Here is a 57671-nt window from a genome sequence, read left to right on the forward strand (position 1 = left end):
TCTTGACTTTTTCTTGTACTGTCTCCTCTGGTATTTCTAACGCCTGTTTTACTATTTCTCTGTTGATTTTGTTAACTAGGTTTATATCTATTCTTTCTCTAAAGTGAACTAACATCGAAGGGTCAAATGGTGGTTTATTACTATAGGTTGACATCCCTATAAAGTATTGTAGATAAGGATTTTCCCTGATCTGTTCTACTGTTTCTCTATCACTTATTCCTAACTTTTCTTTGATTATTAATGCCCCCAGTGCCATCCTAAATGTTTTGGCTGGTGCGCCTATTTTTTCTGAAAATATTGCTGCGTATTCGCCATCAAATTCCGACCAAGGGATCATTTTTGCCATAATTACCCATCGGTTGTCTAATGCCAATTTCTCCTCGAAGGGTAGTTGAAACTTTTCCGGTGCTGTTTCCTGTTCTTGCGCTTTTCTATACATCTTAATGCGCCTTAATGCAAGGGATTTTACTCATTTTAACTCTTTTTCTTGCACCTTTTTCACTTTCTATCCCCATCAAGTCATCTATTTGTCCCGGTTTTATGTTTATTCAGCAAGCCCTAATTAATGTTTAGTTGATCTTTGGAGTAGTATAATTCAAATGCGCTTTAATATATAATTTAGTGTAAAAATAGTATAGATTAAGTGATTTATGCGATCCGGTATTTCTGAATTTTCTTATGGTTATGCTGTTACAGAAGCTCTGATTTATGACAACAAAACACATCTTAAAGCAGCTCCCTTATTTCCTTCTTTAATTGACGAAGGAAAGAAAGGTTATGATTTACATCTAGATCGTCCTGGCCAACCCTTATTTCTCCAATTTAAACTTTCTGACTATATGAGCGGACGAAGTAATACTAATGAAATTCAGAGAAAATTATTTAAGGGAGCATTCTATAGAATGCATATTCGACCTAAAAAAAGCACAGGAGGAAGACACGGCTCGGATCAGCATCAACTGCTTATTGATTGGGAATCTCAAGGTAATGAAGTTTATTATGTTGCTCCTGTTTTTCATGAATTGGATGAGTTCAATCAGGCATATCTGAATCGCCAAATATTGCAAAAATCAATTTATATTCTTCCTAGCAATATTGGATCATTACCTGATGATAAAGAACACCACATTGCCTTTCAAGTTCCTGGTAAAGCTTTCCGTCTTTCAGAACCTCAAGAAATAGCTTCACCTTTAAGTTTTGAGATTTTTTCTGATCAATTGTTAACTAGGCTTTCTGGCTCAAATGATCTTACTGTAATTAGTTCTGTCCAAAGATTAGTACCTCAATTAGTTGAGATGTACACTTCTTATAGAAGAAACTTGTTCATGAATATACCAAGTATTGAGCAATTAGAAGAGCGTTTTCCTAATCCCTTGCTACAAGTTGCTTTTTTCTCTAAGATATTGTTTGATTGCAACTTTTATATTGTTCAAGAGTCTGATCGCTATTTTTAATGTAGAGTTATGAGCGATCGCATTTATGGATGTAGAGTTATGAGCGATCGCATTTTTGATGTAGCGTAGAGAGCGATAGCGTAAGCGCTGACTTGTCAGTTCGCTATTTAAGAATGTAAACTCAAATCGTGCTGTTCTACAGAAAGCCCTGTGATAATATCTTCTGGTGCAATTCCCGCTGTAATTAATGCATCTGTAAGACCCTCCTCAAAATTATCATCTTCAATCACAACTTTGCCATTTAGCAACCGAGCATGAAACAAAATTGTATTCATCCAAATATTTTTTTCCCAACCCGTTGCAATAATTAAAAATTGGCCTGATTCAGTATCACAGACAGCATGAATTGAAATCGGCTGTAACCGTGGTTGTGCGGCTGCGGCTCTCCGTAATACTTGCGTCAAAATTTCAGAATATCTTAGTGAGTTATCCATTGGACAATGACCTCATCTGTTGGTTCATAAACCAGTAAATTGATTTTATTCCGTTTTATAACTAACTGAAAAATAGGTTTTTGGAAATGTTTTAAATAAATAGGCTCACTCACGGCTAAAAAAAGTTGTCGTTCTGGTTCTTGTTCTTCTAAAGCCCATTGATAAAGCTGAATTTGACCCATTGTTTTTTCTAATTCACTAATTACAGAAGGAGCATCAAAATCTTTAACTTCAACTGCAATTTTATGGTTTTCTTTCTCGGCAATAAAAAACTTCTCTGCGCCGATATCAGCTTTTAGTAATGTTTTTTCTAACACTAAAACTAATGGATCATCGGTAATTCTCCAACCATCTTTTTCTAAAGCATCCATAATAATTTTGTATATTTCTAAAGATTATGTTTCTGCTAAAATTTCCAATGCTTTAGCAATATTTACCCTTACTGATGCTGCCGAAGTCTGCAAAGCTAACCTTTCTTGATCACTAATAGATACTTGTACAATATTCTCAATTCCATTCCATCCTAATCGGCAAGGAACACCAATTACTACATTATTTAAATCATATTCCCCTTCTAAATATGTTGAGGCTGGTAACAATCGGGACTGATTTAATATGATTGATTCTACCATAATGGAAGTTGCGGAAGCTGGAGCAAAAAATGCGCCGCCGGTGTGCATTAATTCCACAATTTCTGCCCCACCATTACGGGTTCTTTCTACTAATTGGTTGATTGTTTCCGCAGCCAATAATTCTGTAATTGGCACACCATTAACTGTTGCATAACGGGCTAAAGGAACCATTAAATCACCATGACTACCTAATACCATCGCTTTTACGTCAGCGGGTAAAACCCCTAATTCTAAAGCAATGAAGGTTTCAAATCTAGCTGAGTCTAATACCCCAGCCATTCCCATGACACGATTTCTTGGTAAACCTGTAGTTTGCCAAGCTAAATATGTCATCACATCCAAAGGATTTGTAACTACAATAAAAATAGCATGAGGAGAATGAGCGATCGCATTTTTTGCTGCATCTACGACTATCTTGGCATTGACTTTGAGTAAATCATCCCGACTCATTCCCGGTTGACGAGGAAAACCAGCCGTAATCACGACAATATTTGAATTAGCTGTATCTGCATAATCATTAGTGCCGCTAATTTGCCGATTATGGGACTCAATTCCCCTGGCTTCTAGCAAATCTAAGGCTAAACCCTGGGGCATTCCTGAGACAATATCCAATAACACTACATCAGCCAGATTTTTCTCAGCAATGCGTTGGGCTAAGGTGCTACCAACTCTCCCTGCACCTATAATAGTTACACGGGGAGAATTACAAACAATTGGGGAATAAGACATACAGCAGGGAACACGGAATAGGGTTAAATGTCTCTTGATATATGGCTTGGTTGGAAAAATATAATTTCCGAAAAACCTGATTTTAAGTGCTAATTTTGAGAAAAATTTAGCACAGGTTATTTAATTAGTTTTGTTCTTCTAATTGTTCTAATTTTAACCAAATATTTGGTGTTGGCACTTTTCCAAACTTCACTAAGGCATACTCACCTTTGATATCTACAACTTCTCCCTGACTTTCAAATAAATAAGCAGGAAAGCGGGAATCACTAGCTTTAGCTTCTAGACTATTTTCCAATTTTTCGCGGATAGCACGAACCATGTTTCCCTTTTTTACCGCCATAAGTTCCCCTTAGAAATTAATAAACGCTTTTATTGATAATTTTATAAGAAAATATGCTAAAAACCCCAGACTTTGTTTTCTTTTTTTATGATTATAGTTGATAGTTCTTCCTTATCAAGTTCATTATAGCAAATTTCCAAACAGAAGTCAACTACTTATTGTCTATTTTTAGCGGTATCTTGAATTAAGAAGTGTGTATATTTTAAAGCTGCTAAAATTATTACCGCTGTAACAATTTACCATGATAGCGATCGCCAATTATTTAGTTTGAGTATTTTGTGGTTCACACTCTAGTCGTGTTACTTATTCATTGTTGAAGAGAAGCGATAATTTCAGGACTTAATTCTGCTTCTGGTTGTACTACTTCACGTTTAGCTAAAACTGATTTAATTTGACTTTCGGAGGCTTTTCCTAAAAGTTGTAACAGTGTTTTAAAGTTTTGATTAGTAGCTGTGTTAGTTGTCATAATTTGATATTTGATTATTTGAAAACTTGATTGCTAATCTATTTATTAGATTGAGTATCTCTAATTCATTTTTTATTTTTTCCTTATCTTCATTGTCATCTATATTAATTTCAGTATATTTTGTATTCGCAAATAAAGTTATATAATCGGTATCATTTGGTAATAAATAGTTAATATAAATCCCTTCTCTATCATTCCCAACTAGAAAATTGCTAGAATAATATTCATCATGTATACGTTTGGGTAATGCTCTTTTCGTTAACATTTCTTCAATAAACAAAGCAGTTGATTCAGTAATTTCGTGATGATTATATTTATCTGTTATCTTATTTGGCTTTGAAACATAAGGATATAACTCGGCTTTATTATCATATTGAACTGGTAAAATAATAAAACCTTTTGAAGCTACTTCTACTAGTTTTTTAGAGGGAACTTGTGAATTATATGGAGTCAATAAAATCCCTTGATATTTAACCTTTAGTTTACTAGGTAAATGATTGGAAATTTCAGTTTGTAAAATTTGTTTCAATTTTAAAATTTGTTCAATTCCATTTTCTAAAGAGTTGTGATTCTTACCTTTCATTTCAATAATAGTACAAATGCAAGAATTAGAATCAATATAAAGAGACATATAATCTGGACGTTTTAATGCTTGATTTCTGATAAGAGGATCATTTCTTCTATCTATTTCAAACAAAATACATATAGCTTGATTTTGAGAATCTAACGTTATCCGAAAATGTACACCACTTTCTTTAGGAACACTTCTTCCTGGTACGGTACAGAACACTAGCATATTTTCTAGAAAGTTAAAATTTTGCCAGTCGAGTTTATCTTTTTTATCCTTAAGAATTTGAGCAGGACTATTCTTCTGTTTCATCTGCTTTTTCTTGTCCTGCTTCATAAATTTGAAAAAACTTTTGTTGAATATCTACAGAAACATCACTTAAAGTATCCCATCTGATACCATAATCTGGATCATTTAATGAAACCAATTTATTATCTTTCATTTCATATGCACTAACTTTATCTATAGGTAAAAATGCTCTTTCATCTTGAAGATATAGAGATGAAGATTGACGTTTTAGTATTTCAGGATTTTCATGATTACCATTAACTAAATTATTCAAATGTGCCATAATATATGGACTATGGGTTGTGAGTAAAATTCTCACACCAAGATTAACAAGAATAGATAATGCTTCCAGTAGCTTCGCTTGTGATTCTGGGTGTAAGTTCATCTCTGGTTCATCTATTACCAGAAAATCACCTTTACTTGCACGATATCTTAAATATAACAGTAATGGTGCAAGTTGTTTTATAGAAGATGAAGCATTATATATATCAATTTCTAAACCTCTTTTAACTAAAACTTTTATTTCTTTTCCACCCAGCTTAGTAGGTTTTAAATTAGTTTTATTTTTGTTTTGTAGCTGTTTTTCAATCTCATCTGCTAATTTTTGAAATTCGTTTTTATTACTTGAATTAATTTTCGGTATTTCTTGAAGTTCTATTTCCGATAGAAAATCTAAAAAATCTTCTACTGGTTGTGGATAACGAATATCACCTTGTTCTTTTAGTAGATCAAGTTGTCTTTCTGAACTACTGCTACTAAATAACTGTCTTTGAGTTTGTTTAAGAAGTTTATAGCGTCTATTTCCCAGCATTTTATAGGTATTTATAAAAGCATTTCGCTCGGCTGGAAATATGAACGAATTAGCAAAAAGTATAGGTTTAATAATAGCATAAAACAAAAACTCTGGCTTCCATATGAAAGAAGGTATTGCTCTAAATTTATTCAATGCTTTTACAGCAATTTCTTCTTCATGAGTAAAGTGCAATTCAAAATTCAAAATATTATCTTGACGATTTATTCTGAAATAGTATTCCATGTCTTCAAAATAAATAGTGTTTATTTGAATTAATTGATTAATAATATCTTCCACTTCTTTAGGAGAAATAGTCAGATCGAATGAAGTTTTAGAAAACAATTTTCGACTGGAATCCTGAAAAAATGATTCTAAACTAATTCCTTGGAACTGTTTGATCGTCTCTTCAGCATCTTTAACAAATAGTTCAAGCAGCTTATCATTTATTGATATTGACCAGTTGCCTACTTTTTCTTGCCTAAATCCTAGATTTTCAATTTCATTTATACTTCTATTTGCGGCAGCAGACTGCCACAAACCATAGGTAGAATAGGCAATATAGGTTTTATTTGAGTTATTAGGTCCAATAATTACTGTCAGAGGACGCAAATCTAACTCTGTTTCTTGAATACTGCCTAAGTTTGAGAATTTGATTTTCATTTTTCGCCTATAATCCAATACAGAAAATACTATTAAGGATGCTGTTTACTGGTAAAGTATATGAGAATATGCTAATTTATTTTATCTTTAATTTCGAGATCACTTGTTTGATTTTATAACTTTAATAAGTTTTATTTGATGATTTCGAGCAAAACTCTATAAAATACAAAATTTATACCTGTATTATTCCATAAATATGCTTTTCTCTAAACGGTTATTAGCTACATTATAACATCCCCTATGAGACATTTTTTGCTTCATGTCCTCAGTTTGTCCCTAGTGGTAATAGAATAAGAACGATGCCTACGGCGAGTGAAGCGATCGCCTTATAAAGCCTACCAAAAACAGAAGGTAGAGATTAAGTAGCAGATTTGACAGAAGTAGAACACCAAAACTCTGTATCCAGAAGAGATTACTGAAAAGCGAAGTAAAAATTTTTATGGTTTCCCAAATTCGGTTTTTAATGTGCGCTCCTGACCATTATGATGTGGATTATGTGATTAATCCTTGGATGGAAGGGAATATTCACAAATCCTCACGCGATCGCGCGGTGGAACAATGGAATAAATTATACAATGTTATCAAAAATCATGCCATTGTTGATTTAGTTGCCCCAGAAAAAGGCTGGCCTGATATGGTATTCAGTGCCAATGCAGGTTTAGTCCTCGGTGAAAACGTCGTTCTCAGCCGCTTTTTACATAAAGAACGTCAAGGTGAAGAACCGTATTTTCAACAATGGTTTGAAAATAATGGTTTTAATGTTTACACTCTTCCCAAAGACCTACCCTTTGAAGGTGCTGGTGACGCACTCCTAGACCGGGAAGGACGGTGGTTATGGGCTGGATACGGTTTCCGGTCAGAATTAGATTCTCACCCCTACCTGGCTAAATGGCTGGACATTGAGGTGATTTCTCTGCGGTTGATGGATGAGCGTTTTTATCACCTTGATACCTGCTTCTGTCCTTTAGCAAATGGTTATTTGCTGTATTATCCTGGTGCTTTTGATTCCTACTCCAATCGCGTCATCGAAATGCGCGTTGCACCAGAAAAGCGAATCGCTATTGAAGAAGCTGACGCTGTTAACTTTGCTTGTAATGCGGTGAATGTTGATAGCATCGTGATTATGAACAAAGCCAGTGAGAATTTAAAATCACGGTTATCAGAAGTTGGTTTTCAAGTGATTGAAACACCTTTAACCGAATTTCTTAAAGCTGGTGGTGCGGCTAAATGCTTGACTTTGCGGGTGACAGAACCTATTGGTGATGAAATTCACGCTAATGCTTCTGTAGAAAGTCGTGTTATCCGCATGGAAGGACACTTGCTGGATGCAGGTTTGATTAACCGCGCTTTAGATTTGATTGTGGAAATGGGGGGAAGTTTCCAAGTTCTCAAATTCAACTTGGGAGAACAACGTCAAAGTACATCTGCGGCTGAGGTGAGGGTATCTGCACCATCTCATGAAGTGATGGAAGAGATTATATCTCAGTTGATTGATTTGGGTGCGGTTGATTTACCCCAAGATGAACGGGATTCTAAGTTAGAACCTGTGATCCAAGCGGGTGTAGCTCCCGATGATTTCTATGTCAGCACGATTTATCCCACCGAAATACGGGTAAATGGGGAATGGCTGAAGGTGCAGAATCAACGCATGGATGGGGCGATCGCTATTTCCACAACTGCTAATGGTATAGTAGCAAAATGTAAACTCCTCCGTGATTTAGAAATCGGCGATAAAGTAGTTGTGGATGTCTTTGGTATCCGCACCGTCCGCAAAGCCGAATCACGAGAACAACGCAATTCTCAGGAATTCAGCTTTATGTCTTCTGGTGTTTCCAGTGAAAGACGGGTGGAATTAGTCGTTGAACAAGTGGCTTGGGAATTACGTAAAATTAAGGATAGCGGCGGTAAAGTAGTTGTCACTGCTGGTCCTGTGGTAATTCACACTGGCGGTGGTGAACATCTCTGTCGCTTAGTCCGAGAAGGCTATGTACAGGGTCTTTTAGGCGGAAATGCGATCGCTGTCCATGATATGGAACAAAACCTGCTAGGAACATCCCTGGGTGTGGATATGAAGCGGGGTGTGGCTGTACGTGGTGGACACCGACATCATTTAAAGGTAATTAATACTATCCGCCGTTTTGGTAGCATTGCTAAAGCTGTAGAAGCGGGAGTTGTGAAAAGTGGGGTGATGTATGAATGTGTGAAAAATAACATTCCCTTTTCTCTCGCTGGTTCAATTCGGGATGATGGACCTTTACCAGATACGCAAATGAACCTGATTTTAGCACAACAGGAATATTCTAAAATCATTGAAGGTGCGGATATGATTTTGATGCTGTCTTCTATGCTGCATTCTATCGGTGTGGGAAATATGACTCCTGCGGGTGTGAAGATGGTCTGTGTGGATATTAACCCTGCGGTAGTGACTAAATTGAGCGATCGCGGTTCAATAGAATCTGTAGGTGTGGTGACAGATGTGGGTTTGTTCCTCAGTCTGTTAACTCAGCAATTGGATAAGTTGACTAGTCCTTATGTTGCTAATGTAGGTTAAGGAAATAGATTTTCCTTATTGCGGACATCATTTGCTTTATGGGTAATTATGTATGTCCGCAAACTACAATGAGTTTTAAGTTTAGCTCCAAACTGTTCCTATATTTTATGACCAGACGAAACCACAATAAGCTTATCTGATTTAGTTCTTGAAATGAGTATATATAAATTATATGGTACAAGAAGATTCATTAAAGTTTAGTATTCAAGAAATTGGTGCAACTTCTCAGCATTTAAAAACTGTCATTAACTTAGGTAATGCTAATTCAGAAACCCTTGGCTTTTTACCCTATGGAGCTTTTGAAAGACTAGCAGAAGAAGGACGTATTATTGGTTTTATTGTTCCAGAAGTAGGTTGTGTTGGATATCTGCTTTATGGTATTAGTCGTCGTGATTACAGAGTAAAACTTACCCACCTTTGTGTAGATAAAAATTGGCAAAAAAGAGGAATAGCCAAAAAATTACTCCAGTATTTAAAAAATAAAACTCAACATTTATACGGTATTCTTTTATCATGCCGTCGTGATTATAACTTGGATGGAATGTGGGCATCGCTTGGTTTTGTGGCTCCTCATGAAAGACCAGGAAAAAGCAAAGAAGGTAGTATTTTAACTGAGTGGTGGTTAGATTATGGTCATCATAGTTTACTCACTAATCTTGCCTATCAACAAACCGTATCTAAATTATGTGTTGCTATAGATGCTAATATTTTTTTTGATTTAGTAGATAATGAAAAGTTTGATGAAGAAGGAAAAGAATCTAAGGTTTTAATTTCTGATTGGCTAGAAGCAGAAATTAAACTATGCTTAACTGATGAAATTCTGAATGAAATTAACAGAAATTCAGACAGCATACAAAGAGGAAAATTACGTGCAGCTACAAGTCATTTTACATTACTTCCTTCTGCTCAAGAAGAATTTGATAAAGTATGCCAAAATATACGTAAATTTTTTCCTAACAAAATGACTTCTAGTGATGCGTCTGATTTACGGCAAATTGCTAGAGTTATCACTTCTCAAATTAATGCTCCTTATTTTATCACTAGAGATAAACGTCTACTAGGTATTGAAGAAGAGATTTATCAAGAATTTAATCTGACCATTATTCATCCTATTGATCTTGTTCTTAAATTAGATCAATTACGCAGAGAAAATGAATATCAACCAGAGCTATTAGGTGGAACTAATATAATAGAAAAGCGTATTCAGAGTGGAGAAATAGATTCAATAATTGATCTATTTTTAGCTTATTCACAAGGTGAAAGAAAACCAGATTTTGGAAAAAATATTCGTCATTTAGTCTCAAATACTGAACAATTTAAATGTTTTACAATTAGTCAAAATGAAATATTAATGGCTTTAATAGTCTATGATAGATCAGAAGATGCCGAATTAAAAATTCCTATTTTTAGATTCAGAGATACTAAAATTACTTCTACTATTTTACGGCGTTGTATTTTTCAGTGCTTCTCAACTGCTGCTAATGAAAATAGACAATTCACCAGAATTACTGAAATATACTTGGATGATACAACAATTAAAGCACTGTCTGAAGATGGTTTTTTAAAGACTGAATCTGGATGGTTAAGAGCTAACTTAGCTATTTCAGACCGCGCAGTAGATATTTCTTCGTATATTACTAACTTATGTAAAACATCATCTAAAGGTTATGATAAATATCTTCCATTTGCAGATATTTTATTAAATCAAGATTTACTTCAAAAACCAGAAATCATGGCAGATATTGAGAGGATGCTTTATCCTGCTAAAATTACTGATGCTGAAATTCCTACTTATATTATTCCTATTAAATCACGTTGGGCTAAAGAATTATTTGATAAAGAATTAGCAGAGGAAGGAATATGGAGAGCCAAAGAAGAATTAGCTTTGAGACGTGAGGTTGTCTACTACTCTTCAAAGCGAAAAATGAAATATCCAGGAAGAATTTTATGGTATGTTACTTCATCTCCTGACGATAAAAATAGTTCTGCTATTCTAGGAGCTATTAGAGCTTGTTCTAGACTAGATGAAGTAACAATTGGTAAACCTAAAGACTTATATAAAAAGTTTAGAAGATTAGGAATCTACAGTTTTCAAGATGTTTTGAAAACGGCTAGTAACAATTTAAACCAGGAAATCAAAGCTGTTAAATTTAGTGACACAGAATTATTTATACATCCTATAAAATTTACAGAAATCAAAACAATGCTAAATCGATCTATTCAACTTCAAAGTTCTATAGAAATTTACCCAGAAGAATTTAAAATGTTATATAATAGAGGAACTTCAATTTTTATATAACTTTAAAAATGAGTCTCATGTCTCCAAATGTACTTCTAATATCTATTCACTATGAATACGCCAATATGATATTTGAGGGTAATAAACAAGTTGAGTTTAGGCGTGTTAGACCTCGACATCTAAGTGAAGGTGATCTAATTCTTGTTTATGCAACATCTCCTGAAAAAGCATTGTTGGGAGTGCTTGAAGTAGAAAAAGTTGTGGAAATGTCTCCTAATAAGCTTTGGAATATTGTTAAAGATAAAGCTGGTATTAACCAAGAAACTTTTCAAAAATACTACAAAAATTCACAAATTGCTTTTGCTATTTTCTTTAAAAACCCGTTCAGTTTTGATTCACCAATTACAATTGAAAAACTAAGAGAAGAGTGGAAAGATTTTCGACCACCACAGTGTTATCATTACTTAAAAGATAGAGAAATAAATCTTATCAAATCCATGACAAAATATGATATTTTAGCGTTATCTCATAAGTTTAAAGTTCACCAAACTGAACTATTAGCTCAAGTTTAAAAAATAAATATATTCATATATTACTTATTATTTGAGTTTAACCATATTATACTAGATTAACAACTGCAATCCTTAAAATAGTATGAGTGAAACCCTGGCTGATATTGCTATACCACCGCAGTTTCCAGATCATACTCAACTACCAGAGTCTGATGGTACATTTGTAAAGAATTTTCAAGAACATCCCCAAAGCATAATTATCACAGATTCAATTATTCAGACTTTACAAAAGTTACATCCAGATGGACAATTTTGTATAGGTCAAGATTGTGGTATTTATTGGCGCGAAACAGAACCCCCAGAAAAAGGTACAGTTGCACCAGATTGGTTTTATGTCCCTGATGTAGCACCAAGATTAGAAGGTAAAATTCGCCGTTCTTATGTATTATGGCGGGAATATATACCCCCATTAATTGCCATAGAATTAGCCAGTGGTAATGGTGAAGAAGAACGAGATACCACACCTCTAACGGGTTTACAGGCTAGTCAAAAACCTGGTAACTTTTGGGTATATGAACGCATTATTCGTATTCCCTATTATGCTATTTATGAAGTTAATAATGATAAATTAGAAGTTTATCATTTGGTAGATTTTTCTTACGAAAAAATGCAGCCTAACGATCGCAGACATTATCCCATTCCCCCTTTAGGTGTAGAATTAGGACTATGGCAAGGAAGTTACTTAAATAATCCTGAACAACTTTGGCTGCGTTGGTGGGATTTAGATGGCAATTTATTATTGGTGGGTAAGGAAGAAGCCCAGTTAGAAAGATTCAGGGCTGAACAAGCAGAAAATAAAGCTGCAAAATTAGCTGCAACATTGCGAGAAATGGGTATAAATCCAGATGATGATTTATAATCATTTTGAGCATTGAAGAAAACGAACCGCAGAGGCGCAGAGGACACAGAGAAAAATGCAAGGGGTTATTTTATCAGAGATTTAAAAAATTAATTGGGTGATTTTTTTTGCTGAGACGAATTTTTTAACACCCACCTACCCGCGCAAATTTTACTTCTCCGTGAACAAGAAAAACTAACAATTGCTATGTTTCAACAATTGTTAGAATAATTAAAAAGCACATTTAATCAAACAGAACTAGCATTAAAGTTACAAGCATTAACAGTTCCTATGTCAATTAACTCCGCTGCCAAATTTTAATTGTTTTATCCAAACTACCACTGACTAACATTTCCCCAGAAGCAGTAAAAGATAAAGCTGTAACTGTGTTAGTATGACCTGTAAATGTACCTAATAATTGTCCGGATTGTAAATGCCACAATTTGATGGTTTTATCCGCACTACCACTAGCAATAATTTGTTCATTAGGACTTAAAGCAACTGCATTAACACTATTTTGATGTCCTTTGAGAGTGTGGAGTAATTCTCCAGTCACTAAATTCCAAACCCTAATTGTTTGATCTTGACTACCACTAACTAGAAATTTAGCATTAGCACTAATAGCCAAAGAACTAACAATATGAGAATGACCCATGAGGGTGTGTATTGGTTCTGGATCTGGTGAATTTTTCTTCTTGAGTGTAGATGATGTTTGCCAAACTTTGATTTTTCGGTAGCTACCTGTAATCAAAATTTTCCCATCTTGACTTAACACCATTGAATGTGCTGCTGTATCATCTAAAGATAGAGTATTTTCGACTTGGCGATCGCGCAAATTCCAAAACAAGATTTTTCGATCATCACCACCAGTTGCTACCATTTTACCATCTGGTGTAAACGCTACACAACGCACATCACCATGATGTTTATGCAGGATATCAATTAGATCCAATGCCCCAGTGTGCCAAATTTTCACTGTGGAATCTGCACCGACACTTACTAATGTTTGTCCGTCGGTACTAAAAGCCAAGGAATTAACCTCATTTACTAAACCAGAATGCACCCAAGGATATTCTGATAATGTTTCAATTAATTCACCTTTAGATAAATCCCATAATTTTGTTTCTCCCCGACTACCACTAGCTAAAATGGGGATAGTTTTGACATTTTTGCATTTCCCATTTTTGACTACTAAAGTCTTGATAGAATAGGCTAAACAGTTAATACCTCTAGTATGTCCTTTCAATGTTTGCCAGTATTCCCAATCACCAATAATCTGTTTTTGTGGATGATCTGATGGTAATGTTTCAATTGTTTCCACCATCATTTTTTCATCAGTTACACACAGATCATCTTGCTGACCACCAAGGGATTGTAAATACCAATTTAATCCCCCTGCATACAACAAACTACTAGGAGTTAAATAGACACTTGATTCGGGAAAATCTAGTTGATTTGTGGGTATAAATCCAGTAATTACAGTTTGTTTGTGGTATCCCAATTTGGTGTTTCCTGGATAAAACAAACACAGAAAAATTAATACTTGATGGTTACTAATATCTGCTTGACTGACAGACCAACGGATTTTATCTTTCTTAATTCCGTTAAAACTTTCTCCATCTGCCACATGAACTTGTATACTCACCTTGGGGTTATTAGTTAGTAAATAAGTAAACTTACTTTCACTACGTAAATTTCCCTCATCATCCAAAACCATATTTTCCAAAGTGTCTTGTGATACTTTTCTCACCAATTTTCCTAAACGTTCCGTAATCATCCGGTCTACAATTTGTTCACGGACAAAATAATCTTCTGCTTGACGTTGAAAATAGGTAGGAAAAGGAATTACCCAATCAGATGATTCGGGATATTCGGGTGGTATGGGAGGCGGATTTTTGGCGACGATTTCCGCTTGCTGACGAGAACATTCGAGAATTTTAGCTAATGAATCTCCTGCAAATGCCATCACCTCACTGTGATAACCTTTAACTCGACTTTCTAAAAGAGAAATATCCCCAGTTTTGGGTTTTCTCACCCGGTGTAAGAAGTCAGTTTGTTGTGATTTTAGTAAATTAATCCAATCCATCTGCATGATAGTGGCACAAAGTGTGCATACCCAAGATAACTTATAAGGAACAGAGAACAAGGAACAGGAAGAAGGAAGTTTTTGGCGATTTTACTTTTCTTTACACATTTTGCTGATCTCACGTCCACTTACTTAGTTAAGTAAAATTTCAGTAATCATTACTGTCTAATAGAATACAAAAAATGGGCGATTTTCAGGGTAAATATCAACTCATGTCATAATCAAGCATTAGTTAATGCGATGTAGTGGGTTAAGTAAATTTCGATGACTTCCATAAAGTTTAACTAATCTAACTAATAATTTACTGTTTCTGGGGAAACACTTCTACCTCTCAAAGAGGTTTACCATTTTTGAGTCAACCAAAATCAATAATAATTTACAAAAAGAAAGGGAACAGATAAAAACAAAAGCACTGATAATATCAGTGCTTTTATTGTGTAATGAATGCAAAATGTCGGTAATTTAAAAACTGGCTTTTTTTAACTTTTGTTTCTTCCGGCGTTTTTCTGTAGTGGCTACACCTTGTTCTACTGGATAACCAACTACGGGAATTACCTGATATTGTCTTTCTGCTTCTAAATTTTTCAGTTCGGTGTAATCCACCCAATGTATACAATCAACAGGACAGGTATCTATGGCTTCTTGAACTACCTCTTCTATGTCTCCATCTTGACGGATGACACGCGATCGCCCATAATCTTCTTCAATAAAAAAAGTATTACGGGCAACATGGGCGCAATGTTTACAGCCTATACAGGTAATTTCATCTACATAAACGCCCTTTTGTCGCACCACGCCGCCTAATTCCGGTTCTAAACCAGAACGTTCGGGAACATCTCGCAAAAAACTCCCTAATTCTGGTTCTAACCCGGAACGATGATTTTCTTGTTCTTCTAAAGACGGCAGGAAATCAGACATTACGCACTCCAGCGTTGTACTACTAGACGAATAGAACCATCTGCATTTTTTTGTTGTTCGGCTACTTGGAAGCCAACTTTAGTAGTTTCTTTGACTACTGTTTGATAAGCATAACGCTGGGTCACTTGTCGAACAAACCCATCTACAGATAGATTTTGTTGCCAATATTGTAAATCTGCAACTAATTCGTATTCTTGACCATTCCATCTAAAACCAATATCATACCCATTTTGCTGTTCAATTGTCACTTCGGCAGCATGAGTTTGACCACGATAACCACGCACCTCACAAGGTCCGGGTTTCCAGTCTATTCCCAAGTCAGAAAGGGCATCTTGCAATGATTCCAGATTACGGATTTGTGTCTTGATTTGGCTAAAGTGTGACATAGTGGTTTGTAATCAATGAAATTAACTAGTTGGAAAATTTACCATTCGCTGTGAGCGGTTTGCGTATTTACTACACTGGATTGTTGCGTATTAGTGGCGAAAAATTCGGAAGTTGGCTCATTACTCAACACTCGTCCTAGTTGGGCTTCTATGGCTGCTGTCACCTCTGCACAAGACGCACCGATAATACCGGTGACTTTTTCTTGGACTCGACCATCTGGATAAATGATGAATTCTAATGTTTCCATGTTCTGAAAGCCAACCTCGATAGTACACATGAACTTGCTGCTTTACCAGACTTGCTCAAAATTTAGCTATTGGAACTTAGATACAAATTTGCCATTTGTTTCATAATGTTCCATATTTCAACATATATATTTCAGAATCTTTACAAAAGTTATTATTTTTATTAGCAGTTACATTCATCAATTATTAGTTTCTCGTAACCTGATCAATTAGTCAAGGTGAGGATTGATAGAAACCACAAGTGATCAAAAGTCTTAATGAATAAAGCTTGTGGACAAAATTAAGCTCAAGATTAAATCTAAAAAAATCCTAAAGCTTATTGAAAAATCTTATCATTATCATCAAAATAAAAAAGGCGGGTTTGACCCGCCCATGCTTAAGGATGAAATCCTGGACTTTTTAGTCCGTAGAGAAATAGGACTTATGCAAAACAGAACGGAAGTAGGGGTAATTCATGAATTACCCCTACGCAAGAATCAGGTTTTGACTTCAATCTTGCGTAAGTCCTAAGAAAAACCGATACTTACTTCTGAGCTTCAGCAATAGGAACCCATTCAGTGTGGAAAGCGCCTTCTTTGTCAGTCCGTTTGTAGGTGTGTGCGCCAAAGTAGTCGCGTTGTGCTTGAGTTAAGTTTTGTGGCAAGCGATCGCGGCGGTAGCTATCGAAGTAATCTAGAGAAGCACTAAAAGCGGGAACAGGAATACCCAACTTAGCAGCAGTGACAATTACTTCACGCCAAGCAGCTTGTCTATCAAGAATAGTTTGCTTAAATTCAGGTGCTAACAACAAGTTAGGTAAAGCTGGATTTTCGTCAAATGCCTTCTTAATCTTATTCAAGAAGCCAGCCCGAATAATACAACCACCTTTCCAAATCCGAGCCATTTCGCCCAAATTTAATTCCCAATTGTAAGTTTTGGAAGCTGTAGATAACAGCGCCATACCTTGAGCATAAGAACAGATTTTGGAACAATAAAGAGCATCACGCACCATGTTCACAAAAGCCTTAATGTCTCCACCATAGGTAGCATTAGGTCCGGTGATGATCTTAGAAGCAGCAATCCGTTCATCTCTAATAGAAGAGAGAATCCGGGCATTTACAGCCGCTGTAATTGTCGGAATAGCAACACCCAATTCTAAAGCAGTTTGTACAGTCCAACGACCAGTTCCCTTTTGACCGGCTGCGTCAACAATCAAATCAACGAGGGGAATCTTGGTGTCTGGATCAACGTAGGGGAAAATATTGGCTGTAATCTCAATCAAAAATGAATTGAGTTCGTCAGTTGTATTCCATTCGCTAAAAACTTCATGTAACTGTGCTGCATTTAAGCCAGCTACATTTTTCAGCAAATCGTAGGCTTCTGCAATTAACTGCATATCACCGTACTCAATACCGTTGTGAACCATTTTTACATAGTGTCCAGAACCACCGGGACCAATGTAGGTTACACAAGGACCATCATCAACTTGAGCCGCGATTTTGTTGAAAATGGGGGATAGGTACTCGTAAGAGCTTTTTGTTCCACCAGGCATAAGTGAAGGACCATTTAACGCCCCTTCTTCACCACCACTTACACCCATACCCACATAGCGTAAACCGATGGGTTCTAGTTCTTGAGTGCGTCTTTCGGTATCTTCAAACCAAGAATTACCACCGTCAATAATGATATCGCCCTCTTGTAGTAAAGGTTTAAGCTGTTGAATTACTGCATCAACAGGCTTACCAGCTTGCACCATTACCAGAATTCTCCGGGGACGTTCTAATGAAGCGACAAAATGTTCCAAGCTAAAAGCAGCTTTAACGTTCCGTCCTGGGGCGCGTTGCGCCATGAAGGCATCGGTTTTTTCACGAGAGCGGTTGTAAACTGCAATTGGAAAGCCATTACGCTCAACATTGAGAGCGATATTTTCGCCCATAACCGCTAATCCAATCACACCAAAGCTTTGTAGTGTCATAGTTCAAATCTTTTTTTTGGGTTTGGCTAACTCTTGCAGATCCTTTCTCTTTAAGGGTAATCCGAGATTTTGGCTTCACTCCTAAAGAAGATATTAAGAGTTTTTCGAGAATTAAAAAAATTAGAACTAACATCAATAATTAGTTTTAATTTGTATCTAAGTCAACAATTTGGTGACAAAATTTGCAAAATTAAAATACTGGCACAATTTCAATAGTAAGGAGTATTAAAAAATGCTGGCTTATCTTTTAAGTTTAGTAGTTGGTTTTGGTAGTCTAGCCATTTACTTATCAGCCTTCTTTTTTCCAGAAATCCATCGCAAGAATGATTTCATCTGGAGTGGGGTAGGGTTATTCTACGCTTTGGTATTATGGATTTTTGCACCTCGAATTACTGGGGGATTGTTGCTAGGTCATGTAGCTAGTGTGGCACTGTTGGTATGGTTTGGCTGGCAAACTCTCTCACTACGGCGACAGTTAGCTCCAGAAGTACAGCAAACCCCTATACCCAGTCCTGAGCTAATTAAGGTGAGTCTCCAAGAACAAATAGCCAAGTTTTCTGTCAAGGAGAAGTGGGGACAACTAGCGGGATTAATTGGTGGTGTGTTTAGTGGTGCTAAAGCGAAGGTAGAGCAAACTGTGACCAAAAAGCCAGTGACTACAACTGAAGTAGCACCACCATCAACGTTAGCTGATGGATTGGTAACTGTAATTTCAGTTAATGAAACTGAAGGTTTGTCAGAAGAGACTCTTTCTCCATCACCTGATTTAGAAATGGTAGAAGTAGCACCAACATCACCCCCTGTGATTGAGGAAGAAGAGAAACAGGTAATTCCGCCAACAGAAACACCTGTAGCCGGGGAAACTGAAAATGTGGTAGAGGTAACTCAAACGGAAATATGTGTTTCCGAAACACCTGTAGCCGGGGAAACCGAAATGGTGGTAGAGGTAACTCAAACTCAGGTTGTTGTTGTAGAAGAAACTAATGAAAGTGCGGCAGAAGTAATTTCCCCAAATCCAGTGACATCGGAGTTATTAGCCACAGAAGCAGCAGAAAAATCTGATCTGACTGTTGAGGAAGTTAAACCAGATGGGGAAGCATCACCAGAACAAATCCCATTAGATAAACCAGGTGGGGAGTAATTAAGCGGATTTACGCTGCTGATTTCCAAACAATCTCGAAAATAAATCTGATGTATTTAGGATATTGCTGCCGCTGGATTAAATCCCAGTTGGGATAATAAACGTTCAATATCAAAATGCTCAGACATGAGAGAGCGAATGCACTCTATTTTAATTGGTTCATGGACACGAACTTGGCCAAAGGTGCGATCGATGATTTCTACTGTGGTAAGGGTATCGAGATCCACTGATAAAATCGGGATTTCTAACTCTTCAGCACGGTTGAGAATAAACGCAGGAGGTGGCAGTTGTCCAGTCAGGATGAGACATTGGGTAGATGTTTCTAAGGCTGCTTGTTGAATTTCGACGCGATCGCCTCCTGTTACTACTGCCATATTCCGTCGTTTGCGGAAGTATTTGACGGCGGAGTTGACGTTCATTGCCCCAATGGCTAGGCTTTCGACTAATAAATCTAGGCGATCGCTACAACAGAGAACTTCAGCTTTTAACTGTTTTACCAATTCCCCTACACTGACGCTGCGGAGAATATCGCTTTTGGGCAATGTTGCTAGTACGGGAATACCCCGTTTTTCCAAGAATGGGCGTAATAGTGTTTGAGCTAACTCTAATTTTTCGTGAGGAACTTCGTTGATCACGACTCCCATTAACCGCTTACCCAATCGCTTTTGAGCAGATAACAATCCCTCAACGGAGGTTAGTGATTGATAACGGCTAATTAGCAGTACAGGAGCATCTAATTTTTCTGCTAGTTCCAGTAAGGAGAGTCCAAATAAATTTCCTTCTGATAAGTTAGCAGGCCCCTCTAACAGTACCAAATTACCTCTGGGAATTTGTGAATACTGTTGTACTAATAACTGCTGATAGTTAGTTACATCCTCTCCCTGTAAGCGTTTTTGGACAGTTATTTCATCCAAGGATAATAAGGTAGGGGCAATGCGGTTGTCTGGCAGGTTAAGGTTATGGGTAATGAACTGGACATCTTCTTCAACTACTGTTCCCGCAGATGTCTTGACAAAATTACCCAAAGGTTTGCCATAAGCAATATCCAAACCTTTTTGTTTTAGCTGATGTGACAAACCTAAAACTGTTGCAGATTTGCCACTGTAAGCTTCAACTGATCCAACCAGCAAATATTTAGCAAGTGTTGGCACGTATGCACTCCTAATTTCAAAGGTTTGTACAACTCAGCTAGGTGTCTACTAATTTTAGTGCAATAGGCGGAAGGTAAATAACTATAGCAATTTTATGCAATTAAAAATTAAAAATTAAATGTGAATAAATCTAGCTGTGGTAAGTATTCTAGCGATTTTAATCAAGATAGAAATATTTGTTTAGGCAAAGATATTGTGTGTATTACTATATAGAAGCGATTATATTGAAGCTTTAATTTCCTTCCATGTTAACTAAACTTCAATAGGAATATTTTCTAGTTTAGGCGATGCCTACGGCGATCGCAGCTATCGCTCCATTTGCCCTTGTCAACTCGCAAAAAACTTCAGTATTTGATATCGGATCATGGGCGATCCTCTTCGCTCTACGTAACACGAACTACCAAACCCATTTTTTGTGCTATACAGGAAATATTAAACAGAGTTCTCTAAATACATAGTTATTCAGCGAGTATTTCATTAGAATAATCTTGAAGGAGTAGTTATGTCCGCAAAATACTTTAATCCTTATACAGATTTCGGTTTTAAGAAACTGTTCGGAGAAGAAGGCAGTAAAGATTTACTCATTGATTTTCTCAACCAACTTCTACCAATACATCATCAAATTCAAGAATTAACCTTTAAAAATCCGGAAAATCTAGCTGATACCATAGCAGAACGTAAAGCCATATTTGATATTTACTGCGAAAGTAAAACTGGTGATAAGTTTATTGTGGAAATGCAAAAAGCAAAAATTAAGCATTTCAAAGATAGAGCCTTATTCTATTCCACATTCCCCATTCGTGAACAATCAGAAAAAGGCGATTGGAATTTCTTTTTACTACCTGTCTATTTTATCGCCATTTTAGATTTTGAGTATGACGAAAATACAACATCTAAATTTAGGCGCGATGTATGTCTAAAAGATCAAGATGGTGATATTTTCTTTGATAAGTTAAACTTTAAATTTTTACAAATGCCATTATTTAATAAACAAGAAAATGAATTAATAACGCATTTTGATAAATGGCTGTATTTTTTGAAGAACTTAGAAAGTTTTAATCATATACCCCTGATATTAAATGAACCAATATTTCAGAAAGGGTTTGAAATAGCGGAAATATCTCACTTAAATGTGGAGCAGTATGAACAATATAAGAAGAGTTTAGTGCAGTATTTAGAAGTGAAAAATGTATTTGATACAGCCTTTGAAGAAGGTGAGAAGGCCGGTATTGAGAAGGTTGCCAAAGCATTGAAAGAGCAAAATATAGCTATAGAAATTATTGCAGAATCAACTGGCTTGTCACAGGAAGCTATTCAAAGAATTTGAGCGAATAATACCAATTCATAGAACGTAATGACACGCATAACAAGAACTAGCAAACTCATTTTTTGTGCTACATAAGAAATATTAGACAAAGTTTTCTAAAGTTATTCAGCGAGTATTTCATTAAAATAATCTTGAAGGAGTAGTTATGTCCACAAAATACTTTAATCCTTATACAGATTTCGGTTTTAAGAAACTGTTCGGTGAGGAAGGCAGTAAAGATTTACTCATTGATTTTCTCAACCAACTTCTACCAATACATCATCAAATTCAACAATTAACCTTTAAAAATCCGGAAAATCTAGCTGATACCATAGCAGAACGTAAAGCCATATTTGATATTTACTGCGAAAGTAAAACTGGTGATAAGTTTATTGTGGAAATGCAAAAAGCAAAAATCAAGCATTTCAAAGATAGAGCCTTATTCTATTCCACATTCCCCATTCGTGAACAATCAGAAAAAGGCGATTGGAATTTCTTTTTATTACCTGTCTATTTTATCGCCATTTTAGATTTTGAGTATGACGAAAATACAACATCTAAATTTAGGCGCGATGTATGTCTAAAAGATCAAGATGGTGATATTTTCTTTGATAAGTTAAACTTTAAATTTTTACAAATGCCATTATTTAATAAACAAGAAAATGAATTAATAACACATTTTGATAAATGGTTGTATTTTTTGAAGAATCTAGAAAGTTTTAACCATATACCCGCAATACTAAATGAACCAATATTTCAGTAAAGGGTTTTGAAATAGCGGAAATATCTCACTTAAATGTGGAGCAGTATGAACAATACAAGAAGAGTTTAGTGCAGTATTTAGAAGTGAAAAATGTATTTGATACAGCCTTTGAAGAAGGTGAGAAGTCCGGTATTGAGAAAGGTATTGAGAAAGGAATTGAGAAAGTTGCTAAAGCTTTGAAAGAGCAAAATATAGCCATAGAAATTATTGCAGAATCAACTGGCTTATCATACGAAGCTATTCAAAGAATTTGAGCAAATAATGCCAATTGATAGACTTTGCGATCGCATTACCGACTTTAACCCCACGGAAGGCGATCGCTCTCAGCTTTAAGTTAATTTGAGGGTGCGATCGCACTATACTCCGTTTCACAGATATCTAGCTTATCTAACTCTGACCTTCGTAGCTTTGCACGATAGTAGTAAGATGATCACCATGCTTATAAATATCTGTTATGGCATCAATTGGAATACGAGTTTCGTTTTTATTAGAATCGAAAACACTAATATACTTCTGTTTTGTATTAAACCATAATCGGCAAATAGGCTTCCTATTATTATCATCAAGTAGGATACCCATGTAAGATTTTGTGTCTCGATGTAACACCCGTTCTGGTTCAACAACTTTACTCACTATAGCTCTTACAATTCGATAACCTTCCAATTCCTCTTCTGTTGTAATAATGCCCTCTTTCCCTTCTTCTTTTGCTTCTTCAACTATCTTATTTGGCTCAGGCTTAATGACTCTATTATCATCTTCAACTCCAAGAGCAATGCGAAGTCTATCACTAACTTTTTCGCTGATAAATTGGTGAAATGCTTTGGTAACTATTGAAGTAAATTGGTCTTTTATCGTTGCAGTAAACCTACTACCAGAAGGATTAGAACGTATGAAGAAGAAACGCACAAACTCATCATCTGGAATTTCAAATTGTGTAGTCAAAATTTTTCTAATAACTGAAGTATATTTAAGATCATTAGCTATACTCAATATTTCCTCAAGATTAAAGTCTTCCTTAGCCAACTTTTTTACTTCTTCTAATGCTTCTTGACGTGGATCTAAAAGATTAAGCTCCAAGAAAGGTCTTGTGTCCATTTTGTTAGCTTCTTCAAGATCAGAAAAAAAATTATATTGGATGCCATTGGTAAGTATAGCAATACGAGCTTTAGTAACTGTGAAGTATCTAAAAAGCTGAGACATTTCTGTCTGATTCAGATCAATGCCTACTTTTTTACACTCAATAAGGATGATTATTTCTCCATCACGCATGATCGCGTAATCAACTTTTTCTCCTTTTTTAGTACCGATATCAGCTATATATTCGGGAACTACTTCTTGAGGGTTAAAGATGTCATATCCCAGAGCAGATATAAACGGCATGATCAAAGCATTTTTTGTTGCCTCTTCTGTTTTTAGATGATCGATTAACTTTGGAATACGTTGAATAAGTACAGCAATTTTTTCATCAAAACTCATGTCTTAAAACTCACTATAGAGAAAAATCTATTAGTCAATATACGTAATATACGCGTACATAAACTAATAATCAGCATTGTATCAGCAAGGTAGAAATTTTTGTTCAAAATATACAGTATTTTTTTGAAGCTCATTCTTTTCTAAATAGCGGGTATCAATGTACTATTAATTAAATATTTATATATAAATTTTTTATAAAGCGTATAAAAGTGCTGCTTTGAGATCATCAGCCTCAAGATCCGGCATTTCCTCTAGAATTTCTTCAGCACTTAAACCAGATGCAAACAAATCTAATATATCTGATACCCTAATTCTCATCCCGCGAATACAAGGACGACCACCACATTGTTTAGGATTAATTGTAATTCTTTCCAGTAAATTTGACATATAAGCTAATTTCATAAACTCTTATTTTCAGCATAAATCAAGTTTGTAAAACCTGCAACTCGATTAATAACAGTAATCACTAAATTCAGCTAAAATCAAATAAATACAAAAATCCTCGTTAGTATATGGTTACATCAACACAACCCACAACTCAAACCTTATACGATCAAGATTATTACCTGTGGATAAGAACAACCATTAACCAACTTCGCACAGGACAGTTTTCTGCTGTTGATTTAGAGAATTTATTAGAAGAATTAGAAACTATAAGTAGAAGTCAAAAACGAACAATTACAAATTTATTAATTAAGCTGTTTGTCCATCTACTAAAATTCAAATATTGGGATAGTGAAAGAGAACGTAATCAAGGACATTGGCTAGGGGGAATTAGGACATTTCGCAGAGAGATAAAAGATGAACTTAAAGATAGCCCTAGTCTAAAACCTTACATTTTAGAAATATTTGATGAATGTTATCAAGATGCTAGATTAGAAGCAAGCGATCGCTCTCAACTTCCTCTTGATATATTTCCCGTTATACCCATTGGTTCATTAGAACAAATTTTAGATGATTGGTTGCCGATACAAAAAAATGAAGGATGAAATTTTTTATATTTCACCCTTCCAACTCTGTTCATAATACAGGTTTATTTGTAATTGAGTCAATGTAAGTAATTGGACAAAAATATTTACAGTCATTGCGAGCGAAGCGAAGCAATCCCAACCCTTGCGATTGCTTCATTCCACTTCGTTTCATATGGCTAACGCCACGCTCCGCGAACGCAATGACATTGTGTAATTAATTCTGTCTCACTACTTACATGAAATGGGCGCAGACCCTGCGCCCCTACGGTTGATTGTTTCCTTATTTCTCAACGCCTGTATGGACAGTTTTTACCCATTTGAGGCGTTTTGGTCGGAAAGACATTCGAGCCGTCGTGCTACCCATAACTACTAACCAATGCAACATATATAAACTGCCGCGGAGGGTTTGTAAAAGTAACATTAAATAGGTAGATGGTTTAAATTGTTGATCTGAACGAACGTGCTTTAAACCAGCAAACATTCCTACTACTGACATCCCAATGGATAAGCTAGTTACAGGAGTTAAGACAGGGGGACGATGACGAGCGATCGCCATTAAAATATCTGGAATTGCTGCTGTCGGTAAGATATACATCGTTACCATAAATATCAACAAATCCCAGGTTTTTTTTGTCCCCATCCGGTTTTCTAGAATGAGATCCCAATAGTCTAAATAACGTTGATAACCACCTTCTGCCCAACGATTGCGTTGATGCCAAAGAGCGATCGCATTTGTGACACCTTCCTCTTCCACGGGAGGGAAAAACACGCATTCAATATCCCATTTATCCAAATGTAACCGAATAGTTAAATCTAGATCATCGGTGATAGTTTCCTCATTCCAACCACCACAACTTGCTAATGCTTGACGACGGACAAATTGACCATTACCCCTAAGTTCACCAATGCCACTAATGGCTGTGCGCTGTTGTTGAAACCAGATATCCAACAACATTTCCGCCATTTGTCCCTTAGTCCAAAAATTTTCTTTAGCATTGGCGATCGCTTTACGCATTTGTACCGCCCCTACTCGTTCTTTTTGAAATAAAGGAACTATTTGTAATAGCAAATCTGGTGTAACTTGGGCATCAGCATCAAATACAGCAATAATGTTTCCCTTTGTTAGAGGTAGCACTTGATTTAATGCTCCTGATTTGCCACCACTAGCTTCAGGAGAACGTCTAAATACATTTAATTGTTGATATTCTTGCTTGAGTTGGGCTAGTAATTGGGGTGTATTGTCTGTACTGTTATCATCAATAATCCAGACTTCATATTGTCCATTACCGTATTCCAAATTACACAGATTCTTGACTAATCTGCTAATTACGGCTTCTTCATTTTTAGCAGCCACTAATATAGAAACAAAAGGTAAATCTCCCTCTATTTCTTGAGAATGGTGACGAGGTTTTGCAAAAATAATCCTCAAAGCATGAATGCCTAACATTGTTGTTAATCCCAGGATAAATATTGAACCCCAGGAAACTAAATGTAGGGCAATAGTGCCACTCCAGACTATAGTTAAAACTAGCGCCGCTTTACCTCTCCGTCCCTTAAATCGGGATGGTGGTAGAAACACGGAATCTGTGTTTACTTCTGATTCCTCATCTACTGATAGGTCAGATAAGATGGAGTCAAGGGGATCAGAGATTCCGTCATAAGCATCATTTTCAGGCCAGGAATTCGCTGGCATAGGTTATATAATTCAAAAAACAGCTATGCTATGTAGCTTTTAATTACAGACTGATCCTGTAACAGATTACTAGCTACTTAATTAATATAGTTCTAAAGAGTGCCAAAGGGAATAGATGATGGGAAGATAAAAAGAGCGATGCTCTAAAATCACCCAAGTATTTTATCATAAGATATAGGAAACAACTTTTAATGAGTTCAAAAATATGACACAATCTTCATCAGAAAGAATTGTCAGACGTGGAAGAGTATTTCCAGAAATTCAATGGACCCCAGCCCAAAAAGCTGAAGAAAAAGCTAGAAGACAGGCATTTTATGAGCGTTGTTGGCTGATTTTTGAGCGTTTAAAACCAGAAATCCTGGATAAATACTATGGTTGGTATATTGCCATTGAACCTGATAGCGGAGATTATTTTATTGATCAGGATAAAGAAGTAGCAAGTAAAATGGCTAGAGAAAAATATCCTACGGTGATTCATCATATTTTTGGCATTAATGAAACGGGAGTTAGTGGCAGAATATGATTGAGGGAAGATTTGGAGAAAATGGACAAATTTATCTGGAACAGGACTTACGCACAAGTCATGAAAGAACGAACCACGAAGGAACGAAGGACACAAAGAAAAGAGGTTTTCAGAGATATTTTGCGTAAGTCCTAAAGTTAAAAGAGCGAATTTTTGATTTGTTAATGTTAGCTAACTATAAGGTATATGTGAAATCTTTTACCAACATACCAGGAACTAAACTTCCTCCTAATTGCCGATTTTCATAAGTTCCGACTTCGGGAATAAATTCTTGAAAGTTGGTTAAATCAACGAGATTTTCTCCTCCCCAAAAGCGATAGAGACTTTCATCAAAGCGCAGATTAGCAATGGGGGCAACTATTTCGCCATTTTCTACCCAAAAGCAAGCATAACGAGTCATACCTGTAATTCTCCCAGATGGGCGATCGCTCCAATTCAAATAATGTAAATTAGAAACATATAACCCTGTATCTAAACTTGGTAAAATCTCTGCAAATGCTAAATTACCAGGATTGATTTCTGGAGAACGTAATGTTTCTGAACTATTTGCACCATTAGCTAATTTATTATATTCCTTGGCTGTGCGAGAATTAACTAAGCTATTAACTAAAATTCCTTTTTCAATTAAATTTAATTCCGGTGCAGCTATTTCTCCCAAATTATTAAATCTCGGAACTAAACCACTTTGAAAATTTTCTTTTAAAGTGAATTTTGGAGAAAGTTGTTTTTCTTGACGTGATAAAGCAGCTAAAGCACTATTACCTTGTTGAATATCGGCTTCACTGATAGCACCCCAGGAAAGCATAGCTAATAAATCAGCTACAGCAGCAGGAGCAAAATAAGTTTTATATTGTCCTTTTGGTAATTCTTTAACTGAACGAGATAGCATTTCTAGTTGCTGTTTCCCATCATTTATTTTAGCTAAATAAGCAGCTTCATTCCATTCACTTCCAGCAAAAGTTCCTTTTACAGCTTGTCCTGATGCCATAAATAAGGAATAATCTAAATTAAAGGAATCAGTCGCAAACCAATGTTTTTGTCCGTTAGAATCACCATAACCTCTGATGACAATTCCCCCAGCATACATACCAGTAAAATCTAAATTGGCAACAGTTTCCAGAATACTAGGAATTAATATATCTGGAGTTAGTAATTTACCAATATTAATTTCTCGACTGGTATTATTTCCTGATGGTATTACTAAATAAGGATCAATTGGTAATAATGGTAATTCATCACGTAATTCTTGTAAAGCTGTGGATGCTAATTCCCAATCTATTTCCCAATTTCCAGTAAAGGGAAACTGACGGGAACTAGTGCGTTGATTAGCCATTAACGTCAATTGAATCGAACCATCATTAACATATCCTGTTTGTCTAACTTTGGCAGAATTAAAGCGGGTAAATTGACTGCTTTCGCTGCTAACTCTGACGGTAAAATGTTCATTGGCTGCTTTTTTAATCAGCAGAATTTCGACAAGTTGATTAAAGGTTTTTTCTAAGGTTGATAATTCTTCGATTTTCATTGTTTAAATAGTTTCTGGATCAATATTTAGTTCTCGCAATTTTGCTGCTAAACGTTCTGCTTTTCTCGCTTCCCGTTCTGCTCGTTCGGATTCCTGTTCGGCTCTTTTAGTTTCCTCTTCTGCGGTTTCTTCTGGTGTAGGTACTAACTCTCCTGCTGGGGTAAAATACCTTAATAATCCTTGATGAATTCCTAAATATAAACTTAATTGTTCACTCCATAAATGTCCCTTTTCATTTGGTTCTAAAGGTTGATATTTATTATCTACTAAATGAAAACCCGCAAATTCTAATGTATAAGGGTCAAACCAAAAATAGTCCGGTGTGCGGAAAGTATTTTGATAAAGTTCTTTTTTATATTCTCTATCGGTGTTAGCTGTACTTGGTGAAAGAATTTCTAAAATTACATTCGGATATTTACCGTCTTCTTCCCAAACTACCCAACTTTTACGAGTCTTGCGTTCAGTTCCTAAGACGACAAAAAAATCTGGACCTCGGAAAAATTGTGATTTTTTTTGGTTAGGACTATAGTAAATAGTCAAATTTCCCGCAGCATAGAAATCATATCTATCTTTCCACAACCATTTGAGACATTTGATTAAGAGCATAATTTGCTCTAGATGTAGTTCTGTTTCCACGGTCGGTTCATCACTATATAAATCACTAGGAGGAAAGATTACATCTGCGGAGATGTTTTGTTGCAATTCTAATTCTTGAGCAATGATCATATTGATATGGCATCAAGTAGTTATTTGTTTATTGTAGCATTAATACTAAGTTTAGAATTGCTGGAGAATAAGATTTCAAGAATATTTAACCGCAGATGAACGCAGATAAACGCAGATAAAGACGGATGAATTCATTGATTTCTTGATTTTGTACAGCTTTACATAAAATTCATTAACCACCACCAAAAACTTCGACGTTTGTAAATGCACAAACTGGTGAACCATGTCCTACAGAAATGGCTTGATTTGGTTCTCCTTTACCGCAGAAAGGTGTACCATAAATTTGCCAATTAGTATCATTACCAACTTGAATTAAGTTATGCCAAAATTCTGGTGTGGTAGCGCGATAGTTAGGATTACGCAGGGTTTTGGTCAGTTTACCGTTTTCAATTAATTTGGCATATTCGCAACCAAATTGAAATTTATAACGTTGATCATCTATTGACCAAGAACGGTTAGATTCCATGTAAATACCATGTTCTATTCCGGCGATAATTTCCTCAAAGGTGGCGTTTCCTGGTTCTAAATTTAAGTTAGCCATTCTGTCAATTGGTGGACGATTCCAAGAACAAGCTCGCGCACAAGCAACACCTGGTAAATCTGCTCTGGCTTGACTTTCTAAACTACCTAAACCACGTTGCAAAATGCCTTTTTTAATTACATATTCTTTGGTTGCTACTGCACCAGTATCATCAAAACCATAACTGGCAAATTCACCTGGTACTGTAGGATCAAAGGTGATATTCATCAGGGGTGAACCATATTCTAATTTACCAAAATCATCTTTGGTAATAAAGCTACCTCCCGCATAGTTGCGTTCATCTCCTAAAATGCGGTCAATTTCTAAAGGATGTCCGATACTTTCATGAATTTGTAGCATCATTTGATCTGGTGCTAAAACTAAATTGGTGCGGGTATTTGGACATTCTGCTGCTGTTAATAATTCTAATGCTTGTTCTCCAACTTTCTGGACTTGATGCCATAAATTATCTTGTTTGAAAAGTTCCCAACCTCCTTGATAAGAGTTTGCATGAGCGCCGTTATTACTGCGTTGTTGGACGATTGCACCGTCTTGAGCGATCGCCCCAAAATGATGACTAAGAGATAGAATATTCTGATATACTTCTGAACCATTACTACTCACAAACCAAGTTTCTTTTTGATCTGTGCCGACTGTGGCTGTCGTTTGAATGATTTTATCATTGATTTTGAGTTGCTGACAAATCCGAATTAGTAGATTGTTGATTTCTCCAGGACTAAAAGCATTAAATGGTTCTAAAAATGGTGAGTTATATTCACCAATTACTTGAGGACGGGTATTTTCACTAATTGGATATATCCACCATTTACTGGCTGCTAATGCTTGTTTATAGGCGATTTCCGCAGCTTTTTGTAAACTAGAAATATGTAAAGAATTGGTGGCTGCATAGCCTAAACAACCATCAACTATGACTTCGATCATTGCTCCCATTTCCAATGATTTACCGTTGCTTTGGGGTAAACCATCACGCACGGAATGATGGGTAGAAGTGGTTTTTACGGCTCTAATTCCTACCCAGTCTGCGGGGATGTTTAAATGAGAAATGGCTGTTGTTAGTTGTTTCCACATGGTATTAATTAAGAATTGAGAATTATCTTTTTTTGCACGCAGAGACGCAGAGGCACAGAGAGGAATTTTAGAATTTATTATCTATGCCAGCGTGTTCCTTCTTTGCTGTCTATTAATGTGATGCCTTTTGTTAATAGTTCATCACGGATTCTATCAGATTCTGCAAAGTTTTTGGCTTTTCTTGCTGTTTGTCTTTGTTGAATTAATTCTTCAATATAAATATCACTTAAGCCATCTGTTATAGGTGTTTCTGTGTCTGGTTGGGCGGTTAATCCTAAAACTTCTGCTAATGTAATTAGGGTTTGCCATTTTTGGAGTAGTTCGTTAGCTGGGGTTTCTGTTTTTCCTTGATGAACAATGATGTTTCCTTCCCGATTTAGTTCTTTGGCTAATTCAAAGATTATTGCTAATCCACCAGGGAAGTTAAAATCATCGTCAACGGCTTCTTTAAATCTCTCAATGTAAATGTTAGAAATTTGGTTATTTCCAGTCCCCAATTTTTGACTATGTTGATAACCGAAAAGTAATCCTTCTTTGATAGTATGCCAGCCATTTGTTGCGGCTAAAATTGCATCATCGGTAAAATCTATGGGTTTGCGATATTGTGCCATCATCACAAATAAACGCACCGCCATTGGGTCTACACCCCGATCTAATAATTGACGAATGGTGATAAAATTACCCAAGGATTTGGACATTTTTTCACCATCTACTTTTACCATGCCGTTGTGTAACCAATAATTTGCTAAAGGTTTCCCGGTAACGGCTTCCGATTGGGCAATTTCGTTTTCATGGTGGGGGAAAATTAAGTCAGCACCACCAGCATGAATATCTATGGTATCACCCAAGCGATCGCGCACCATAGCAGAGCATTCTATATGCCATCCTGGGCGGCCTTTTCCCCAAGGAGATTCCCACGCGGGTTCATCTGGTTTTGCAGCCTTCCACAGGGCAAAATCAAAGGGGTATCGTTTCTTTTGATATTCTGCATCTTCGACATTTACCCGTTCGCTTGCGCCGGCTTGCATATCTGCTAATTTGCGTCCCGAAAGTTTGCCATATTCCGCAAAGCTTTGTACCGCATAATAGACATCACCATCAGATGGATAAGCAAAACCTTTATGTTCTAAATCGTGAATTAATCGCTGAATCCCATTCATTGTATGTGTAGCGCGGGGATATTCATCAGCTTCTTTAATTCCCAACCGCGACATATCCTCAAAATATGCCTGAATATAGCGTTCTGCTACAGCTTCCATAGAAGAATTTTCTTCTCTGGCGCGTTTGAGAATTTTATCATCAATATCGGTAAAATTCTGGATATAACGCACATTATAACCAATAAACTGGAGATAGCGGCGCACTACGTCCCAGACAATGCACGCTCTTGCATGACCCAAATGGCAGTAATCATAAACCGTCACTCCGCAGTAATACATTTTAACCTTTCCAGGTTCGACGGTAGTAAATTGTTCTTGACGACGGGTGAGAGTATTGTAAATAGATAGGGTCATAACACAGTAATGCGGCAATCTGACGATAAACAATGATAACGCAAGTTGATGACAATGGCGTAAGTGAATATTTTAGTAGCTAATAATTGGCTATAATTATTGTTAGTAATACTTCGTAATCTTATTAACATCTGGTGTAAATTTAGGGAGTGGAAACTGCGCTTCTACGGGGGTTTTTCGGGTCTTTATCCCAGCGGACAGGATTTGTGATAATATACTGACGGGCGAGGTTTAAGGCTTTTTCATTGCGGATTATCCGATCATAATAATTGCGTTGCCATATACGCAGTCCAGGGCTATGGTCAATGTTATTAATTATTTTTGTTGTTTGATATTTATAATACGCAATAATTTGCCCTAATGTCGGTTTTTTCCGTAGGGGCGGGGTTTCCCCGCCCTTCATAACATAGGTTTCCCCGCCCTTCATAACATAGGTTTCCCCGCCCTTTATAACTGTAAACTCATCATTAATCACAATAATCCCGTGAACATGATTAGGCATAATCACAAAATAATCTAATTCAACATTGGGAAAATGATTGGAGATTTGCAACCAAAATTGATCAGCAATAAAACCCCTAACTGTAAATGTCATTTCCCTATTGATTACTTCGCCTAAATTGCATTCTTGGTGTTGGGTACAAATGGTGACAAAATAGGCGTTAGGTTGCGAATAATCGTAGTCCCTTAATCGAATTGATTGGCGATGATGAATATCGGGGTTGTATTTCACGGTGTATTTGAGATAGATTATTGATAAATTGTCGGTAAATGGGCGGGGAAACCCCGCCCCTACAGTTTTTGTTGAAAGGTATGGAAATAATTTTACTGAGAAGATGACAAGGTATATTTTTATTTAGTTATTAATAAACTTAAAGTACCTATTATCGTAAAGCAGTAATGCCGAGTAGCCAAAATCAAGATAAAATTTAAAATACACCAAAATCCTACTTCATGATTATGCAAACGACAGTTAGTTCTGAATCCCCCGTCATGGAAGTTCCCAAGCAAGGTTTACCAGTGACGATTATTACAGGTTTCCTTGGTAGTGGGAAAACGACTTTACTTAACCATATCCTCACAAATCAGCAAGGTGTAAAAACTGCTGTGTTAGTGAATGAATTTGGCGAAATTGGTATTGATAATGAATTAGTTGTTTCCACTGATGAAAACATGGTGGAATTGAGTAATGGTTGTATTTGTTGCACCATTAATAATGATTTAGTTGATGCTGTTTACAAAGTTTTAGAAAGAGAAGAAAAGCTAGATTATCTAGTTGTCGAAACAACTGGTTTAGCAGATCCTCTACCAGTAGCAATGACATTTCTGGGTTCAGAATTGCGAGATTTAACCCGGTTAGATTCTATTATTACTGTAGTTGATGCGGCAAATTATAGCTTAGATTTATTCAATTCTGAAGCTGCTTTGAGTCAAATTACTTATGGTGATGTCATTATTCTCAATAAAACAGATTTGGTTGATGAAACCACTTTGCAAGAATTGGAGAAAAAAATCAACAACATCAAGGAAGGTTCACGAATTATTCGGACGACAAAATCCCAAGTTCCCCTTCCTTTAATTCTCAGTGTGGGGTTATTTGAGTCTGATAAATATTTTGATTCCCACACAGAAGAACATCATGATCATGATGATCATTCTAATTGTGAACATGATGATCATTCAAACTGTGGACATGACCACCATGATCATGAACATCATCACCATGATCATTCTAATCACTTAGAAAATGATGGTTTTATCTCTATTTCTTTCCAAAGTGATCAACCTCTTTCTATTAGAAAGTTTCAACATTTTCTAGATAATCAATTACCGACAAATGTCTTCCGTGCTAAGGGGATTATGTGGTTTGATGAAAGTCCTCAACGTCATATTTTCCATCTTTGCGGTAAACGCTTCACTATTGATGATGATCAATGGAAAGGTGAAAAGAAAAATCAATTAGTGCTAATTGGTCAAAATCTAGATAGTGAAACCTTACTTCAGCAGTTAGAAAACTGTATTTGTCTTCCTTCTACCAGCAGAGGGAAAGGGTTTGGAAAGTAGTAATTAGGAAATAGTTGCTAGGTTGGGTTAAGCGACAGCGCCACCCAACAAATTTACTAAAATTATCAGTTGATCAATTGATAATTTTCCCCTGCTACAAATAGACTTTCAACCTCGGTTGCTTCTATATATTTGCTTTGAGAATCTCATCATCTACAGAAAAATCAACTTCTGTTTTATCTGCACCAGTTGCTAAATAATCATTTTCCAAAGAATCTTGCAAACCAGAAATTAAATCATATTCAGGTTGCCAATTTAATTCTATTTGCGCTTTATTTACAGATGCGAAAAAGTGCTGTACCCGCATCGGAAAAGCTTTCCGTTTACCGAAATCAAACTGTTTCGGATCATAATGGATAATTTTAACATCAGCAGGAGATTTACCAGCAGCCACAGCGCAAGCGCGAGCTAAACCATCGAAAGTCACAAAGCGATCGCCAGAAATATTATAAATCTCCCCAATAGCCTTGTCATTCCCAATTACCTGCGTCATCGCTTGAGCTAAATCCTTGACATGGCCTAGCTGGGTGATGTGCATTCCATTACCCGGAATACAAATCGGGCGATCGCGCACAATTCTATCAAAAAACCAACTTTCCAAAGGATTATAATTTTGTGGTCCGTAGATATAAGTAGGACGAATAGAAGTAAAAGGAATTCCTAATTGTTTCAGGTAAGCTTCCGTTTCATGTTTACCCTTGTGACGACTCTTAGGATCGACAGTATCCCCCTCAATATGGGGCATTTGGTCAGATTTGAGGTACACACCCGCTGAACTCATATAAACAAAGTGTTTTACCCGTCCTTGGAAAATTTCTGCCAAAGGTTGAGTATCCGTGAGTTCCCTACCATTGTTGTCAAAAATGACATCAAAGGTTTCTTGTGCTAACTTTTCTTTAAGTTGGGTTGAGTTAGTGCGATCGCCGATAATTTGTCCTACTCCTGAAGGTGCGGGATGATTACCACGATTGAACAAAACCACCTCATGTCCAGCTTTTACCAGTAGTTGAGTCAAATACACACCAATAAACCGAGTCCCACCAATAACCAAAATCCGCATAACTTCCTCATTCCTAAATAACTTGAGTGGCAAAATCACCCTTATCTTTGAGGTTATCAGGTTGCAGTATCATCTTGGAACATCTTTTGGTAGGATTATATCTTCTATTCAAGCTGGGGATTTTCCCATTGCCAGATGAGAATGAGGAATCTTTAATATCACCTCATTAAATTAGCCTAATTACTTCCCATCCATTCAAGTTAACTGTGTCTTTAAAATATGCTTTGGTTCATGAGTGGTTAACCCCTCAAGCTACAGGTGGTTCAGAACTCGTAGTTCAGGAAATATTAAATCACATAGATGCTGATTTGTACGCCCTGATTGATTTTGAATCCAGCAATCCAGAAAGTTATTTGTACAAACGTCAAATTGGCAAAACGTTTTTACAAAAATTTCCGCAAGCGCGTCAAGGAGTCCAAAAATATTTACCCTTATTACCCTTGGCGATCGAGCAATTGGATTTGCGAGAATATGAGGTTATCCTATCTTCATCTCATGCTGTAGCTAAAGGAGTATTAACCACACCTAATCAATTGCATATCTGCTATTGCCATAGCCCTATGCGTTACGCTTGGGATTTAACATTTGATTACCTGAATCAAAGCAAACTAGGTAAAGGAGCAATTGGCTGGGTAACACGCTATATTCTCCATAATTTGCGGCAATGGGATGTAATCAGTGCTAACCGTGTTGATTATTTCATTGCCAACTCACAACATACAGCTAAAAGGATTTGGCGTTGTTATCGTCGGCAAGCAACCGTCATTTATCCACCAGTTAACCTAGATGAATGTTCCTTTTCTTCAGAAAAAGAAGATTTTTACTTGATAGTGTCCCGATTAGTGAGTTATAAACAAGTTTCCTTAATTGTTCAGGCTTTTAATGAATTAAAAAAACCCTTGATAGTCATTGGTACAGGTCCAGAATTGAACAAACTACGGGAAATAGCCCAACCACATATCCAAATTTTGGGATGGCAACCTGATCATATCGTCAAGCAATACATGGCTCGTGCTAAGGCTTTTGTGTATGCAGCTTGCGAAGATTTTGGGATTGCCCTAGTTGAAGCTCAAGCTTGTGGAACTCCTGTAATTGCCTATGGTGCTGGTGGTGCATTAGAAACAGTGAGAGATATTCGGAATCATCTTGATACAGGAACTGGTATATTATTCAAAATCCAAACAGTAGGAGCTTTAATAGATGCCGTAGAAAAATTTACAGATCATCAACATTTATACAATTATCAGTATATACAAACACACGCTAATCAATTTTCTCGCCAGGTTTTTGCAGAACGTTATCTAGGTTTTGTCAGTGAATGTCGTGAAAAATGAGTTTACCTACAGTAAACATTAGCCTTTTTGTATTGATTTTCCAAGAAGACAGCAAATTTTTCCAGAAAATCACTGCCTTTTAGCCTTAAAATCGGGACTATGTGTGGTGTGGATTATAAAGGAGTATGATGACTGCCCAGAGTTCACTCCTCTCCGGCAAGCGATACCCGCGTAAGGATAACAGTACATCTATGGCTGTTTTATCGAAACGTGGTCAAAAAGTTAAACAGCCAAAGGTGAAATCCAGAAGTTTATCTTTTCAGGGTTTATACGGAGAGTTTTTTAAACGACTGTTTGATATAGTTTTTTCATTGTCGGTCTTGATTTTGTTTTCTCCAATTTACATAATACTGGCCTTATTGATAGCCATAAGCTCAAAAGGACCAATTTTTTATGTTCAAGAACGAGTAGGTAAAAACTATCAAAGCTTTAATTGTATTAAGTTTCGCACTATGGTGAATAACGCCGACGAAATTCTCCTAGAAATTATGGCAACATCACCTAACCTGCGAGAAGAATTTGAAAACAATTTCAAGCTAAAAACAGATCCTAGAATCACTAAAATTGGTCATTTTTTGCGAATTACCAGCTTAGATGAGTTTCCCCAATTTTGGAATGTTCTCAAAGGAGACATGAGTGTAGTCGGTCCACGACCTTTAGTAGCGGAAGAGTTACCAAAATATGGTGATTATATCAATCATATTTTAACAATTCGTCCCGGCATTACTGGTTTGTGGCAAGTATCTGGGCGTAATGATATTCCCTATCCTCGACGGGTGCAAATAGACCTCCACTATGTCAATTTTCGGAATTTTTGGCTAGATTTGTGGATTATTCTCAAAACAGTTAATGTTGTCATTATGCCCAAAAACAAAGGAGCATACTAAGTCAGTACGCAAATTCCCTGTTGTGGGGCAAAATCATGCCCCAAAAACTATTTTTCGGATTGCTTTAATTCTTGAAACCATTACCTTTGCGTGTGGTTAATTAATACTTCAAATAGGCAATGCCTTATTTTTGAACACTACTAAAATAAATTTTCAGTAAAGAATTATCATTAATACCCGTAAAGTTAATAATATTGACTGCATCAAACTCATAATTATTTGTTAAAGTGTTTTTGATTAAGTATATTTGTTTACAGCTAACTTTTAAGAGCAACTAATACTTGAAGACTTACTATCGGGTAGTGCTTGCACTTAACTTTTAGTTTAGATTCAGATTGTCTGTAATTATTCAACCAAAAATTCCGAGGCATCATCGAGCATGACACAACCAAAACGCGCTTTAATTACTGGTATCACAGGTCAAGACGGTTCTTATTTAACAGAGTTGTTATTAGAACAAGGTTATGAAGTACATGGGATTATTCGCCGTACTTCCACCTTTAACACAGACCGCATTGATCATATGTATGAAGACCCCCATAAACAGGGTGTGCGGTTGTTTCTTCACTATGGCGACTTGACAGACGGAACAACACTGCGGCGGATCCTAGAAGAAGTTAAACCTACAGAAATTTATAACTTGGGCGCTCAATCCCACGTCAGAGTGAGTTTTGATTCACCTGAATATACAGTAGATGCTGTAGGTATGGGTACATTAAGATTATTAGAAGCTATCCGCGACTACCAGCACCGCACAGGAATTGAAGTCCGTTTCTATCAAGCCGGTTCTTCGGAAATGTATGGTTTAGTGCAAGCAGTCCCCCAAAGTGAAACTACACCTTTTTATCCCCGTAGTCCCTACGCTTGTGCTAAGGTTTACGCCCACTGGCAAACCATAAATTACCGCGAATCTTATAATTTGTTTGCTTGTAATGGCATTCTTTTTAACCACGAATCGCCCAGAAGGGGTGAAACATTTGTTACTCGGAAAATAACTAGAGCCGTCGCCCGGATTGTCGCTGGTAAACAGAAAAATATCTACATGGGTAATTTGGATTCCAAGAGAGATTGGGGTTACGCCAAAGATTACGTAAAAGCTATGTGGTTAATGTTGCAGCAAGAAAAACCAGATGATTATGTGGTTGCAACAGGTGAAACCCATTCGGTGAAAGAGTTTCTGGAGTTAGCATTTAGTTATGTAAATCTTGATTGGCAGAAATACGTAGAATTTGACGAACGTTATCTCCGTCCAGCCGAAGTAGATTTACTAATTGGTGATCCAACTAAAGCACAGCAAAAATTAGACTGGAAACCAACGGTAACATTTAAAGAACTGGTTTCTTTGATGGTGGAAGCTGATTTACAAGCTTTGGGTTGTATTGCCACGAATGGGAATGGTGCAAAACAACCTCAAGATATTGCTACTACTCGTCAAGAATTGGGATCTCTGCATTTTTAGATCGTCAAGGATAAGAATATGACAGCCTTAGAATTAGAAAATAAACGGATTCTTGTGACTGGTGGGGCGGGTTTTCTTGGTCGTCAAGTGATAGATCAACTGTGTCAACATGGCGCAGATCGTGAGAAAATTACCGTGACGCGATCGCATGATTGTGATTTGCGTGTTTGGGAAAATTGCCAACGGGCAGTAGACCAGCAGGATGTGATCATTCACCTAGCAGCCCATGTCGGTGGGATTGGTCTAAATCGGGAAAAACCGGGCGAGTTATTTTACGATAACTTGATGATGGGAACTCAGTTAATTCATGCTGCTTATCAACAGGGCATAGAAAAATTTGTCTGTGTAGGAACTATCTGCGCTTATCCCAAGTTTACCCCTGTCCCATTTAAAGAAGATGATCTCTGGAATGGTTATCCAGAAGAAACTAACGCCCCCTATGGAGTGGCAAAAAAAGCCCTCTTAGTGCAACTGCAATCTTATCGTCAGCAGTATGGCTTTAATGGCATTTACCTCTTACCCGTGAACTTATACGGACCTGAAGATAACTTTAACCCTAACAGTTCTCACGTCATTCCCGCCTTAATTCGCAAAGTTCAAGAAGCGCAAACGAGGGGAGAAAAGCAACTTCCTGTTTGGGGTGATGGTTCTCCTACCCGTGAATTTTTGTATTCTACAGATGCAGCACGAGGGATAGTGATGGGAACTCAGCTTTATAATGATGCTGAACCCGTCAATTTAGGAACTGGTTATGAAATCTCTATCAAGGATCTCATTACCTTAATTTGCGAATTGATGGAGTATGAAGGGGAACTTGTCTGGGAAACCGACAAACCCAATGGCCAACCCCGACGTTGTTTAGATACTGAAAGGGCAAAACAGGCTTTTGGTTTTACTGCTGAAGTAGAATTTAGAGAAGGGTTGAAAAATACTATTGATTGGTGGCGGAAAAACGCTGCATAAAGGTTATTAACTCTGCGCTCTCTGTGGTTGGAAAGTAATTTATCTAACCACAGAGGCACAGAGGACACAGAGGAAAGAGGTTAAAGAGAAATTTTTTGACAATTTTAAATTGTATTAGGCTTTGCAAAAAATAAATTCACAACTAAATAAAAAAGAACTGCGGCGGACTTTACTCCAAAAACGCCAGTCAATGACATTATTAGAATGGAGAGAAAAGAGCGATCGCCTCACCACCAACATCCAAAACTCAGTTATATTTAATCAGGCAAATACCATTCTGGCTTTTTTCAGCTTTCGTCAAGAACCTGATATTAGCTCGCTATATACCAACACTAACAAACGTTGGGGTTTTCCCCGTTGTAGTGGTAAATCTCTAGTTTGGCATTCTTGGCAACCTGATGACACAATTAATATCGGTGCTTATGGGATTACTGAACCTCACCATGAAGCACCAATAATTGAGATTGAAGAAGTAGATTTAATACTTCTCCCCTGTGTGGGTTGTGATGTCCAAGGATACCGCTTGGGTTATGGTGGTGGATATTACGACCGTTTTTTAAATTCCCCCGGTTGGAAGACAAAATCAACCATAGGAGTAGTTTTTGATTTTGCTTATTTATCTCAATTACCAGTTGATAGTTGGGATAAGCCTTTAGAAACTGTGATTACAGAAAATGATTCTTGAATTTTCTGGAGGTTATAGAAAGTTAGTTAGACAATTTCAACCAAGTTTCTAAGTCTGTAACTGAAGTGAGCTTGTCGAACTGCACGAGTCGCTTATATCTCAGGTCTAAAGACACTGAGCTTTACTCTTACCGGATGCTCTTGTAAAATCTAATAAAGCTTCTCCTAATTCTTCAAGTTTTTCACCAGGTAATTCTTGGACTTTTTGAATTAATGAGGAATCAATTTCCCCAATTCGGCGATTTAATTGCCGAATAATTAGCACTGCTAAACCTGTACCTATATAATCAAACGATTAAGCCGTTTAGAGTATAGTTAATAGAATTATTTTCTCGTTCCCATACTCTGTATAGGAACGAGATAAAAACGGGATAAAATTATTTTCATACCTAAAATCAGCAACACCAAATATTGTATCTGTGTGCATAATTTATAATATTGAGCCAGTTAAGTCTTCGGTTTCCCTACCAAGCTAACTGGCTCGGTTTTATATTCGGATATAGTCACCCACATCACTGGTTTTGAGTTTGGACTCTCTGGTGTACGCTCGATAAAATCCCTTCTATCAATTCTGACTGTAGAGAGTGCTGGCGAGCAAGACCCGAACACAACACGAAAACCGAGATTATTGTCTTGATTACGCGCGTTGTTCCTGTTACGGTTCGCCGAACGGCAATTGATAGCATTGTTGTACCAAGAACCGCCCCGTTTTTGAACTCAACCCCAAGCTATGTGCCATAAGTTCTAAGACTTATAAGCAAGGATAGCCTCTATTAGTTTTACATCTTTGAAATATTATTAGCGATATTGTTTACAAGTCTTTATTGTGGGGTGCGTCAGAAATGATAACTTCGGTAAAAAACTAAATATTTGGATATCTGACGCACCCTACTAAATAAAAAAAATTTTATCGCCTAAAGGCGAGGGGTAAGGGTAGAGAAGAAAAGAGCAGAGGGCAAAAGGGCAAGAGGGCAGAGGGCTAAGAAAGTCCTGGCGAGCAAGACCCGAACACAACACGAAAACCGAGAGTATGGTCTTGACTACGCGCGACGCTCCTGTTACGGTTCGCCGAACGGCAAGTGAGAGCAAGGTTGTACCAAGAACCGCCCCGACATATATAAGCGAGATTATCTTCTTTATCACTAATTTTATTAATCCAGGTTGCCAATAAATTCTTTTTGTTTTCCCAAGCTTCATTACCATTACTTTTTAAACGCGCGGGCTTTTCGCTATAGCTATCGTGAAATTCATCCACACACCATTCCCAGACGTTGCCGTGCATTTGATATAAACCCCAAGGGTTAGGGGTGAAACTATCCACATTCACGGTACATTCTCGATATTCGCCCTTTGGGGCATCACCATAAGGATAATTGCCGTCATAATTGACTTGATCTGTTGTAATGGTCTTACCAAAGGCAAAGGGTGTAGTTGTTCCCGCACGACAGGCATATTCCCATTCTGCCTCTGTGGGCAATCTGACGGCGCGTTTTGTTTGTTCAGATAGCTTTTGACAAAATGCCCGTGCTTCATGCCAGGAAACGCCGACTACAGGCTGCTTATCGCCTTGAAACTTGGGGTCATATTGCTCAGATGGCTTAGTTTTCATCACGGCGTACCATTGGGCATTGGTGACTGCATATTTCCCCATTAAAAACTCTTGCAAATAGACTTCATGCTGTGGGGTAGACCAGTCTAACCATCGTTCAGCATCCTCACGCTTGTTGCCATATTTCAGGAGATTTTCTAGGGCTATTTGGCGTTCTGCTGGGGGCATTCCCATAGTAAACTTACCTGCTGGCACTCGCACCAGTTCTAGGGTTAAGCCTTGACCTAAATCTACAGTCAATTCACGGGTTTTTGCTGTTGCTGCTTTACGTCCCTGTTCTTCTGCTTCTCGACGCTGTTCTAATATATTTGAAGACTGTTTATTTACTAATCGCTGAAAGGCACGAATTGGCCGCATATCTGTTCCACCTGCTGCCACATTAACCCGCATCCATATCTGAAAAGCTAAAGCAAAAAATTCTTCTGCTTCGGCAATTGCGGCCTCGGCTGCTAGTTTATCAATATCACTTAGGTTAGCGAACTTAGGAAGTAAAATATAATGTAATTTTGTCTCAGGTTCGATCACAGCATAAGGTATCTGATTATATTTCTTATGCTTTAGGGTCAATTGGGGAACTTGATGGCGCAAATATTTAGACAAGCGTTCAACAGTTGCACAGTTGCTTTCACCTTGAATTTGCAACCCATTGAGTAAAACGTGGGTAAATGCACCTTGTTGAATTTCCTCAATTTCGTAAGAAACCTGATTGGGACTACAGGAATAGAAGGTGATTACACCTTGCTGTTTTTCTTCACCAATTCCCAAACCTGCACTTTTTTGACCAGTGCTGCGACAAGCATCAATAAATAAGACTATATTATCCGCACCACTGCGCCGCAAGCGTTCTGTTATGTAGGCGATAGATATAGCAGAATCCGTAATAATGCTAGGATCTCCATCTATGGGTAATAAATAATCTTGTCCTTGATATGGCATTCCATGACCACTAAAATAAAACCAGAGGGTGTCTCCAGGCTCTAAAAAAGGGGTTTGAAAGGTTTTGTGTAAAAATGATTTTATGGTGGTGTAAGTTGGTTGAGTTTCTCGTGGGGAATCATCACAGAAAAACTTGAGATAATCTGGTTTTACGGCTAAATGATGCTGAAAATAATCCCGCACCTTTTCTGCATCAGTTTTTGCGTAATTAAGAGGCTGAATGCCGTTGTAATATCCGTTGATGCCAATAACAATAGCGCAATTTTCAGCCATATTCTGATCAATTTACGGGAGATGGGGAAGATTGGGGGGATGAACGCTTAAATTTTAGCTCAATTGCGCCTTTACCAGCAGCTTTTCCACCCGTACCCAGTAATTTAATTTCCGCTTCGCTACTAATTTCTACGGTCAGGGTAATTTCATCAAGCTGGAGTTCTCCTTGGGTAGCTATTTGCTTTTGGACATCAGTAAATACATTACTAATTACTCCGACAAAATGCGACATTTGCTTGGCTAACATTCCCGCGTTTATGCGACTGTCTTTCGTTTCTTCATCTTTTGGAGGATTAGCACTGGGAAAACCACCTTTTGCACCTGATTTTGAGCCGTTATCAGAACTACTTGCGGTGACAATCCATAGTTCTTCATCTTGCCAGTTTTTGTCAATCATGTTACTTCCTTACACCTGCTTTGAGTATTTTCGCACATATTGTCAGAATCAGGTGGTTATCGAGTTTCGACTACGCTCAACTACCGCGAAGTCGAGATAATGTCCAGGATTAAAGGATGAACAGGATAAAAACAGGAATTTTATCATCAATTACCTATTACCAATTATCCATTAGAAATCTCCAAAAAAGAATGTAGAGACGTTCCATGGAACGTCTCTACAAGGGTTGTGGATAAAGCATATTTAATTTCTGCAAGAGGTCTATTGGTTACTGAGCGATTGGTTACTAGGAAATTGCTTGAACAATTTATAAAAAATAGAATCCCGTCGCATTATTAATGAAAATTATCTTGTATTTATTCATTACCTCCACATAATAAATGATCAAGGTGTGTTTTTCCTAGACGAGGAGAAATTATTTTAAATCTACGTAATAATCAGGTTTTTTATGGAGGATTTTTGTAATAAAATGATAGTGTAAGCTTATAAGTAAAGTTGTTGAGTTAAAAATATGGAATATCCTTGGCAACAGCTAAAAAAGGGAGAACTTGATTGTCAACAGGCGCTCAGTCTGTTAATAGATGAGCGAGGTACGGTGAATTTAGAATTATTAGATCCTGAAGTCAGTGGGCGATTTTTTCGGTTATTTTCTCATGCTCAACAATTACCTCCTGTTGTGCCTTTGTTACTATGGCGTAATTGCTATTATTTAGGTAGTCCAATTATCATTGAAGCAGATATAATTCAAAAATTGAGCGATCGCACTTTTACAGATATTAAAATTCTTTCTATTACCGAAAAAAGCTATAGTGGTTGGTATCATACTCAAAATCTTGACCTCAATAAAATCAGTGGGGATTCTTTAATTAATCCTCTTACTAAGGAACTTGAATCAGAAAATATTGCCGAACTGACAGAACTTTATCTTTCCAAAGCATCGGATCAAATTCAACGGGTAAAAACTCTATTTAGTGGTGCATTACGCAATCGTGCTAGTGATATTCATTTAGAACCAATGCCAGAAGGTTTAAGAGTTCGTTATCGAATAGATGGTGTCTTGCGACACATTACTACATTTCCTCTGGAAATCAGCCGCAGAGTAGTAGTTGCTACTAAAGTTATGTCCGATTTAGATATCGGTGAAAGCCGTCGTCCTCAAGATGGACGCATAGGCCAAAAATATGCTTTGGGAGAATCATCAGATGTGGGATTAGATATGCGCGTTAGTACCCTCCCCTGTATTGGTGGTGAAAAAGTCGTAATTCGCTTACTTCCCCAACGAAATCCGTTTAGCAATATGGGTGGACTTGGTTTTTCTGATTCGGCATTGGAGATATACAAAAGATGGTTAAGTCAACCCCAAGGGATGATTATTCTCACTGGTCCGACAGGCTCAGGCAAAACAAGTACGCTGTATACTAGTTTGCAATCAGTTGCCAAAGAATCAGTAAATGTAGTGACAGTAGAAGATCCAGTAGAATATGTTTTATCTGGGATCACTCAAACTCAGGTAAACGAAGCCGCTGGAATGACCTTTGCGGCGGGTTTAAGGGCTATTCTCCGCCAAGATCCTGATGTGATTATGGTGGGAGAAATTAGAGACAACGAAACCGCAGAAACCGCCGTCAGAGCGGCTTTAACTGGACATTTGGTATTTACTACTTTGCACACCAATGATGCTGTTGGCACAATTCCCCGCTTAAAAGATGTTGGACCAGATCCAGGTTTAATCAGTGATGCCCTCTTAGGGATTGTTGCCCAGCGGTTGGTGCGGCGAGTTTGTCCTCACTGTGCTGAACCTTACACCCCGACATCAGATGATTTACGGAAATTAGGATTAAAAGCCACACCAGAAACAACTCAACATTGGTTAAAAGGTAAAGGTTGTATTAAATGTTTTAATTCTGGCTATTTGGGAAGAGAAGCAATTGTTGAATTATTAGATGTTGATGATCGGGTGCGAGAATTGATTTATCAAGGAACAATGACGGAACTAAATCGCTATTTGAAAACAATTGATTTTACTTCTTTTAGTATGGCTGCTGCCCAAAAAGTGACCACTGGAGTCACAACTATAGAAGAAGTTTTTCGAGTATTACCTCATAGTGCTTTATGTCATTAATTCTGTTTGATTACTTGTTGAGGTGTAGCAAGAAAGAATTAACCGCAGATAGAAGATGATGAACGCGGATAAACGCAGATAAATTTGTAAATGATTAGACTAGGAAACGCTATATGAGGTCACGCTACGCTATCAGTAAACCCTATTTGGTTGTGATTAATAATACTTGTAAAATAATTACCCTGATAACTAATTGTGAAAATTTACGCATATCAGTGTGAATTTTTGATATAGCTGATATTACATCATACAAATTTAAGAATTCCTATGTTAGATTTTTGTATCCAAATGAGCAGGTGCGTTACATTATTAATAACGCACTGGTAATCTATTCTACAAAATGAGGCCGCGACTGTTGATTGAATTTAAACTTTTCTTCTAACATTTCCCATTTTTCTTGTTCAATTATATGAATAAATTCGTCGAGGCTGTGGCGATATTGCTGTAATGAATGCAGTAGTGCTGGGCGATTATATTGCGCCATCATCACGCCTAATTCTGGATTTCCTCCCCCTACCCTACTAGTATCCTGAAACCCTGAACTAGCAAAATTCTGGGCTAATTTGGTGATTTCTGGATCTGTTTCACTTAAACAAGCTGCTATCAAGGAGGCGCTGACCATTACTGGTAGATGAGAAATCCAAGCAACGGCGCGGTCATGTTGTTCTGGTTGACAATGATAGATAATCGAACCGAGCGATCGCACAATTTCTTCTACAATTATTACACCATCTCTAGGTGTTGTCTCTATTGGTGTTAATACATAAGGCCGATTGACAAATAAATGCGGTTGTGCTGCTTCTATGCCCACATCTGTTTTTCCGGCCATCGGATGACCACCGATAAAATTCTCCCATAAAGGGGAAATAGCCTCAACAATAGGTTTTTTTACTGAACCAACATCAGTAATAATAGTGGTCTTAGGTAAATGAGTTATTAACTCTTTGATTTGAGGCACTATAAGCCCTATAGGGGTGCAAATAAATACAACTTCGGCTGATGCTAACAAGCTCAAGTCTAACGACGCTTGATCAACACTACCGAGGTGAATTGCTTTTTCACAGGTTGATTGACGACGACTTACACCTAAAACATAGTGTCCTTGCGAACGTAAATCAAAACCTAAACAACCACCGATGAGTCCCAGTCCTAAAATACCAATTTTCATCGTAATCTTGAAAATTAATTTGTACTTGTTCTCTCGATACTTTACCAACTCCAACGCTCAAAGTTGGCAATAAAAAGGTAGATTCATGACTGTAGAAGCAGAATTAATCGCAAAATATGCACAGGGAGTCTTAGACTTCAGTGGTCTTAATTTAGCAGAATCAAATTTCAGTAGCATTAATCTTAGTGGTATTAATCTTAGTCACGCTAATTTGAGTGTAGCTAATTTAAGTGGTACAAATTTCAGCAAAGCTAATTTAAGTGATGCTCAACTAAATGTGGCTCGCCTCAGTGGTGCAAATCTCTCAGACGCTATTCTGAACCGCGCTAGTCTCAATGTTGCCAATTTGATGCGGGCAGATTTGAGCCGCGCTCAACTTTGTGAAGCTTCCTTAGTTCGTGGTGAGTTAGTTCGCGCTGATTTAACTCGCGCTAATCTCTCAGATGCAAACCTCAGTGGTGCTGATTTGCGGGAAGCCACACTTCGACAAGTTAATCTCCGTCGCGCTAACCTCAGTGAAGCCAACCTGCGAGGCTGTTTCCTCCGAGAAGCTAATTTGGAAATGGCCAATCTCCATGGTACAGAATTGGGCGCTTGTGACCTCAGTGGGGCTAATTTACGCAATACTGAACTCAGACAGGCTAACTTGTGTTTAGTTAACCTCACTGGTGCAGATTTACGAGGCGCTAATCTTCGTTGGGTAGATTTACGAGGCGCTAATCTTCGTTCGGTGGATTTGAGTGGAGCTAAATTAAGTGGTGCTAACTTAACAGGGGCAGATTTGACAAATGCCAATTTAACTAATACTAGTTTTGTTCACGCTAATTTAACCCAAGCAAAATTAATTAAAGTAGAATGGACTGGGGCAGATTTATCTGGAGCTACGCTCACTGGCGCTAAACTGTATGGTACACCCCGATTTGGGTTGAAAACAGAGAGTATTGTTTGCGAATGGGTGGATCTTTCCTCTATGGGCGATCGCTCCATCATCCAAAATTTTACCCCAGAAGAAGCCAAAGAATTCTTTAATGCCACTCCCCCAACTCTACGTATTATTGTTGAGTCACCCCTAAACCACGAGGCTAACTTTGTTCTCGCCGGCACTTATTATCAAATTGCTCAAGAATATCCAGAACTAATACAACCCCCTAGTCTAGAAATCAGCAACCGTAGAACTATTTTAACCTTCCGCATAGAAAATGACCTAGCTTTATTTCCTATCGCTTTTATGGCAATTCTCCCCTTTCAGGATGCCACAATCACCAAAAAAAATATTTATGCTATGGCAGATATGATGCGTGCTGAGGTTATTCGTCAGCAGGATCTCAAGTCCATTAAAATTGTTAGACAATTAATCATCCTTCTGGCCGAAGCCATGCGAAAAGCTAAAATAATTGAACAGACTAAAAAAAATTTAGAAGTAGCTCAAAAATTAACTTTTTTCAAAGCCCCAACCCAGATCATTTTAACAAATTCTACTGCTAACAATCTGACAATTTATGACAATAGTAATAGTAACAAGCGACTTATGAGTAATTTGCACAACAATAATGATATATCCAATGAATCAATATTTCCCCTTCCCGAATTAAACATGATTGTCGCTTTTATCAAAGGATTTTACTATATTGGTCAGTAGTCAATTTTCCACCTAAGTAGGTGAACAGAAAAATTTAAAGGTATGTGAAGAAAAGTAAAATCGCCCAAAACTCTCTTCCTGTTCCCTTGCCCCAGCGACAATTTTTAACGCCCACCTACTTACTAAAGATAGAAGCAATTTTGAAATAATCTACTTAAAAAATTACCGGAGGAAAACAATGCGTGATACTTTTAATCGGATGATCGGCAAAACTCGCTATGTTGTCTGTCGTTTGTTTCTACATTTAAATGGAGAGGAAGTAGCACCAATACTAGGTGTCCTCAATCGCTCCGCCAGAACAGCAATTAGTGCTGACGGGGATTTGGAAATTTTAGGAGAAGAATTGGTACAACTATGCCAAACTTTCCTGCAATATGATGAATACTGGTTCTCGGCTGCTAATGAAGGCGATGTCTTTTGGAGCGAAGGTGAAGCTGGAGATTATGTCAATGAATTATTCACCGACTCAGCCCAAAGATATGGATCTGACCTGAATTTGAGTTCTACCACCTCCGACCAGCCCTTATCACTTCCTGTTACCCGTAACGTCGTTGTCATGATTACAGTCGCTACTGAAGGGGAAGTTCCAGATTTAGAAACAGACTTAGCTAACATCCCAGCCTTGAAAGCAGCTTTAAAAACTTTAATTAATCTACACTACAAACATAAACTCCGCGCCATCCAAGTTCATTTCTCACCCGCCCAATTAGGAGATGAACTTTCTAATGATCAACTATTGGAGTATTACCCAGAATTGATCCCCTTGTAATTTATCGTTAGTCTGTAATTAGTTAGTATCCGCACAAAGCATGAACACAATGATTATGACCATAATACGTAAATTTACAGTTGTTTGTTTAGCCTTGAGTTTGTGCTTAACAACGGTCGCCTGTGGAGGAGGAAACCAAACTACTTCTTCAACTAAAAACGTTAGCCAAACTGCTACCCCCACTAAGTTAAGTGATGGACAGTATCAAGTACAACAAGGCACATATAACGATGCCAATGGTGAGTATACTCTGTTTTTACTCAACAATACACCTCCAAGCTTTGCTACAGAAAAGCTACAAATGGCACGACTGACTGATGATGAAATCAAAGCAGGTAAGAAAACTTACTTGAAAGTAGAAAATAGTCAGCCAGTTTTATACATGACTGAAGACTTTAAAATTGAGTACGTCCATAACGTCACGGAGACCAGAGAAAATCCCCAAACTGGACAAAAGGAAACCGTCATTGTTCGTCAACAAAGTAGCTTTTGGGCCCCTTTTGCGGGAGCTTTAGCTGGTCAAGCTATTGGTAGTATGTTGTTTAGACCTCAATATTATGTTCCCCCTGTTTATCAGCCTGGTGGAATCATGACTGGTTATGGTGGCTATGGTTCAAGCTATGATTCAGCGGTTTCTAATTACCGTTCTCGCTACAATGAACCACCCGCAGCAGTGAGAAATCGGACTACTTTCCGGACTACAGGAAACATCAAAAACTCCTCTTCCAGAAACTCTATCCGCACTACACCAAGTACCAACCAAAGAGGAAGAGCCTCCGGTTCTGGTTTTGGTAGCAGTACCCTCAAACCTTCTGGTAACTCTAGCACTACCCGCCGCAGTTCTGGTAATAGTTTTGGTAGTGGTGGCCGTTCTTCTAGTCGTCGTTCCTCTGGTTTCGGTAGTAGAAGAAGATAGTTAAATTATTTCCGTTTGTCCACTAGACTCCTCGACAAACGGAAAATTTTTTCTTTGTTTTTGCGTTTTAAGAAGAGGGAATCTATTGACGTTTGATTAAAAATCTGTTATGATAAAGTTGATAAGGAAGAACTATCTTCAAATAAAAATATATTAGAGTAAGATGCAGGTTGGGGTGAAAGACAGTACAACCCGAAAAAGTCCTGCAAATATTAAGTTTTAGATCAATCCAAGCGACTCACTTCATAGTGGCCAACGTCCAACGGCTTTACCAATCACCGCTAACTCTGACATTAATTGATCAAAACGGTCTGGAGTTAAAGATTGGGGTCCATCAGATAGAGCTTTAGCTGGGTGGGGATGAACTTCAATCATCAGCGAATCTGTACCCGCTGCGATCGCTGCCATAGCCATTGAAGGGACAAATTCAGACCAACCCACACCATGACTAGGATCAATCATCATTGGTAAATGCGTCAATTTCCGCAACACCGGCACAACTGATAAATCGAGAGTATTCCGGGTATATTGACGGTCAAAAGTTCTAATTCCCCGTTCACACAAAATCACATTGGGATTACCCGCCGCTAAAATATATTCAGCCGCCATTAACCAATCTTCAATAGTTGCAGCCATACCCCGTTTTAACAGCACCGGCTTAGGTTGCGCTCCAACTTTTTTCAGCATGGAGAAATTCTGCATATTTCTCGCCCCCACCTGAATCACATCCGCAACTTCGCCAATTTTCTCCAAGTCTTCCGTATCCATTACTTCTGTAATAATTCCCAGTCCGCTCACTTTCCGGGCTGTAGCTAACAATTCCAAAGCACTTTCCCCATGACCTTGAAAAGCATAAGGTGACGTGCGGGGTTTATATGCACCACCCCGTAAAAACTTAGCTCCCGCCGCTTTTACCCGCAGCGCCGTCTCTACAATCATCTCTTCATTTTCCACGGAACAAGGTCCAGCCACAACCACCAAAGGATGATGTTCACCAAACACCACATCCCCTTCAGGAGTATTCACTACCACCTCAGAAGCTTCTCCATGACGGAACTGGCGACTAGCTCGTTTGTAGGGTACTTCTACTCGTAATACTTGCTCAATCCATTGACTTAATTCTTGAATGCGTGGGGGATCTAAATCCGCTGTTTCACCCACTAAAGCAATGACTACTTTATGTTGGCCAATGATTTTTTCTGGTGTTAATCCCCAGCTAGATAGTTCTGTAGTAATCCGGTTTATCTCTTCCTGTGGAGAACCAATCTTCATGACGATAATCATTTACAAGTTCCTTTTTAAGTAAATTTTTTATTAACTAGGTGAACGGAAAAAAACCGTAGACGCGGAGCAGCTTCTCAAAGAGTAATATGTAACGAAAAGATTTGTGGTGATGATTGACAGGATGTAATTGTCAGAATCAGGATATCCAGGATTTAAGGATTTACAGGATAAGGATTTTGATGAACCCCCCGATTTCCTCATGATAGAAGAAATCAGGGATTAAATATCATTAATTTTGCTGTAATTCTGCATCAATTAGCTTTTGCAATTCCTCCAAAGAATTAACACTAATACTCGATAACAGGAGATTTTCTAGAATAGTCATATCCTCAATTTTTGTGATGGAATCACTCATCAATTCTGGAACAGAATCAAATCTATTTGCGAGAATTTTGAGAATATTGTTTTGGCAGTTTTCTTTAGCACCTAATTGTTTACCTTTTGCTTCACCTCTTTCTTCTGCCATTTCTTCAATAGTGCTTAGGAAAGGCATATTTAACTCCTTTTCATGTTGTTCTAGTTTATCGTTGAACTCTGTTTGTAATGGTGGTGGTAAAGTCATCATTTTATCAATGAACTTGACTAAATTAATAATGTCAAATCTAGTTAAGCCTTTTTGATATAATGGTCTGACTATGTTCCATTTCCATTGTTCTCTTTGGGTTAAATCTCTAGTTGTGGCTTTGGTTTTTAGATGTGCCATAACTATTATAGCAAACAAATTGTTACTTGTGGTTAGGTCTGACCATTCATAGTCTAATAGCTTCACAATACTAAATTGCATTTTTACTAAACTATCACCTAATCCATATTCATAACTATTTGGTCGCCATTTTTTATCTTCATCTCCTAATATGGCTAAACTGATGACTGGTTTATGAAATAAATCAAAGGAACGATAGTTATAGATGTACATTCTTTGGGTAAATTCTTTATCATATTGACTTTGTACTTCTATGTGTATCAAAATCCAAATGATTTCATTGTTTAATAACCAAACTTGAAACAATTTATCCGCATAACGTTTTTTTGTTTGACTAAATGCGGTAATTTGTTCTAGTTCTTTATCTAAGGATATTGGTGTTTGACTCCAATCAATTTTTTCGTGTATTTTGGGATAAAAGAATTGGATGAATAATTCAAAATATTCTCCTATTGCTTCTTTCCATGTTTGATCATAATTAGCGGTTGTTTCTGTCATATTTTTTGAGGATTTTAATCGTCTGAATCAGGATATCCAGGATTTGAGGATTTACAGGATGTGATTGTTAAATAGTAAATTACACTATATGATAGAAATTTCTTGATAATCACCAAATTCAGTTGTATTGATAATAGAACAAATTTTACCAACTTGTGTCCTAATTTTTGGACATGAAGTTGACAGTAAAACAATAATTGTAATTTGGCGATCGCTCAAATTCTGTTGATAACGCAAATTCTGATCCGTTGTAACAAGTATTTGATATCCTTTATTCTCAGCAGCTTTTAATAAATCTCCATTTGATAAATTAGACCATCCTTCTTCATAAGCATTGGGGGTCAAATTCCTGTTTTTATCCTGTAAATCCTTTAATCCTGGACATTATCTCGACTTCGCTCGATAACCGCCTGATTCAGACAATATATATCTAAGCAGCTAATTTTTCAAACTCATAATTAAGTACAGCTTCAACTTGTGATCTTTGCACAGGTGGAAACCATTCCAAAAATTCATCTACTGTTGCACCATCGCGCAAATTTTCAAATAATGCAGCCACGGGAACTCTTGTTCCTCGAAATACCCATGCACCACTTACTTTATCAGGTTGTCTTTCTATTGCATCTAAAATTTCCCATCCTTTCATCGCTTATTCCTCTTTGGTAAATGGAAAAGTTACACTTGCATTAATTATAAACTGGCAATTGTCTGAATCAGGTGGTTATCGAGCGAAGTCGAGATAATATCCAGGATTTGAGGATTTTCAGGATGTGATTGATCACTATATGCTATATTCAGCGAATATGCTTTGAATAAGCAAAATGTTAAAACAGCTTAAATTGTGTTGGCTTTGCTAGTTTACAGGTTGATTGTCTAAGATTACAAATGATTTCACTTAAAATAAAATTAGGACATTTACAGGATTTACAGCAATGACACGGACACCAATTGCAGTATCTTTGTATGAGCAAGACTATTTACTCTGGATTGAAGATATTGTCCACAAATTACGGAATAGAGATATAGAAGGACTAGATATTGATAATTTGATAGAGGAGATAGAGGACTTGGGGCGCTCAGATAAACGTGAACTTGAAAATCGGTTAGCAGAACTTTTAGAACATATTCTCAAGCGGAATTATGTGAACATGACTGATTGTTATCGTGAGTGGGTAGAATCAATCATTAAACAAAGAATTGGAATCAGAAAGTTACTCAAAAATTCACCTAGTCTCAAGCCTTATTTTAGCCAAGTGTTTGATGAAGCTTATGCAGATGCTCTAAAAATTGTCCGCAATGGTTATCCACAGTGTGAGTTTCCTGATAAGTGGCCGTTTAGTTGTGATATTGAAGCAATGTTAAATGTTGATTTTTGGGAATAATTGTCAGAATCAGGATGTCCAGGATTTGAGGATTTTCAGGATAATATTGTCCGAAATATGGGAAAATACTATTGAAGCATCATCTAAATGCTACCCTAATCCAGCCCAAATTTATGGATGAACAGCACCTACAGGTCTATCAACAGCTAATTCAACAACTGCTAAGTTGCCCAAATGGAGAAGTTTACCAATTACTGGAAAGGAATGCAGATAAACTTGATGATAATTTTGCCGCAATGTTGCGTTGTTGGGCAAAAAATACTCTAGCGGAAGTACAACCAGAAGAAGCAGAATCTCTCGCTGCAATTATTGGTACTTTAAGTAATCTAATTCAGCAATTCCCATCTGGTGACAAAAGCAACAATATTGAAATTGCCATAACTGGTTATGAAATAGCTTTAACTATTTTTACACGCGCTGATTTCCCTCAAGATTGGGTAACCACACGAAATTTGGCAAGCACATACAATAATCTGGGGACTGCTTACAGTGACAGAATCAAGGGTGATCCATCTGAAAATTTTAAAAACGCACTCGATGCTTTCTCTGCTGCACTTCAAATTTACACCTGCGCTCATCTTCATGAAAACTATGCTGAAGCTTTGACAAATCTAGGGATATTGTATCAAAATTCAAAGCAATTTACCCTCGCTAAATCAACCTTTGCCTCTGCTATTGAAACAGTCGAAAATTTACGAAGTGACATTACTTCTGGAGAAGAAAGCAAACGCAAATTCGCAGAAAAATGGAATCTACTTTTTAGAAGGATGGTTGAAGTTTGTCTAGTATTAGGCAAAGAAACGAAGGCTATAGAATATATTGAACGCAGTAAAACCCGTAACTTAGTAGAACTAATTTCGGCTAATAGAAAATTTACACCAATCCAATATCCAGAAATTCAAAATCTGTTAGATAACGAAACAGCAATTATCCAATTTTATATTTTCAACGATTGCTTCGGTGCTTTCATCATCACCCGTAACAACGACAAACCACTAATTTGGCAATCTAACTCTGAAGACTTAAAAAAATTAAAGGCTTGGATTCTTAACTATGTTCAACTTTATGACCAACATAAAGACCAATGGAAAGATGAACTAAATAATCAACTGATCCAATTAGGACAAATACTCCACATTGAGCAAATTGTTTCTCTAGTTCCTTCCCATTGCCAAAAATTAACTTTAATTCCCCATCGTTATCTACACCTATTTCCTATTCATAGTTTAATAATCAAAGAATCATACTTACTTGACTTATTCCCCAAAGGTGTCGGCTATGTTCCCAGTTGCCAATTACTACAACAACTCCACAATCGTCAACGCGATGATTTTCAATCTCTCTTTGCTATTCAAACTCCCACACCAGATTCATATGAAAAAGATTTAGGAGCAGTTACAACGATAAAAAAACAATTTAAATCTGCTTGTATCTTCAAAGAAGATAAAGCCAAAAAGTCAACAATTTTCTCCATTAATGAAAACGGCAAACAGGTGAGAACAAATCCAAATTTACTCAAAGCTAACTCTGTACTCTTCTTCTGTCACGGTAAATTTGAGTTTAATTCTCCGTTGGAATCAGGATTACAATTAGCTGATGAAAGTTTAAATTTAGCAGATATTATAAATCACTTGAGACTAGAAAATTGTCGTTTAGTCACCCTTTCTGCTTGTGAAACTGGCTTAATAGATACCATTAATAGTAGTGATGAATATATTGGTTTACCTAGTGGGTTCTTTTTAGCTGGTAGTAACAATGTAGTTAGTAGCCTCTGGTTTGTCAGATCAACCCCAACGGCTTTACTAATGATTAAATTTTACCAAGAATTAGAGGAACAGGATAATATTGTATTAGCCTTAAACACCGCACAACGTTGGCTAAGAGATACAACAGTTAAAGAATTTAGAGATTGGTTGAGTAATTTCTCTCTAAGTTTAGGTCAGAAGATAAAATTAGACAAAGAGTTTGCTAAAATTGCTACAGATAAGGGTGAAGAAGTGAAACCATTTGCATCACCTTATTATTGGTCTGCTTTTTGTGCTACAGGTAAAGGAGTTTAAAAAATGTCAGTTTATCAAGCCAGTATCCAGGCTTTTGTCCAAGTAATTGAGTCTCAACCTCATTTGCTAACTATTGAACATTGGACTGAATTAGAGCAAATAAAGAGTAAGTTACCAGCAGATGATAATGAAGAAATTTGCGAAATAATTGAAAATTGGTTGAATATAGAATCCCATGATCAACTTTTACAAGCTTATTCCCAACAACTAAAATTACTGATTTCTGCTTCTGACAAAGAAGATATAACCATCGGCAGAGATGGTAGTAAATCTTCTGCATCACCTAATAAACCAAGTGAATTTGCCAAAGAACTTTTAGAAAATACAATTAAAAAGAATTCACCCCTATCTAATACTCAAAAACCCAATCTAAAACTGTGAAAAAGTTCAGCCTTAGTCTTTATGCTTTTCATCTCCACCACACGCTGACAGAACTCCCTGGTGAAGTTAACGCAGATGCTAATTTGTTGTGGGAAAATCTTATAAAACTAGGTGAAACTTCACTTCCGTTTATGGGGTTAAAAGATTTACGTTCAAAATTGATCTGCTATAACAATGGTAAATATGAACCCAAACGAGAAGAAGGAAGACAAACTCAATGGTTAAGTGATGTTGAAAATTTAGATTTAGGGAGTCTTCCCACCACAGAGGGTTTTAAAATTAATGCTAATATTCAGCCTTTTTTAATAAATGACACCTACGCTGCTGATTTTACCCTGACTCCAGAATCAGTAAATATCTCAATTGATTTACCGCAACTACAATATTTCAAACCAAGTTCCCTGTTACCATCTAATATTCGATCATCTCTAGGACAAACTTTATGGATTTACGGAGAAGTAGATCCCAATGTAGATTGTAATGCAATAGCTGAAAAATTTAGCATTGCTTTAGTTGCAGGGACCAATTTAA

General features: G+C 37.1%; 57 protein-coding genes and 1 pseudogene (1 of these 58 only partly in view). 26 read left to right on the forward strand and 32 right to left on the reverse strand.

The annotated features are described in order from the left end of the window. Positions 1 to 439, reverse strand: a 439-nt coding sequence (locus FJR38_RS11490; RefSeq protein WP_168537096.1) for a transposase, incomplete at its 3' end; no start/stop codon positions are given. 211 nt (positions 440 to 650) lie between these two features. On the opposite strand from FJR38_RS11490, the gene FJR38_RS11495 reads away from it, so the two are divergent. Beyond that, positions 651 to 1454 carry a hypothetical protein gene (locus FJR38_RS11495; protein WP_168537098.1) on the forward strand — a complete coding sequence of 268 codons (804 nt, stop codon included), beginning with the start codon at positions 651 to 653 and terminating at the stop codon, positions 1452 to 1454. A gap of 107 nt (positions 1455 to 1561) precedes the next feature. On the opposite strand, the gene FJR38_RS11500 is transcribed toward FJR38_RS11495, so the two are convergent. From FJR38_RS11500 to FJR38_RS11530, 7 genes are all read right to left on the reverse strand, one after another. Then, complete coding sequence (locus FJR38_RS11500) at positions 1562 to 1888, reverse strand: element excision factor XisI family protein (protein WP_168537100.1); 327 nt, start codon at positions 1886 to 1888, stop codon at positions 1562 to 1564. Beyond that, a complete protein-coding gene (locus tag FJR38_RS11505) occupies positions 1873 to 2259 on the reverse strand; it encodes an element excision factor XisH family protein (protein WP_168537102.1) in 387 nt (128 codons plus the stop codon). Before FJR38_RS11505 ends, FJR38_RS11500 begins: the two co-directional genes overlap by 16 nt. A 24-nt stretch (positions 2260 to 2283) precedes the next feature. Continuing rightward, positions 2284 to 3249, reverse strand: coding sequence for a malate dehydrogenase (gene mdh / locus FJR38_RS11510; protein WP_168537104.1), 966 nt, complete (start codon positions 3247 to 3249; stop codon positions 2284 to 2286). A gap of 124 nt (positions 3250 to 3373) precedes the next feature. Then, entirely contained in the window at positions 3374 to 3589 is a 216-nt protein-coding gene (locus tag FJR38_RS11515) for an NAD(P)H-quinone oxidoreductase subunit O (RefSeq protein ID WP_168494135.1), read from the reverse strand. A 307-nt stretch (positions 3590 to 3896) separates the two neighbouring features. Next, positions 3897 to 4055, reverse strand: a complete 159-nt coding sequence (locus FJR38_RS11520; protein ID WP_168537106.1) for a hypothetical protein — start codon at positions 4053 to 4055, stop codon at positions 3897 to 3899. Further along, positions 4045 to 4959, reverse strand: a complete 915-nt coding sequence (locus FJR38_RS11525; protein ID WP_168537108.1) for a hypothetical protein — start codon at positions 4957 to 4959, stop codon at positions 4045 to 4047. Before FJR38_RS11525 ends, FJR38_RS11520 begins: the two co-directional genes overlap by 11 nt. Then, on the reverse strand, positions 4919 to 6364 hold the full coding sequence (locus FJR38_RS11530) for an AAA family ATPase (protein ID WP_168537110.1): 1446 nt from the start codon (positions 6362 to 6364) through the stop codon (positions 4919 to 4921). Before FJR38_RS11530 ends, FJR38_RS11525 begins: the two co-directional genes overlap by 41 nt. 439 nt (positions 6365 to 6803) lie before the next feature. Between FJR38_RS11530 and FJR38_RS11535 the strand changes: the two genes are divergently transcribed. The 4 genes from FJR38_RS11535 (at position 6804) to FJR38_RS11550 (ending at position 12585) form a co-directional block, all read left to right on the forward strand. Continuing rightward, positions 6804 to 8915 (forward strand): TIGR00300 family protein, encoded by a 2112-nt coding sequence (locus FJR38_RS11535; RefSeq protein ID WP_168537112.1) that lies wholly within the window; start codon positions 6804 to 6806, stop codon positions 8913 to 8915. Positions 8916 to 9087: 172 nt separating this feature from the next. Continuing rightward, complete coding sequence (locus FJR38_RS11540; protein ID WP_168494127.1) at positions 9088 to 11214, forward strand: GNAT family N-acetyltransferase; 2127 nt, start codon at positions 9088 to 9090, stop codon at positions 11212 to 11214. A 17-nt stretch (positions 11215 to 11231) separates the two neighbouring features. Next, entirely contained in the window at positions 11232 to 11726 is a 495-nt protein-coding gene (locus tag FJR38_RS11545; RefSeq protein ID WP_168494125.1) for an ASCH domain-containing protein, read from the forward strand. A gap of 82 nt (positions 11727 to 11808) precedes the next feature. Continuing rightward, on the forward strand, positions 11809 to 12585 hold the full coding sequence (locus FJR38_RS11550; RefSeq protein ID WP_168494123.1) for a Uma2 family endonuclease: 777 nt from the start codon (positions 11809 to 11811) through the stop codon (positions 12583 to 12585). A 277-nt stretch (positions 12586 to 12862) separates the two neighbouring features. Here the strand turns inward: FJR38_RS11550 and FJR38_RS11555 are convergent, their stop codons facing one another. From FJR38_RS11555 to FJR38_RS11570, 4 genes are all read right to left on the reverse strand, one after another. Further along, positions 12863 to 14656: a WD40 repeat domain-containing protein gene (locus tag FJR38_RS11555; protein ID WP_168537114.1), complete on the reverse strand. Its 1794-nt coding sequence runs from the start codon at positions 14654 to 14656 to the stop codon at positions 12863 to 12865. Between the two features lie 456 nt (positions 14657 to 15112). Next, positions 15113 to 15568: a ferredoxin gene (locus FJR38_RS11560; protein ID WP_168537116.1), complete on the reverse strand. Its 456-nt coding sequence runs from the start codon at positions 15566 to 15568 to the stop codon at positions 15113 to 15115. Then, the gene (locus FJR38_RS11565) at positions 15568 to 15954 is read right to left on the reverse strand and encodes a DUF1257 domain-containing protein (protein ID WP_168494117.1); all 387 of its coding nucleotides are present in this window, start codon (positions 15952 to 15954) and stop codon (positions 15568 to 15570) included. Before FJR38_RS11565 ends, FJR38_RS11560 begins: the two co-directional genes overlap by 1 nt. Positions 15955 to 15992: 38 nt before the next feature. After that, positions 15993 to 16202 carry a DUF2997 domain-containing protein gene (locus FJR38_RS11570; protein WP_168494115.1) on the reverse strand — a complete coding sequence of 70 codons (210 nt, stop codon included), beginning with the start codon at positions 16200 to 16202 and terminating at the stop codon, positions 15993 to 15995. A 268-nt stretch (positions 16203 to 16470) separates the two neighbouring features. On the opposite strand from FJR38_RS11570, the gene FJR38_RS27740 reads away from it, so the two are divergent. Further along, entirely contained in the window at positions 16471 to 16710 is a 240-nt protein-coding gene (locus FJR38_RS27740) for a hypothetical protein (RefSeq protein ID WP_217360009.1), read from the forward strand. 13 nt (positions 16711 to 16723) lie between these two features. Here FJR38_RS27740 and gndA read toward each other — a convergent pair whose 3' ends face one another. Then, positions 16724 to 18154 (reverse strand): NADP-dependent phosphogluconate dehydrogenase, encoded by a 1431-nt coding sequence (gene gndA / locus FJR38_RS11575; protein ID WP_168494113.1) that lies wholly within the window; start codon positions 18152 to 18154, stop codon positions 16724 to 16726. 232 nt (positions 18155 to 18386) lie between these two features. Here gndA and FJR38_RS11580 point away from each other — a divergent pair, with 232 nt between their 5' ends. Further along, entirely contained in the window at positions 18387 to 19295 is a 909-nt protein-coding gene (locus FJR38_RS11580; RefSeq protein WP_168537118.1) for a Ycf66 family protein, read from the forward strand. A 56-nt stretch (positions 19296 to 19351) separates the two neighbouring features. Here FJR38_RS11580 and FJR38_RS11585 read toward each other — a convergent pair whose 3' ends face one another. Next, the gene (locus FJR38_RS11585; RefSeq protein WP_168537120.1) at positions 19352 to 20446 is read right to left on the reverse strand and encodes a phosphotransacetylase family protein; all 1095 of its coding nucleotides are present in this window, start codon (positions 20444 to 20446) and stop codon (positions 19352 to 19354) included. 502 nt (positions 20447 to 20948) lie between these two features. On the opposite strand from FJR38_RS11585, the gene FJR38_RS11590 reads away from it, so the two are divergent. From FJR38_RS11590 to FJR38_RS28460, 3 genes are all read left to right on the forward strand, one after another. Beyond that, positions 20949 to 21773, forward strand: coding sequence for an Rpn family recombination-promoting nuclease/putative transposase (locus FJR38_RS11590; RefSeq protein ID WP_168537122.1), 825 nt, complete (start codon positions 20949 to 20951; stop codon positions 21771 to 21773). A 145-nt stretch (positions 21774 to 21918) separates the two neighbouring features. Then, positions 21919 to 22515, forward strand: coding sequence for an Rpn family recombination-promoting nuclease/putative transposase (locus FJR38_RS11595; RefSeq protein WP_254449426.1), 597 nt, complete (start codon positions 21919 to 21921; stop codon positions 22513 to 22515). 35 nt (positions 22516 to 22550) lie between these two features. Next, positions 22551 to 22769 carry a hypothetical protein gene (locus tag FJR38_RS28460; RefSeq protein ID WP_254449427.1) on the forward strand — a complete coding sequence of 73 codons (219 nt, stop codon included), beginning with the start codon at positions 22551 to 22553 and terminating at the stop codon, positions 22767 to 22769. Here FJR38_RS28460 and FJR38_RS29000 read toward each other — a convergent pair. The 3 genes from FJR38_RS29000 to FJR38_RS11605 form a co-directional block, all read right to left on the reverse strand. Then, positions 22753 to 22887, reverse strand: a complete 135-nt coding sequence (locus tag FJR38_RS29000; protein WP_256366920.1) for a hypothetical protein — start codon at positions 22885 to 22887, stop codon at positions 22753 to 22755. The genes FJR38_RS28460 and FJR38_RS29000 overlap by 17 nt on opposite strands. A 15-nt stretch (positions 22888 to 22902) precedes the next feature. Further along, positions 22903 to 23991 carry a type I restriction endonuclease gene (locus FJR38_RS11600; protein ID WP_168537124.1) on the reverse strand — a complete coding sequence of 363 codons (1089 nt, stop codon included), beginning with the start codon at positions 23989 to 23991 and terminating at the stop codon, positions 22903 to 22905. 192 nt (positions 23992 to 24183) lie between these two features. Next, on the reverse strand, positions 24184 to 24378 hold the full coding sequence (locus FJR38_RS11605; protein WP_168537126.1) for a DUF433 domain-containing protein: 195 nt from the start codon (positions 24376 to 24378) through the stop codon (positions 24184 to 24186). Between the two features lie 125 nt (positions 24379 to 24503). Here FJR38_RS11605 and FJR38_RS11610 point away from each other — a divergent pair, with 125 nt between their 5' ends. Next, a complete protein-coding gene (locus tag FJR38_RS11610) occupies positions 24504 to 24980 on the forward strand; it encodes a DUF29 domain-containing protein (RefSeq protein ID WP_168537128.1) in 477 nt (158 codons plus the stop codon). Between the two features lie 262 nt (positions 24981 to 25242). Here FJR38_RS11610 and FJR38_RS11615 read toward each other — a convergent pair whose 3' ends face one another. Further along, positions 25243 to 26655, reverse strand: coding sequence for a glycosyltransferase family 2 protein (locus FJR38_RS11615; protein WP_168537130.1), 1413 nt, complete (start codon positions 26653 to 26655; stop codon positions 25243 to 25245). Positions 26656 to 26860: 205 nt separating this feature from the next. Between FJR38_RS11615 and FJR38_RS11620 the strand changes: the two genes are divergently transcribed. Then, positions 26861 to 27178, forward strand: a complete 318-nt coding sequence (locus FJR38_RS11620) for a hypothetical protein (protein ID WP_168494097.1) — start codon at positions 26861 to 26863, stop codon at positions 27176 to 27178. A gap of 175 nt (positions 27179 to 27353) precedes the next feature. Here FJR38_RS11620 and FJR38_RS11625 read toward each other — a convergent pair whose 3' ends face one another. The 5 genes from FJR38_RS11625 to FJR38_RS11645 form a co-directional block, all read right to left on the reverse strand. Next, on the reverse strand, positions 27354 to 28703 hold the full coding sequence (locus FJR38_RS11625; RefSeq protein ID WP_168537132.1) for a TldD/PmbA family protein: 1350 nt from the start codon (positions 28701 to 28703) through the stop codon (positions 27354 to 27356). A gap of 3 nt (positions 28704 to 28706) precedes the next feature. Beyond that, complete coding sequence (locus FJR38_RS11630; RefSeq protein WP_168537133.1) at positions 28707 to 29429, reverse strand: Uma2 family endonuclease; 723 nt, start codon at positions 29427 to 29429, stop codon at positions 28707 to 28709. Positions 29430 to 29601: 172 nt separating this feature from the next. Beyond that, positions 29602 to 31038, reverse strand: coding sequence for a TldD/PmbA family protein (locus FJR38_RS11635; protein WP_168537134.1), 1437 nt, complete (start codon positions 31036 to 31038; stop codon positions 29602 to 29604). A 77-nt stretch (positions 31039 to 31115) separates the two neighbouring features. Continuing rightward, a complete protein-coding gene (gene cysS / locus FJR38_RS11640; protein WP_168537135.1) occupies positions 31116 to 32552 on the reverse strand; it encodes a cysteine--tRNA ligase in 1437 nt (478 codons plus the stop codon). Positions 32553 to 32694: 142 nt separating this feature from the next. After that, positions 32695 to 33285, reverse strand: a complete 591-nt coding sequence (locus FJR38_RS11645) for a transposase (protein ID WP_168537136.1) — start codon at positions 33283 to 33285, stop codon at positions 32695 to 32697. Positions 33286 to 33512: 227 nt separating this feature from the next. On the opposite strand from FJR38_RS11645, the gene FJR38_RS11650 reads away from it, so the two are divergent. Then, positions 33513 to 34616, forward strand: a complete 1104-nt coding sequence (locus FJR38_RS11650) for a GTP-binding protein (RefSeq protein ID WP_168494083.1) — start codon at positions 33513 to 33515, stop codon at positions 34614 to 34616. A 124-nt stretch (positions 34617 to 34740) separates the two neighbouring features. Here FJR38_RS11650 and FJR38_RS11655 read toward each other — a convergent pair whose 3' ends face one another. Continuing rightward, positions 34741 to 35676 carry an NAD-dependent epimerase/dehydratase family protein gene (locus FJR38_RS11655; RefSeq protein WP_168537137.1) on the reverse strand — a complete coding sequence of 312 codons (936 nt, stop codon included), beginning with the start codon at positions 35674 to 35676 and terminating at the stop codon, positions 34741 to 34743. 206 nt (positions 35677 to 35882) lie between these two features. Between FJR38_RS11655 and FJR38_RS11660 the strand changes: the two genes are divergently transcribed. From FJR38_RS11660 to FJR38_RS11680, 5 genes are all read left to right on the forward strand, one after another. Next, positions 35883 to 37010, forward strand: coding sequence for a glycosyltransferase (locus tag FJR38_RS11660; RefSeq protein ID WP_168494079.1), 1128 nt, complete (start codon positions 35883 to 35885; stop codon positions 37008 to 37010). A 128-nt stretch (positions 37011 to 37138) separates the two neighbouring features. After that, positions 37139 to 37897, forward strand: coding sequence for a sugar transferase (locus FJR38_RS11665; RefSeq protein ID WP_168494365.1), 759 nt, complete (start codon positions 37139 to 37141; stop codon positions 37895 to 37897). Between the two features lie 379 nt (positions 37898 to 38276). Beyond that, the gene (gene gmd, locus FJR38_RS11670) at positions 38277 to 39356 is read left to right on the forward strand and encodes a GDP-mannose 4,6-dehydratase (protein WP_168494077.1); all 1080 of its coding nucleotides are present in this window, start codon (positions 38277 to 38279) and stop codon (positions 39354 to 39356) included. An 18-nt stretch (positions 39357 to 39374) separates the two neighbouring features. Next, entirely contained in the window at positions 39375 to 40319 is a 945-nt protein-coding gene (locus FJR38_RS11675) for a GDP-L-fucose synthase (protein WP_168494075.1), read from the forward strand. Between the two features lie 121 nt (positions 40320 to 40440). Next, entirely contained in the window at positions 40441 to 41004 is a 564-nt protein-coding gene (locus FJR38_RS11680) for a 5-formyltetrahydrofolate cyclo-ligase (protein ID WP_168537138.1), read from the forward strand. Positions 41005 to 41109: 105 nt separating this feature from the next. Here FJR38_RS11680 and FJR38_RS11685 read toward each other — a convergent pair. The 3 genes and pseudogenes from FJR38_RS11685 to FJR38_RS11695 all read right to left on the reverse strand — a co-directional run. After that, positions 41110 to 41265 (reverse strand): annotated as a pseudogene (locus FJR38_RS11685) (DUF4351 domain-containing protein); the annotation flags it as partial. 717 nt (positions 41266 to 41982) lie between these two features. Then, positions 41983 to 43821: an SUMF1/EgtB/PvdO family nonheme iron enzyme gene (locus FJR38_RS11690; protein ID WP_168537139.1), complete on the reverse strand. Its 1839-nt coding sequence runs from the start codon at positions 43819 to 43821 to the stop codon at positions 41983 to 41985. A 7-nt stretch (positions 43822 to 43828) separates the two neighbouring features. Next, positions 43829 to 44218, reverse strand: a complete 390-nt coding sequence (locus tag FJR38_RS11695; protein ID WP_168537140.1) for a hypothetical protein — start codon at positions 44216 to 44218, stop codon at positions 43829 to 43831. 511 nt (positions 44219 to 44729) lie between these two features. Here FJR38_RS11695 and FJR38_RS11700 point away from each other — a divergent pair. Beyond that, positions 44730 to 46340 carry a GspE/PulE family protein gene (locus tag FJR38_RS11700; RefSeq protein ID WP_168537142.1) on the forward strand — a complete coding sequence of 537 codons (1611 nt, stop codon included), beginning with the start codon at positions 44730 to 44732 and terminating at the stop codon, positions 46338 to 46340. 328 nt (positions 46341 to 46668) lie between these two features. Here FJR38_RS11700 and FJR38_RS11705 read toward each other — a convergent pair whose 3' ends face one another. Beyond that, the gene (locus tag FJR38_RS11705; protein WP_168537144.1) at positions 46669 to 47508 is read right to left on the reverse strand and encodes a prephenate/arogenate dehydrogenase; all 840 of its coding nucleotides are present in this window, start codon (positions 47506 to 47508) and stop codon (positions 46669 to 46671) included. 85 nt (positions 47509 to 47593) lie between these two features. Here FJR38_RS11705 and FJR38_RS11710 point away from each other — a divergent pair, with 85 nt between their 5' ends. From FJR38_RS11710 to FJR38_RS11720, 3 genes are all read left to right on the forward strand, one after another. After that, entirely contained in the window at positions 47594 to 49147 is a 1554-nt protein-coding gene (locus tag FJR38_RS11710) for a pentapeptide repeat-containing protein (RefSeq protein WP_168537146.1), read from the forward strand. 178 nt (positions 49148 to 49325) lie between these two features. Further along, complete coding sequence (locus FJR38_RS11715; RefSeq protein WP_168537148.1) at positions 49326 to 49916, forward strand: DUF1517 domain-containing protein; 591 nt, start codon at positions 49326 to 49328, stop codon at positions 49914 to 49916. 49 nt (positions 49917 to 49965) lie between these two features. Further along, complete coding sequence (locus FJR38_RS11720) at positions 49966 to 50832, forward strand: DUF1190 domain-containing protein (RefSeq protein WP_168537150.1); 867 nt, start codon at positions 49966 to 49968, stop codon at positions 50830 to 50832. 243 nt (positions 50833 to 51075) lie between these two features. On the opposite strand, the gene aroF is transcribed toward FJR38_RS11720, so the two are convergent. From aroF to FJR38_RS11740, 4 genes are all read right to left on the reverse strand, one after another. Continuing rightward, complete coding sequence (aroF, locus tag FJR38_RS11725; protein WP_168537152.1) at positions 51076 to 52116, reverse strand: 3-deoxy-7-phosphoheptulonate synthase; 1041 nt, start codon at positions 52114 to 52116, stop codon at positions 51076 to 51078. Between the two features lie 229 nt (positions 52117 to 52345). Then, a complete protein-coding gene (locus tag FJR38_RS11730) occupies positions 52346 to 53317 on the reverse strand; it encodes a hypothetical protein (protein WP_168537154.1) in 972 nt (323 codons plus the stop codon). Between the two features lie 84 nt (positions 53318 to 53401). Further along, the gene (locus FJR38_RS11735; RefSeq protein WP_168536470.1) at positions 53402 to 53662 is read right to left on the reverse strand and encodes a hypothetical protein; all 261 of its coding nucleotides are present in this window, start codon (positions 53660 to 53662) and stop codon (positions 53402 to 53404) included. A gap of 85 nt (positions 53663 to 53747) precedes the next feature. Next, on the reverse strand, positions 53748 to 53963 hold the full coding sequence (locus FJR38_RS11740) for a DUF433 domain-containing protein (protein WP_168537156.1): 216 nt from the start codon (positions 53961 to 53963) through the stop codon (positions 53748 to 53750). Between the two features lie 286 nt (positions 53964 to 54249). Here FJR38_RS11740 and FJR38_RS11745 point away from each other — a divergent pair, with 286 nt between their 5' ends. The 4 genes from FJR38_RS11745 to FJR38_RS11760 all read left to right on the forward strand — a co-directional run. Next, positions 54250 to 54699, forward strand: coding sequence for a DUF29 domain-containing protein (locus FJR38_RS11745; RefSeq protein WP_168537158.1), 450 nt, complete (start codon positions 54250 to 54252; stop codon positions 54697 to 54699). Positions 54700 to 54812: 113 nt separating this feature from the next. Next, the gene (locus FJR38_RS11750; RefSeq protein ID WP_168537160.1) at positions 54813 to 56759 is read left to right on the forward strand and encodes a CHAT domain-containing protein; all 1947 of its coding nucleotides are present in this window, start codon (positions 54813 to 54815) and stop codon (positions 56757 to 56759) included. Between the two features lie 3 nt (positions 56760 to 56762). Continuing rightward, complete coding sequence (locus FJR38_RS11755) at positions 56763 to 57140, forward strand: hypothetical protein (protein ID WP_168537162.1); 378 nt, start codon at positions 56763 to 56765, stop codon at positions 57138 to 57140. Continuing rightward, on the forward strand, positions 57137 to 57671 hold the start of the coding sequence (locus tag FJR38_RS11760) for a hypothetical protein (RefSeq protein WP_168537164.1). Its footprint extends 860 nt past the window's final position; only the first 535 of its 1395 coding nucleotides appear in the window; its start codon is at positions 57137 to 57139; its stop codon lies off the right edge, out of view. The genes FJR38_RS11755 and FJR38_RS11760 overlap by 4 nt, the downstream gene beginning before the upstream one ends.

It is taken from the genome of Anabaena sp. UHCC 0253, from assembly GCF_009712085.1.
GTDB lineage: Bacteria > Cyanobacteriota > Cyanobacteriia > Cyanobacteriales > Nostocaceae > Dolichospermum.

Bases quoted from the DNA above. Each gene is read 5' to 3' on its own strand.
- FJR38_RS11495 (WP_168537098.1), top strand. From the start codon at position 651: ATGCGATCCGGTATTTCTGAATTTTCTTATGGTTATGCTGTTACAGAA.
- FJR38_RS11500 (WP_168537100.1), bottom strand. From the start codon at position 1,888: ATGGATAACTCACTAAGATATTCTGAAATTTTGACGCAAGTATTACGG.
- FJR38_RS11505 (WP_168537102.1), bottom strand. From the start codon at position 2,259: ATGGATGCTTTAGAAAAAGATGGTTGGAGAATTACCGATGATCCATTA.
- mdh (WP_168537104.1), bottom strand. From the start codon at position 3,249: ATGTCTTATTCCCCAATTGTTTGTAATTCTCCCCGTGTAACTATTATA.
- FJR38_RS11515 (WP_168494135.1), bottom strand. From the start codon at position 3,589: ATGGCGGTAAAAAAGGGAAACATGGTTCGTGCTATCCGCGAAAAATTG.
- FJR38_RS11520 (WP_168537106.1), bottom strand. From the start codon at position 4,055: ATGACAACTAACACAGCTACTAATCAAAACTTTAAAACACTGTTACAA.
- FJR38_RS11525 (WP_168537108.1), bottom strand. From the start codon at position 4,959: ATGAAGCAGGACAAGAAAAAGCAGATGAAACAGAAGAATAGTCCTGCT.
- FJR38_RS11530 (WP_168537110.1), bottom strand. From the start codon at position 6,364: ATGAAAATCAAATTCTCAAACTTAGGCAGTATTCAAGAAACAGAGTTA.
- FJR38_RS11535 (WP_168537112.1), top strand. From the start codon at position 6,804: ATGGTTTCCCAAATTCGGTTTTTAATGTGCGCTCCTGACCATTATGAT.
- FJR38_RS11540 (WP_168494127.1), top strand. From the start codon at position 9,088: ATGGTACAAGAAGATTCATTAAAGTTTAGTATTCAAGAAATTGGTGCA.
- FJR38_RS11545 (WP_168494125.1), top strand. From the start codon at position 11,232: ATGTCTCCAAATGTACTTCTAATATCTATTCACTATGAATACGCCAAT.
- FJR38_RS11550 (WP_168494123.1), top strand. From the start codon at position 11,809: ATGAGTGAAACCCTGGCTGATATTGCTATACCACCGCAGTTTCCAGAT.
- FJR38_RS11555 (WP_168537114.1), bottom strand. From the start codon at position 14,656: ATGCAGATGGATTGGATTAATTTACTAAAATCACAACAAACTGACTTC.
- FJR38_RS11560 (WP_168537116.1), bottom strand. From the start codon at position 15,568: ATGTCTGATTTCCTGCCGTCTTTAGAAGAACAAGAAAATCATCGTTCC.
- FJR38_RS11565 (WP_168494117.1), bottom strand. From the start codon at position 15,954: ATGTCACACTTTAGCCAAATCAAGACACAAATCCGTAATCTGGAATCA.
- FJR38_RS11570 (WP_168494115.1), bottom strand. From the start codon at position 16,202: ATGGAAACATTAGAATTCATCATTTATCCAGATGGTCGAGTCCAAGAA.
- gndA (WP_168494113.1), bottom strand. From the start codon at position 18,154: ATGACACTACAAAGCTTTGGTGTGATTGGATTAGCGGTTATGGGCGAA.
- FJR38_RS11580 (WP_168537118.1), top strand. From the start codon at position 18,387: ATGCTGGCTTATCTTTTAAGTTTAGTAGTTGGTTTTGGTAGTCTAGCC.
- FJR38_RS11590 (WP_168537122.1), top strand. From the start codon at position 20,949: ATGTCCGCAAAATACTTTAATCCTTATACAGATTTCGGTTTTAAGAAA.
- FJR38_RS11595 (WP_254449426.1), top strand. From the start codon at position 21,919: ATGTCCACAAAATACTTTAATCCTTATACAGATTTCGGTTTTAAGAAA.
- FJR38_RS11600 (WP_168537124.1), bottom strand. From the start codon at position 23,991: ATGAGTTTTGATGAAAAAATTGCTGTACTTATTCAACGTATTCCAAAG.
- FJR38_RS11605 (WP_168537126.1), bottom strand. From the start codon at position 24,378: ATGTCAAATTTACTGGAAAGAATTACAATTAATCCTAAACAATGTGGT.
- FJR38_RS11610 (WP_168537128.1), top strand. From the start codon at position 24,504: ATGGTTACATCAACACAACCCACAACTCAAACCTTATACGATCAAGAT.
- FJR38_RS11615 (WP_168537130.1), bottom strand. From the start codon at position 26,655: ATGCCAGCGAATTCCTGGCCTGAAAATGATGCTTATGACGGAATCTCT.
- FJR38_RS11620 (WP_168494097.1), top strand. From the start codon at position 26,861: ATGACACAATCTTCATCAGAAAGAATTGTCAGACGTGGAAGAGTATTT.
- FJR38_RS11625 (WP_168537132.1), bottom strand. From the start codon at position 28,703: ATGAAAATCGAAGAATTATCAACCTTAGAAAAAACCTTTAATCAACTT.
- FJR38_RS11630 (WP_168537133.1), bottom strand. From the start codon at position 29,429: ATGATCATTGCTCAAGAATTAGAATTGCAACAAAACATCTCCGCAGAT.
- FJR38_RS11635 (WP_168537134.1), bottom strand. From the start codon at position 31,038: ATGTGGAAACAACTAACAACAGCCATTTCTCATTTAAACATCCCCGCA.
- cysS (WP_168537135.1), bottom strand. From the start codon at position 32,552: ATGACCCTATCTATTTACAATACTCTCACCCGTCGTCAAGAACAATTT.
- FJR38_RS11650 (WP_168494083.1), top strand. From the start codon at position 33,513: ATGCAAACGACAGTTAGTTCTGAATCCCCCGTCATGGAAGTTCCCAAG.
- FJR38_RS11655 (WP_168537137.1), bottom strand. From the start codon at position 35,676: ATGCGGATTTTGGTTATTGGTGGGACTCGGTTTATTGGTGTGTATTTG.
- FJR38_RS11665 (WP_168494365.1), top strand. From the start codon at position 37,139: ATGACTGCCCAGAGTTCACTCCTCTCCGGCAAGCGATACCCGCGTAAG.
- gmd (WP_168494077.1), top strand. From the start codon at position 38,277: ATGACACAACCAAAACGCGCTTTAATTACTGGTATCACAGGTCAAGAC.
- FJR38_RS11675 (WP_168494075.1), top strand. From the start codon at position 39,375: ATGACAGCCTTAGAATTAGAAAATAAACGGATTCTTGTGACTGGTGGG.
- FJR38_RS11690 (WP_168537139.1), bottom strand. From the start codon at position 43,821: ATGGCTGAAAATTGCGCTATTGTTATTGGCATCAACGGATATTACAAC.
- FJR38_RS11695 (WP_168537140.1), bottom strand. From the start codon at position 44,218: ATGATTGACAAAAACTGGCAAGATGAAGAACTATGGATTGTCACCGCA.
- FJR38_RS11700 (WP_168537142.1), top strand. From the start codon at position 44,730: ATGGAATATCCTTGGCAACAGCTAAAAAAGGGAGAACTTGATTGTCAA.
- FJR38_RS11705 (WP_168537144.1), bottom strand. From the start codon at position 47,508: ATGAAAATTGGTATTTTAGGACTGGGACTCATCGGTGGTTGTTTAGGT.
- FJR38_RS11710 (WP_168537146.1), top strand. From the start codon at position 47,594: ATGACTGTAGAAGCAGAATTAATCGCAAAATATGCACAGGGAGTCTTA.
- FJR38_RS11715 (WP_168537148.1), top strand. From the start codon at position 49,326: ATGCGTGATACTTTTAATCGGATGATCGGCAAAACTCGCTATGTTGTC.
- FJR38_RS11720 (WP_168537150.1), top strand. From the start codon at position 49,966: ATGATTATGACCATAATACGTAAATTTACAGTTGTTTGTTTAGCCTTG.
- aroF (WP_168537152.1), bottom strand. From the start codon at position 52,116: ATGATTATCGTCATGAAGATTGGTTCTCCACAGGAAGAGATAAACCGG.
- FJR38_RS11730 (WP_168537154.1), bottom strand. From the start codon at position 53,317: ATGACAGAAACAACCGCTAATTATGATCAAACATGGAAAGAAGCAATA.
- FJR38_RS11740 (WP_168537156.1), bottom strand. From the start codon at position 53,963: ATGAAAGGATGGGAAATTTTAGATGCAATAGAAAGACAACCTGATAAA.
- FJR38_RS11745 (WP_168537158.1), top strand. From the start codon at position 54,250: ATGACACGGACACCAATTGCAGTATCTTTGTATGAGCAAGACTATTTA.
- FJR38_RS11750 (WP_168537160.1), top strand. From the start codon at position 54,813: ATGGATGAACAGCACCTACAGGTCTATCAACAGCTAATTCAACAACTG.
- FJR38_RS11755 (WP_168537162.1), top strand. From the start codon at position 56,763: ATGTCAGTTTATCAAGCCAGTATCCAGGCTTTTGTCCAAGTAATTGAG.